This window comes from Actinomadura harenae (genome assembly GCF_003696215.1).
Classification (GTDB): Bacteria; Actinomycetota; Actinomycetes; order Streptosporangiales; family Streptosporangiaceae; genus Spirillospora; species Spirillospora harenae.
The window spans coordinates 1-56,335 of the sequence record NZ_RFFG01000043.1 but is presented as its reverse complement, the minus strand read 5'-3'; the positions used below and the strand labels follow the sequence as shown (position 1 = coordinate 56,335).

55 protein-coding genes (1 of these 55 cut by a window edge) are annotated in these 56,335 nt (G+C 73.3%); 19 read left to right on the top strand and 36 right to left on the bottom strand.

What is annotated here, in order from left to right; genetic code table 11:
* From lgt to EBO15_RS23325, 12 genes are all read right to left on the bottom strand, one after another.
* On the bottom strand, positions 1-644 hold the 5' end (the start) of the coding sequence (gene lgt / locus EBO15_RS23380; RefSeq protein WP_122196572.1) for a prolipoprotein diacylglyceryl transferase. 760 nt of this gene lie to the left of the window's left edge; only the first 644 of its 1,404 coding nucleotides appear in the window; the start codon lies at positions 642-644; its stop codon lies off the left edge, out of view.
* 166 nt (positions 645-810) lie between these two features.
* Positions 811-1,572, bottom strand: coding sequence for a DsbA family protein (locus EBO15_RS23375; RefSeq protein WP_122196571.1), 762 nt, complete (start codon positions 1,570-1,572; stop codon positions 811-813).
* 225 nt (positions 1,573-1,797) lie between these two features.
* Positions 1,798-2,574, bottom strand: coding sequence for a DsbA family protein (locus tag EBO15_RS23370; RefSeq protein ID WP_122196570.1), 777 nt, complete (start codon positions 2,572-2,574; stop codon positions 1,798-1,800).
* Between the two features lie 48 nt (positions 2,575-2,622).
* Positions 2,623-3,114 carry a vitamin K epoxide reductase family protein gene (locus EBO15_RS23365; protein ID WP_122196569.1) on the bottom strand — a complete coding sequence of 164 codons (492 nt, stop codon included), beginning with the start codon at positions 3,112-3,114 and terminating at the stop codon, positions 2,623-2,625.
* Between the two features lie 255 nt (positions 3,115-3,369).
* Complete coding sequence (gene trpA, locus EBO15_RS23360) at positions 3,370-4,185, bottom strand: tryptophan synthase subunit alpha (protein ID WP_122196568.1); 816 nt, start codon at positions 4,183-4,185, stop codon at positions 3,370-3,372.
* Positions 4,182-5,462 carry a tryptophan synthase subunit beta gene (trpB, locus tag EBO15_RS23355; RefSeq protein WP_122196567.1) on the bottom strand — a complete coding sequence of 427 codons (1,281 nt, stop codon included), beginning with the start codon at positions 5,460-5,462 and terminating at the stop codon, positions 4,182-4,184. Before trpB ends, trpA begins: the two co-directional genes overlap by 4 nt.
* Positions 5,463-5,723: 261 nt before the next feature.
* A complete protein-coding gene (trpC, locus tag EBO15_RS23350) occupies positions 5,724-6,530 on the bottom strand; it encodes an indole-3-glycerol phosphate synthase TrpC (protein WP_122196587.1) in 807 nt (268 codons plus the stop codon).
* 150 nt (positions 6,531-6,680) lie between these two features.
* Positions 6,681-7,184: a DUF2752 domain-containing protein gene (locus EBO15_RS23345; protein WP_233616382.1), complete on the bottom strand. Its 504-nt coding sequence runs from the start codon at positions 7,182-7,184 to the stop codon at positions 6,681-6,683.
* 108 nt (positions 7,185-7,292) lie between these two features.
* The gene (locus EBO15_RS23340) at positions 7,293-7,988 is read right to left on the bottom strand and encodes a response regulator transcription factor (RefSeq protein WP_233616381.1); all 696 of its coding nucleotides are present in this window, start codon (positions 7,986-7,988) and stop codon (positions 7,293-7,295) included.
* On the bottom strand, positions 7,985-8,701 hold the full coding sequence (locus tag EBO15_RS23335) for a Trp biosynthesis-associated membrane protein (RefSeq protein WP_122196564.1): 717 nt from the start codon (positions 8,699-8,701) through the stop codon (positions 7,985-7,987). Before EBO15_RS23335 ends, EBO15_RS23340 begins: the two co-directional genes overlap by 4 nt.
* Positions 8,698-9,087 (bottom strand): phosphoribosyl-AMP cyclohydrolase, encoded by a 390-nt coding sequence (hisI, locus tag EBO15_RS23330; protein ID WP_199744756.1) that lies wholly within the window; start codon positions 9,085-9,087, stop codon positions 8,698-8,700. The genes EBO15_RS23335 and hisI overlap by 4 nt, the downstream gene beginning before the upstream one ends.
* 273 nt (positions 9,088-9,360) lie before the next feature.
* Positions 9,361-9,567, bottom strand: coding sequence for a cold-shock protein (locus EBO15_RS23325; protein ID WP_117359821.1), 207 nt, complete (start codon positions 9,565-9,567; stop codon positions 9,361-9,363).
* A 1,612-nt stretch (positions 9,568-11,179) separates the two neighbouring features.
* On the opposite strand from EBO15_RS23325, the gene EBO15_RS23320 reads away from it, so the two are divergent.
* From EBO15_RS23320 to EBO15_RS23305, 4 genes are all read left to right on the top strand, one after another.
* On the top strand, positions 11,180-13,030 hold the full coding sequence (locus tag EBO15_RS23320) for an ABC transporter ATP-binding protein (RefSeq protein ID WP_122196586.1): 1,851 nt from the start codon (positions 11,180-11,182) through the stop codon (positions 13,028-13,030).
* Positions 13,027-14,811 carry an ABC transporter ATP-binding protein gene (locus tag EBO15_RS23315; protein ID WP_122196562.1) on the top strand — a complete coding sequence of 595 codons (1,785 nt, stop codon included), beginning with the start codon at positions 13,027-13,029 and terminating at the stop codon, positions 14,809-14,811. Before EBO15_RS23320 ends, EBO15_RS23315 begins: the two co-directional genes overlap by 4 nt.
* 219 nt (positions 14,812-15,030) lie before the next feature.
* Complete coding sequence (locus EBO15_RS23310; protein ID WP_233616380.1) at positions 15,031-16,341, top strand: hypothetical protein; 1,311 nt, start codon at positions 15,031-15,033, stop codon at positions 16,339-16,341.
* Between the two features lie 25 nt (positions 16,342-16,366).
* Positions 16,367-17,536 carry a winged helix DNA-binding domain-containing protein gene (locus EBO15_RS23305; RefSeq protein WP_122196561.1) on the top strand — a complete coding sequence of 390 codons (1,170 nt, stop codon included), beginning with the start codon at positions 16,367-16,369 and terminating at the stop codon, positions 17,534-17,536.
* Positions 17,537-17,543: 7 nt separating this feature from the next.
* Here EBO15_RS23305 and EBO15_RS23300 read toward each other — a convergent pair whose 3' ends face one another.
* From EBO15_RS23300 to EBO15_RS23280, 5 genes are all read right to left on the bottom strand, one after another.
* Positions 17,544-18,704: a hypothetical protein gene (locus tag EBO15_RS23300; protein WP_122196560.1), complete on the bottom strand. Its 1,161-nt coding sequence runs from the start codon at positions 18,702-18,704 to the stop codon at positions 17,544-17,546.
* Positions 18,697-19,341, bottom strand: a complete 645-nt coding sequence (locus EBO15_RS23295) for an RNA polymerase sigma factor (RefSeq protein WP_122196559.1) — start codon at positions 19,339-19,341, stop codon at positions 18,697-18,699. The genes EBO15_RS23300 and EBO15_RS23295 overlap by 8 nt, the downstream gene beginning before the upstream one ends.
* 174 nt (positions 19,342-19,515) lie before the next feature.
* Positions 19,516-19,809, bottom strand: coding sequence for a hypothetical protein (locus tag EBO15_RS23290; RefSeq protein WP_122196558.1), 294 nt, complete (start codon positions 19,807-19,809; stop codon positions 19,516-19,518).
* A gap of 62 nt (positions 19,810-19,871) precedes the next feature.
* Positions 19,872-21,080, bottom strand: coding sequence for a hypothetical protein (locus EBO15_RS23285; protein WP_122196557.1), 1,209 nt, complete (start codon positions 21,078-21,080; stop codon positions 19,872-19,874).
* Complete coding sequence (locus EBO15_RS23280) at positions 21,077-21,610, bottom strand: RNA polymerase sigma factor (protein ID WP_233616379.1); 534 nt, start codon at positions 21,608-21,610, stop codon at positions 21,077-21,079. Before EBO15_RS23280 ends, EBO15_RS23285 begins: the two co-directional genes overlap by 4 nt.
* 69 nt (positions 21,611-21,679) lie before the next feature.
* Between EBO15_RS23280 and EBO15_RS23275 the strand changes: the two genes are divergently transcribed.
* The 5 genes from EBO15_RS23275 (at position 21,680) to EBO15_RS23255 (ending at position 26,897) form a co-directional block, all read left to right on the top strand.
* Positions 21,680-22,798, top strand: a complete 1,119-nt coding sequence (locus EBO15_RS23275; protein WP_122196555.1) for an acyl-CoA dehydrogenase family protein — start codon at positions 21,680-21,682, stop codon at positions 22,796-22,798.
* Positions 22,795-23,736, top strand: a complete 942-nt coding sequence (locus EBO15_RS23270) for an acyl-CoA dehydrogenase family protein (protein WP_122196554.1) — start codon at positions 22,795-22,797, stop codon at positions 23,734-23,736. The genes EBO15_RS23275 and EBO15_RS23270 overlap by 4 nt, the downstream gene beginning before the upstream one ends.
* 26 nt (positions 23,737-23,762) lie before the next feature.
* Positions 23,763-25,436 carry a CocE/NonD family hydrolase gene (locus EBO15_RS23265; RefSeq protein WP_122196553.1) on the top strand — a complete coding sequence of 558 codons (1,674 nt, stop codon included), beginning with the start codon at positions 23,763-23,765 and terminating at the stop codon, positions 25,434-25,436.
* A gap of 9 nt (positions 25,437-25,445) precedes the next feature.
* Entirely contained in the window at positions 25,446-26,294 is an 849-nt protein-coding gene (locus EBO15_RS23260) for a GNAT family N-acetyltransferase (protein WP_122196552.1), read from the top strand.
* A gap of 255 nt (positions 26,295-26,549) precedes the next feature.
* Entirely contained in the window at positions 26,550-26,897 is a 348-nt protein-coding gene (locus EBO15_RS23255; protein WP_122196551.1) for a VOC family protein, read from the top strand.
* Between the two features lie 12 nt (positions 26,898-26,909).
* On the opposite strand, the gene EBO15_RS23250 is transcribed toward EBO15_RS23255, so the two are convergent.
* From EBO15_RS23250 to EBO15_RS23240, 3 genes are read right to left on the bottom strand one after another with little or no spacing between them, the layout of a single operon-like run.
* Positions 26,910-27,575, bottom strand: a complete 666-nt coding sequence (locus tag EBO15_RS23250) for a DUF899 domain-containing protein (RefSeq protein ID WP_122196550.1) — start codon at positions 27,573-27,575, stop codon at positions 26,910-26,912.
* 10 nt (positions 27,576-27,585) lie between these two features.
* Positions 27,586-27,933, bottom strand: a complete 348-nt coding sequence (locus EBO15_RS23245; RefSeq protein WP_122196549.1) for an ArsR/SmtB family transcription factor — start codon at positions 27,931-27,933, stop codon at positions 27,586-27,588.
* A complete protein-coding gene (locus tag EBO15_RS23240) occupies positions 27,923-28,354 on the bottom strand; it encodes an SRPBCC domain-containing protein (RefSeq protein ID WP_122196548.1) in 432 nt (143 codons plus the stop codon). Before EBO15_RS23240 ends, EBO15_RS23245 begins: the two co-directional genes overlap by 11 nt.
* 131 nt (positions 28,355-28,485) lie before the next feature.
* Between EBO15_RS23240 and EBO15_RS45425 the strand changes: the two genes are divergently transcribed.
* Positions 28,486-29,487 carry a hypothetical protein gene (locus tag EBO15_RS45425; RefSeq protein ID WP_199744755.1) on the top strand — a complete coding sequence of 334 codons (1,002 nt, stop codon included), beginning with the start codon at positions 28,486-28,488 and terminating at the stop codon, positions 29,485-29,487.
* 29 nt (positions 29,488-29,516) lie between these two features.
* Positions 29,517-30,239, top strand: coding sequence for an N-acetyltransferase (locus EBO15_RS23230; protein ID WP_122196547.1), 723 nt, complete (start codon positions 29,517-29,519; stop codon positions 30,237-30,239).
* Between the two features lie 136 nt (positions 30,240-30,375).
* Here EBO15_RS23230 and EBO15_RS23225 read toward each other — a convergent pair whose 3' ends face one another.
* The 3 genes from EBO15_RS23225 to EBO15_RS23215 form a co-directional block, all read right to left on the bottom strand.
* A complete protein-coding gene (locus EBO15_RS23225; RefSeq protein ID WP_199744754.1) occupies positions 30,376-31,509 on the bottom strand; it encodes a phosphodiester glycosidase family protein in 1,134 nt (377 codons plus the stop codon).
* Between the two features lie 99 nt (positions 31,510-31,608).
* Positions 31,609-33,264, bottom strand: coding sequence for a class I adenylate-forming enzyme family protein (locus EBO15_RS23220; protein WP_122196546.1), 1,656 nt, complete (start codon positions 33,262-33,264; stop codon positions 31,609-31,611).
* The gene (locus EBO15_RS23215; RefSeq protein ID WP_233616378.1) at positions 33,261-34,304 is read right to left on the bottom strand and encodes a cucumopine synthase-related protein; all 1,044 of its coding nucleotides are present in this window, start codon (positions 34,302-34,304) and stop codon (positions 33,261-33,263) included. Before EBO15_RS23215 ends, EBO15_RS23220 begins: the two co-directional genes overlap by 4 nt.
* Before the next feature lie 235 nt (positions 34,305-34,539).
* Between EBO15_RS23215 and EBO15_RS23210 the strand changes: the two genes are divergently transcribed.
* Genes EBO15_RS23210 through EBO15_RS23200 form a run of 3 tightly spaced genes read left to right on the top strand, consistent with a single transcriptional unit; the run spans position 34,540 to position 38,003 of the window.
* Entirely contained in the window at positions 34,540-35,670 is a 1,131-nt protein-coding gene (locus tag EBO15_RS23210) for an NAD(P)/FAD-dependent oxidoreductase (protein ID WP_158628334.1), read from the top strand.
* Between the two features lie 49 nt (positions 35,671-35,719).
* Positions 35,720-36,958 (top strand): cytochrome P450 family protein, encoded by a 1,239-nt coding sequence (locus tag EBO15_RS23205; protein ID WP_199744753.1) that lies wholly within the window; start codon positions 35,720-35,722, stop codon positions 36,956-36,958.
* A 34-nt stretch (positions 36,959-36,992) separates the two neighbouring features.
* A complete protein-coding gene (locus EBO15_RS23200; protein ID WP_122196544.1) occupies positions 36,993-38,003 on the top strand; it encodes a methyltransferase in 1,011 nt (336 codons plus the stop codon).
* Between the two features lie 49 nt (positions 38,004-38,052).
* Here the strand turns inward: EBO15_RS23200 and EBO15_RS23195 are convergent, their stop codons facing one another.
* From EBO15_RS23195 to EBO15_RS23150, 10 genes are all read right to left on the bottom strand, one after another.
* Positions 38,053-38,895: an ATP-grasp domain-containing protein gene (locus EBO15_RS23195; RefSeq protein ID WP_122196543.1), complete on the bottom strand. Its 843-nt coding sequence runs from the start codon at positions 38,893-38,895 to the stop codon at positions 38,053-38,055.
* Entirely contained in the window at positions 38,892-39,653 is a 762-nt protein-coding gene (gene hisF, locus EBO15_RS23190; protein ID WP_122196542.1) for an imidazole glycerol phosphate synthase subunit HisF, read from the bottom strand. The genes EBO15_RS23195 and hisF overlap by 4 nt, the downstream gene beginning before the upstream one ends.
* Entirely contained in the window at positions 39,650-40,036 is a 387-nt protein-coding gene (locus tag EBO15_RS23185) for a RidA family protein (RefSeq protein ID WP_122196541.1), read from the bottom strand. The genes hisF and EBO15_RS23185 overlap by 4 nt, the downstream gene beginning before the upstream one ends.
* Complete coding sequence (gene priA / locus EBO15_RS23180) at positions 40,033-40,752, bottom strand: bifunctional 1-(5-phosphoribosyl)-5-((5-phosphoribosylamino)methylideneamino)imidazole-4-carboxamide isomerase/phosphoribosylanthranilate isomerase PriA (protein ID WP_122196540.1); 720 nt, start codon at positions 40,750-40,752, stop codon at positions 40,033-40,035. Before priA ends, EBO15_RS23185 begins: the two co-directional genes overlap by 4 nt.
* Before the next feature lie 38 nt (positions 40,753-40,790).
* Positions 40,791-41,432 (bottom strand): imidazole glycerol phosphate synthase subunit HisH, encoded by a 642-nt coding sequence (gene hisH / locus EBO15_RS23175; RefSeq protein ID WP_122196539.1) that lies wholly within the window; start codon positions 41,430-41,432, stop codon positions 40,791-40,793.
* 2 nt (positions 41,433-41,434) lie between these two features.
* The gene (hisB, locus tag EBO15_RS23170; RefSeq protein WP_122196538.1) at positions 41,435-42,028 is read right to left on the bottom strand and encodes an imidazoleglycerol-phosphate dehydratase HisB; all 594 of its coding nucleotides are present in this window, start codon (positions 42,026-42,028) and stop codon (positions 41,435-41,437) included.
* Positions 42,025-43,134, bottom strand: a complete 1,110-nt coding sequence (locus EBO15_RS23165) for a histidinol-phosphate transaminase (RefSeq protein WP_122196537.1) — start codon at positions 43,132-43,134, stop codon at positions 42,025-42,027. The genes hisB and EBO15_RS23165 overlap by 4 nt, the downstream gene beginning before the upstream one ends.
* Entirely contained in the window at positions 43,131-44,438 is a 1,308-nt protein-coding gene (gene hisD / locus EBO15_RS23160; protein ID WP_122196536.1) for a histidinol dehydrogenase, read from the bottom strand. The genes EBO15_RS23165 and hisD overlap by 4 nt, the downstream gene beginning before the upstream one ends.
* Before the next feature lie 347 nt (positions 44,439-44,785).
* A complete protein-coding gene (locus EBO15_RS23155; RefSeq protein ID WP_122196535.1) occupies positions 44,786-45,595 on the bottom strand; it encodes a PhzF family phenazine biosynthesis protein in 810 nt (269 codons plus the stop codon).
* A gap of 105 nt (positions 45,596-45,700) precedes the next feature.
* Positions 45,701-45,946 (bottom strand): hypothetical protein, encoded by a 246-nt coding sequence (locus EBO15_RS23150; protein ID WP_122196534.1) that lies wholly within the window; start codon positions 45,944-45,946, stop codon positions 45,701-45,703.
* A gap of 249 nt (positions 45,947-46,195) precedes the next feature.
* Here EBO15_RS23150 and EBO15_RS23145 point away from each other — a divergent pair, with 249 nt between their 5' ends.
* Together EBO15_RS23145 and ybaK are read left to right on the top strand one after the other, a co-directional pair.
* Entirely contained in the window at positions 46,196-46,960 is a 765-nt protein-coding gene (locus EBO15_RS23145) for an LON peptidase substrate-binding domain-containing protein (RefSeq protein WP_122196533.1), read from the top strand.
* Positions 46,961-47,010: 50 nt separating this feature from the next.
* Entirely contained in the window at positions 47,011-47,511 is a 501-nt protein-coding gene (ybaK, locus tag EBO15_RS23140; protein WP_122196532.1) for a Cys-tRNA(Pro) deacylase, read from the top strand.
* Here ybaK and EBO15_RS23135 read toward each other — a convergent pair.
* Entirely contained in the window at positions 47,508-48,338 is an 831-nt protein-coding gene (locus EBO15_RS23135; protein ID WP_147481621.1) for an ABC transporter permease family protein, read from the bottom strand. The two genes, ybaK and EBO15_RS23135, sit on opposite strands and share 4 nt — an antisense overlap.
* Before the next feature lie 228 nt (positions 48,339-48,566).
* On the opposite strand from EBO15_RS23135, the gene EBO15_RS23130 reads away from it, so the two are divergent.
* Together EBO15_RS23130 and EBO15_RS23125 are read left to right on the top strand one after the other, a co-directional pair.
* Positions 48,567-49,295, top strand: coding sequence for a DUF6882 domain-containing protein (locus EBO15_RS23130; RefSeq protein ID WP_122196530.1), 729 nt, complete (start codon positions 48,567-48,569; stop codon positions 49,293-49,295).
* A 68-nt stretch (positions 49,296-49,363) separates the two neighbouring features.
* Complete coding sequence (locus tag EBO15_RS23125; protein ID WP_199744752.1) at positions 49,364-50,248, top strand: LLM class flavin-dependent oxidoreductase; 885 nt, start codon at positions 49,364-49,366, stop codon at positions 50,246-50,248.
* A 60-nt stretch (positions 50,249-50,308) separates the two neighbouring features.
* On the opposite strand, the gene dnaE is transcribed toward EBO15_RS23125, so the two are convergent.
* Together dnaE and EBO15_RS23115 are read right to left on the bottom strand one after the other, a co-directional pair.
* On the bottom strand, positions 50,309-53,839 hold the full coding sequence (dnaE, locus tag EBO15_RS23120; protein ID WP_122196528.1) for a DNA polymerase III subunit alpha: 3,531 nt from the start codon (positions 53,837-53,839) through the stop codon (positions 50,309-50,311).
* 233 nt (positions 53,840-54,072) lie between these two features.
* Positions 54,073-55,476: an AI-2E family transporter gene (locus EBO15_RS23115; protein ID WP_233616377.1), complete on the bottom strand. Its 1,404-nt coding sequence runs from the start codon at positions 55,474-55,476 to the stop codon at positions 54,073-54,075.
* Positions 55,477-55,817: 341 nt separating this feature from the next.
* Between EBO15_RS23115 and EBO15_RS47100 the strand changes: the two genes are divergently transcribed.
* Positions 55,818-56,192 (top strand): chorismate mutase, encoded by a 375-nt coding sequence (locus tag EBO15_RS47100; protein WP_122196527.1) that lies wholly within the window; start codon positions 55,818-55,820, stop codon positions 56,190-56,192.
* Positions 56,193-56,335: the final 143 nt, after the last annotated feature.

Sequence of the window (56,335 nt, the reverse complement as noted above, 5' to 3'; positions counted from 1 at the left end):
GTGAGCTTGAAGCGGCGGTCGGCCCACAGCACCAGGACGGCGACGCCGATGCACCACAGCGACTCGTACAGGAACGTCGGGTGGTAGGTCGCGACGTCGGCGTACTTCGGGTCGAGCGCGCCGTCGGCGGTGCGGGGTCGGTGCGCCGAGTCGATCTTCAGGGCCCAGAAGGTGTGCAGCGGACGCCCGTAGAGCTCCTGGTTCCACCAGTTGCCCCAGCGTCCGATCGCCTGGGCGAGCGCGATGCCGGGCGCGATGGCGTCGCCGAGCGCGAGCACCGAGATGCCGCGGCGGCGGCAGCCGATCACCGCGCCGACCGCGCCGAGCAGGACGGCGCCCCAGATGCCGAGGCCGCCCTCCCAGACCTTCAGCGCGTTCACCGGGTCCTTGCCGTCCCCGAAGTAGCGCTGGTAGTCGGTGAGGACGTGGTAGAGACGCCCGCCGACCAGGCCGAACGGGACGGCCCAGACCGCCACGTCGATCACGGTGCCGGGCTGGCCGCCCTTGGCCGCCCAGCGGCGTTCGCCGAGCCATACCGCCACGACGATGCCAAGAATGATCATCAGGGCGTAGGCGCGGATCGGGATCGGCCCGAGGTGCCAGACGCCCTGGGAGGGACTCGGAAGGAAGGCCACCGGCTGCATGAGCGTTGACGTTACCGCGTTCGCGGGGTACAGGGACGCACGTCCCGCACCGGAAACACCCGATCGCCGGGTCTACCGGGCGGAAACGGAAACAGCGCGCGGAATCCGGGAGGCGGCGGGCCCCACCCGGCCCGCCCTCCCCCGGTTCCCGTGCGCGCGGCGTCCGCTAGCGGCCCCCGGCCTGCTGGACGGCCTTGGTCAGATCGTCCTTGGTGGTCGCGTTGAGCTGCTTGCCGTCGAGGAACAACGTCGGCGTGCCCTGGACCTTGCGGGTCTCCAGGGCGTACTTGGTCATCTCCGCGACCTGTGCCTTCTTCTGCATCTTCCGGACGCACGGCTCGAAGTTCGCGTCCGTGACACCGAGCTGATGCCCCCACTTCACCAGGTCGTCCTCGGAGAAGCCGGTCTTGCCCTCCTCGGGCTGCGCCTTGTAGAGCGTGTCGTGGTACGAGAGCCACTTGTCGGCCGGGACGCACAGGGCCGCGTTCGCGCCGCGCTCGGAGTTGCCGCTGAGCGGCTCCTGCTGGAACAGGTGGAACGGCCGGTAGACGAGGCTGACCTTGCCCTCCGCGGCGAGCTGCCGCATCGTCCCGCCGAGGGACGCCTCCAGCGCCTTGCACCCCGGGCACTGGAAGTCCTCGAAGACCTCCAGGACGGGCTTGGTCACGCCTGCCTTCGCCATCGTGACCGAGCCGTCCGCGTTCCGCGTGACCGGCGCGGACGGGCCGCTGTAGGGCGTGGCGGTCACCTTCGCGCCGTTGTCGCCGCGGTTGGCGACCAGGACCACCACGATGGCGACCACCACCGCCGCGAACACGACCCCCAGCACGATCATCAGCAGCCGGGTGCGGCGGTCCCGGGCGGCCTGCGCGGCCCGTTCCGCCGCCAGCTTCTCGCGCGCGGTGCGCGTCCTGTCGGCCTTGCTCATCGATCCCCCGATCGGCTCGCCGTGCGCTGACGCTTGCAGAGCGTAGTGGCGAACGGTCACCGAGGGTGACAGGCGAAGGTCATCGGGGGAGAAAGACCACCGGCCGGGCACACCGCGCACGCGAGTGCGTGCGGGCGTGCCCGGCCGGGCGACGTGTTTCGCGTGCCACCCCGTCCGGTGACCGGAGGGACGGGTGTCCGGTCGGACGGGCGGACGCGGGCGCGGTCAGGAGGTGGCGGAGGTGACGGCCTTCTCCAGCGCGTTCGGGTCGAACATCGCGTTCTGGTCGATCGGCTTGCCGTTGACCAGGACGGACGGGGTGCCCGCGCGGCCGCCGTACTTGGCCTGCAGGACCTTCAGCCCGTCCTCGTTGTTCTTCTTGACCTGCGCCGTGTACTTCCCGCCCGACACGCACGAGGCGAAGTTCGCCGACGTGCCCGCGGCCGTGCCGAACTTCTTCAGCACGTCGGCGGTCAGCGCCTTCCGCTCGTCCGGCTGGTTCTGGTAGGCGACGTCGTGGAACTGGAGGAACTTGCCCTCGTCGGCGGCGCACCAGCCCGCGACGGCCGCGCGCGGCGAGCCCTCGGGGTTGACGAACGACAGGATGTGGTACTTCACCGTGACCTTGCCCTCGGCGGCGAGCTGCTTCACGGTGTCACCGCTGGCCTTCTCGAACTCCTTGCAGATGGGGCACTGGAAGTCCTCGTAGAGGTCCAGCGTGGGGGCCTTGATGCCGGGCTTCCCCATCGTGACGGTGCCGTCGGCCTCGACCTGGATCGGCGCGGTCGCGCCCTTGTACAGGTTCGCGCTGACGGCCTTGCCGTCGCCGCCCGACTTGTCGGAGTTCATGGCGACGACGGTGACCACGACGGCCACGGCGACCACGACCACGGCGGTCAGCACGGCGGTCAGCAGCTTGACCTGCTTGTTCCGTGCCTGCTGCCGCTTGCGCTCCTCGGCCAGGCGCTCTCGGGCCGTCCGCTCCCGTGCGGCCTTGCTCATTGGTTCTCCTATGGGTGGAGGTGCTGCTCTTCGGGGGCCTTCAGGGGGCTAGTCGACCTGGCCGAGCCGCCGGAACTCGTCGGCCAGGACGAGGATGAAGAGCAGGATAGTGATGATGTGCACCCCGGTGCACCACAGGCAGATCTTGTCCAGCACGGCCAGTTCGACCGTCACCAGGTAGACGATGAACACGAGGCCGATCGCGGCGGAGGCCAGCCGTCCCCAGCGGAACATCGGCGCGGCGTTGTTCAGTGCCCAGGGCGTGATCAGGACGGCGAAGCCGACGAAGAACAGCAGGCCGAGCAGCGGCAGGGGAACGCCGAGCAGCTTGGAGTACTTGCTGGTCGTCACGGCGTGGCAGTCGACCGTGGCGTTGGCCGAGCAGATCAGCGCCTTCTGGTTGTAATGCGTGTAGGTCAGGTAGATCGAGATGGCGAGACCGGCCAGCGTGAGCGGCCAGGTCAGCGCGGGGAACCAGCGTCCGCCCGCCGAACGTGCCGGCGTCGCGCCGGCCTGCGCCGCCGCTGTCTCTTGCGTCATCGATGATCCTTCCACGACCGCCCGTCCAAGGCCGCCCGTCGCGCCGGGTCCACGGCGGGCGAACACACACCTTACGTGAGTGCGCCCCGACTCATCAGCATGAACCGACGGGGCGTCGGAGGGAGTTCCCGATCTCGGCGACGACTTTCACCGATCCGTTACCCGGGGGCCGCCTGGGCGCCCGGAACGCCGTCCGGACCGGGGTTCCCGGTCCGGACGGGCGCCGAAGCGCGGTTCACGGGTGTGGCTCCGGAGTCAGAGCTCCCGGCGGACGCCCCGGGCCAGGTCGGCGGTGAGGGCGCGGACGCCCGCGAGGCCGCTCGCCTGGTCGGGCGCGTCCAGAAGGCGGCGGATGAACGCCGAGCCGACGATCACGCCGTCGGCGAACCCGGCGACCTCGGCGGCCTGGGCGCCGTCGCCGACACCGAGGCCGAGGCCGACCGGCAGGTCCAGGCCCTGCTTCTCGATGCTCGCGCGGGTGCGCTCGACCAGCCGCGGAGCGCCGGTGTCCACGGCGGTGCGGGCCCCGGTCACGCCCATCAGGGACGCCGCGTACACGAACCCCCGGGACGCCGCGGTGATCTTCTCGATCCGCTCGTCGGTGGAGCTCAGCGCGACCAGGAACACCTTGTCCAGGTCGTGGGCGTCCGCGGCGGCCAGCCAGTCGCCGCCCTCCTCGGGCGTGAGGTCCGGGGTGATCAGGCCCGCGCCGCCCGCCGACTTCAGGTCGCGGGCGAACGCGTCCACGCCGTACCGGTCCACGGGGTTCCAGTACGTCATGACCAGCGTCGGGACGCCGGTCTCGGCGACGGCCTCGACCGTGCGGAACACGTCCGCGACGCGCGCGCCGCCGACCAGCGCCTGGTGCACGGCGTCCTGGATCGTCGGGCCGTCCATCATCGGGTCGCTGTAGGGCAGGCCGATCTCGATGACGTCGCAGCCCGCGTCGACCATGGTCCTGGCGGCCTCGATCGCGCCGTCCACGGACGGGAACCCGGCGGGCAGGTAGCCGACGAGCGCGGCGCGCCCCTCGGCCTTGGCCTTGTCGTAGGCGGTCTTGACGCTGCTCACTTGGCCTCGTCCCCCTCGGGCATCAGGCCGAAGAAGCCGGCGGCCGTGTGCATGTCCTTGTCGCCGCGCCCGGACAGGCAGACGACGATCGTGGCGTCCGGGCCGAGCTCGCGGCCGACCTTGATCGCGCCCGCGAGCGCGTGCGCGGACTCGATCGCCGGGATGATGCCCTCGGTGCGGCAGAGCAGCGAGAACGCGTCCATCGCCTCGGTGTCGGTGATCTCGTGGTACTCGGCGCGGCCGGTGTCGTGCAGCCACGAGTGCTCGGGGCCGACGCCGGGGTAGTCGAGCCCCGCGGAGATCGAGTGCGTCTCGAGGGTCTGGCCCTCGTCGTCCTGGAGCAGGTAGGTGCGCATGCCGTGGATCACGCCGAGCGAGCCGCCGACGAGGGTGGCCGCGTGCCTGCCGGACGCGACGCCGTCGCCGCCCGCCTCGAAGCCGAACAGTTTCACGTCGTCGTCGGGGACGAACGCGTGGAACATGCCGATCGCGTTGGATCCGCCGCCGACGCAGGCGACGACCGCGTCCGGGAGCTTCCCGGTGAGGTCGAGGCACTGGCGCCGGGCCTCGACGCCGATGATCCGCTGGAAGTCGCGGACCATCATCGGGAACGGGTGCGGTCCCATGACCGACCCGATGACGTAGTGGGTGGTGTCGACGGACGCGACCCAGTCGCGGAACGCCTCGTTGCAGGCGTCCTTGAGGGTGCGGCTGCCGGTCTTCACCGGGACGACCTCGGCGCCCAGCATCCGCATGCGCGCGACGTTCAGGGCCTGCCGCTCGGTGTCGACCTCGCCCATGTAGACGGTGCACTCGAGGCCGAGGAGGGCGGCGGCGGTGGCCGTGGCCACGCCGTGCTGCCCGGCGCCGGTCTCGGCGATGACGCGCTTCTTGCCCATGCGCTTGGTTAGCAGCGCCTGGCCGAGCACGTTGTTGATCTTGTGGGAGCCGGTGTGGTTGAGGTCCTCGCGCTTGAGGAGGATCCGGGCCCCGCCGGCGTGCGCCGCGAACCGCTCGGCCTCGGTCAGGAGGCTCGGCCGCCCCGCGTAGTTCGCGAGCAGGTCGTCCAGCTCGGCGGTGAAGGACGGGTCGGTCTTGGCTGCGTCGAACTCGCGGGTCAGCTCGTCCAGGGCGGCCATGAGGGCCTCGGGGGCGAACCGCCCGCCGAAGGCGCCGAAGTGGCCGGTCGCGTCGGGAACCTGGGTGCCCGGCGACAGGAACGTCCGCGAGGAGTCGGCGGGAACGCCGGAAGCGCCGCGCGCGGCGTCGATGGTCATGGGTTGTTCTCGTCTCTGAGTGAGAGGGCTCGTCGGGTCAGTGAGATGCCGGACGAGCGCGCCATCGTTCGCGCAGCGGTTCAGCGAGCATGCCCCGTACCCTACCGCCAACGGCCCAGGTCCACCGCAGTCCGGGCGCAGAACGCCCGCGGGCGCCTGATCTTCGCGGGACGTGCGAACGCCCGGCCCCTCGGGGACCGGGCGTCATGGGCGGGCCGTCGTGGGCCGGGCGTCGTGGGCCGGCCTCGTGGGAGGGGCGGGTCAGCCGCTCTGGCGGAGGGCGGGGTGGGCGCCGGCGGCGACGAGGTCGGCGACGGCCGAGCGCGGGTCGCGGCCGATGACCAGGCTCTCCCCCACCAGGACGGCGTCCGCGCCGGACGAGGCGTAGGCGAGCAGGTCGTGCGGGCCGCGGACGCCGGACTCGGCGATCTTCACCACGCCCGCCGGGACGCACGGGGCGACCCGGGCGAAGGTCTCCCGGTCGACCTTGAGGGTCCGCAGGTTCCGCGCGTTGACGCCGATGACCTTGGCCCCCGCGTCCACGGCGCGGTCGACCTCCTCCTCGGTGTGCACCTCGACCAGCGGCAGCAGGCCGATCGACTCGGCCCGCTCGACCAGCGAGACCAGCGCGTCCTGCTCGAGGGCGGCGACGATCAGCAGGGCGACGTCCGCGCCGTACGCGCGGGCCTCCCACAGCTGGTAGGAGGTGACGATGAAGTCCTTGCGCAGGATCGGGATGTCGACCGTGGCGCGGACCGCGGCCAGGTCGTCCAGGCTGCCGCCGAACCGGCGGCGCTCGGTCAGCACGCTGATGATCTTCGCGCCGCCCGCCTCGTAGTCGCGGGCCAGCGCGGCCGGGTCGGCGATCGCGGCGAGCGCGCCCTTGGACGGGCTGCTCCGCTTCACCTCGGCGACCACCCCGACGCCGGGCGCGCGCAGCGCCGCCAGCGCGTCCCGGGGCGCCGGCGCCTTCGCCGCCCGCGCCTTGAGGTCGTCGAGCGACACCGTCCGCTGCCGGTCGGCGAGATCGGCCCGGACTCCCTCGATGATCTCGTCCAGCACGCTCACGTCGTGCCCACGCTCGCCCTCGGTCACGCAGGAGCCCCCTATTTTCCGGTCGATCCGTGCACCGATCGTAGCCTCACCCGCCGACGCCGCCCGCACCCGGGGGCGGGCTCAGAAACGCCCTCCCACTACCATTCACCCCCCGAACCCCACTCATGGGGCCAGAGCGTGCGCGAACGGCAGATTCCGGACGACCCAGTACACCAGCAGCAGCCCGACGGCCCCCGCCAGGGCGCCCTTCCTCAGCAGCACCGAGGTGACCTGCTCGCCGCGCGCCGCGCAGTACGTCCAGCGCGCCCAGAGGTACCCGGCGACCGGCATCAGCAGGAAGGCGAGCGGGTTGAGCCCGAACGCGGCGGACACGTGCCCGTGGGTCAGCGAGTTGACCATGCGCAGCCCGCCGCAGCCCGGGCAGTAGTACCCGGTCAGGAACAGGAACGGGCAGGTCGGGTAGTGGCCGGGCGAGTGCGGGTCGACGAACGTGACGACCACGGTGGCCGCCGCGGCCGTCCCCAGCACCGCCAGCGGGGACCGCAGCCGCCGGCTCGCGGACGGTCGCGGCCGCCCGCCCTCCGGCGTCGTCCCGGTGGGAGTCGCTCCGTCCGGAGGCGTCCCCCGCCCCACAGCGCGCACCGCGTCGGGTGTCCCCTGGCTCACCCCACCAGCCTAAGCCGAACCCGTCCCCGAGTTCAGGCACCCGGTGGGGAACCTGCCCACCGAGGGCCACCGACCTGGCGTTCCGGCCGCTGGGAGGGGTCCGCCGGGTCAGGCGTCGAGGCGGTAGCCGACGCCGCGGACGGTGCGGATCGGGCTCGCACCGCCGAGTTTGGCGCGGAGCTGGGCGATGTGGACGTCCACGGTGCGGCTTCCCGCGCCCGCGCCCGGCCCCCACACCGACTCCAGGAGCTGCTCGCGGGTGAAGACGCGGCCCGGGTTGCGGGCGAGGTAGCGCAGCAGGTCGAACTCGGTGGCGGTCAGGGTGACGTCCGCGCCGTCCGCGTCGCAGGTGCGCGCGGCGGTGTCGAGGGTGAGCCCGGCCGCGCGCAGCTCCCGCGTCACCTCGGCCCCGCCGTGCCGCAGCGCGTCCGCGACCGCGCGGACCAGGGCACGGGGCCCGAACGGACGGTCCAGGCGGTGCGCGCCGAGGGTGCGGGCGAGCGCCGGATCCATCGGGCCGAGGACCGCGACGACACGTCCGCCGGGAGAAAGGGGACGGGCGACCAGGGTCGACGCGACCCTCCGGTACAGCTCGACGGGCCGCGTGGTGGTGGACACGTCGAGGACCACCGCGTCCGGGCGCACCCGGGCGGCGGTGTCGGACGCGGCGGACGGGTCGGGCTCGACCTCGACCCGGTAGCCCTCGCGGGTCAGGCAGCGCCGCTGGAGCTCCGCGACGGCGGGGTCGTGCTCCACGACCAGGACGAGTTCACCCGCGCCGCCCGCCACTCCGCTCCGCCTCACCGGCGCCGCGAGGCGGCGTCGGTCGAGGCGGAGACGGCATCGGACGTGGAGGCGGTGCCGGCCGCGGTGGTGCCCGTCGAGGTGGTGTCCTCTTCGGGGTCGGTCGGGTCCTCGCCGCGGTCGAGCGACTTCCAGAGGGCGGACGCGTCGTCGCCGGACGCGGCCGGACGGGCGGCCTTGCCGGGTTTCGCGGCGTCCTGCCCGGTCGCGGGCTTGGCGGCCTGCTCGGGGCGCGCGTACCGGGCGGACAGTCCGGGCCAGCGCGAGCCGCGCGCCAGGACGATCAGCCCGGCCGTGGCGAGCAGCACGCCGCCCGCCATCGACAGGCCCCACCAGGGCTCGACGTGGACGACGGGATGCGCGCCGAGCTTCATCAGCGCGCTCTTCTCCGCCGCGACCTTCGCGGCGTGCGCGGGCCGGGACGCGGTCACCGAGGTGACGACGACACCGGCGCCGAACAGCGCGAGCAGCAGCCCGACGGCCGCCCGGACGCGTCCGGACGTGGCGAACAGCGCGGCGAGCCCGGCGAGCCCGGCCCAGCCGAGCGCGGACGCGAGCTGGCCGACGTCGTGGCCGGTGAGGTGCTGGGTGAACGGCGTGATCGCGTCCTGGGCGCGGACCGTGGCCCAGTGCTGCCCGGCGGCGAGCAGCGTCAGCCCGGCCCCGGCCGCGCAGACCAGGGCCGCGACGCCTCGTTCCCGCGCGGAGGTCACGACTGCTCGGCGGGCCGTTCGCCGACCGCGGCGGGAAGGACGTCGGCGTCGAAGCAGGTCCGGTCGCCGGTGTGGCAGGCCCCGCCGACCTGGTCCACCTTGATCAGGATGGCGTCGCGGTCGCAGTCGAGCGCGACCGACTTGATCCACTGCTGATGGCCGGAGCTCTCGCCCTTCACCCAGTACTCCTGGCGGCTGCGCGACCAGTAGGTGGCGCGGCCGGTGGTGAGGGTGCGGTGCAGCGCCTCGTCGTTCATCCAGGCGAGCATGAGCACCTCGCCGGTGTCGTACTGCTGGGCGATCGCGGGGACGAGCCCGTCGGCGTCGCGCTTGAGCCGCGCGGCGATCTCGGGGTCGAGGCTGGACTCGGAAGGGGCAGCGGACATGCGATCCATTCTGCCGCAGGCCCCGGCCCGTCCGCGTCCAGGTCCCACATTCGTTCACCGTGCCTGCTCACACGGACCCGCCCGCCGAGGCGCCTCCGCCCCCGGAGTGACCAACCCCACACCGGCGAGTCCCTCGAAAGACCGCGCCCGTGCACGGCGGGGGTTGGCGGGAGCGGGGGTGAAGTGGAGCGGGGGTGAAGTGGAGTGGGTGTGGACGCAGCGCAGCCCGCGTTCCGACGAGCGGAGCACGGGCTGCGCGGACGACTGCGGGTGTTACAGGGGGACGACCTGGTCTGCCTGCGGACCCCGGTTACCCTGCGTCACTTCGAACTGGACGCGCTGGTTCTCGTCCAGCGAGCGGTACCCGGAGGTCTGGATCGCCGAGTAGTGCACGAAGACGTCGGGGCCACCACCGTCGACGGCGATGAAGCCGAAGCCCTTTTCGGCGTTGAACCACTTCACGGTGCCCTGCTGGGGCATGTCTTTCTCCTTGCGGCAAAACGTGGGCCCACACCTCGCGGGCCCAGCGCGGTTGCTAGCGGAACGCTCTCGCCCCCCGGGATGGTCCCGGATAGCCAAAACGCCCGCTGCCATCAGTCCGCGGGCGTCCGTACAAACGATCGAGAACCACGACTGCAACCGACCGGTCCACAGTATCACCGGATCCGCGTAAAACGCAGGAGCCGCAACCCTTTCGATCGGTGCACCGAGCGCCTCCCCGGCGCACGACTCATCGGGGCAACACCTGACGGACATCGGTCGATCCGAGTTCGGTGCTTGTTCGGTGCCGGGGAGAACGCGGATTGTCGCTGGCCACCGTGGAGATTCGCCTGTTTCCGGGGAGACGGGACGACTCGTCCGGTGACGTCCGTGAAGCGGCTTGCAAGCGGACTCGCCGATTCCCAAACATCCGGGAGTTCCGCCGAGAGCGGAGCGGTCGGCATCGGATCGGGGATTCGGGCGGACCGTACCCCCGGAAGCGACCGGGTGGTCATGTTCTGCGGGGGCCGGCGCGGGGACCCGGAGGGCCGATCGGCCCGTCGTACTAGGAGATACCGAACCTCCGGAACCTCCGGAACCTCTCGTGTCACACCGTTACCGGGATCCGAATCGGAGAGCCTCCGGAGAGTGGTTCCGGGGGAGCACTCGGCGTCCGCCGGTGACGTCTCGGCGTCCGCCGGCGACGCACGGCGGACACGCCGACTGGAGTGCCCCGGAGCATGGCGAACCTGTCCGCTACGAAACATTTCTAAGGACATAGCGGGCAATTTTTATGCGTTGGAGACGAGTTCCACTCGCGCACGCGCATCCCGGTGGCGCTCCCCCGGACGCATGCACGGCGGATGTCCCCGCGGTGAACAAAGAAGGCGGCGCTGTTCGCCATTCTGTCGAGGTCAAGAAGAGCGTCCGAAGGCCGACTCGGCCACCGCCCCGATTCCCCTCCGCCGCTTCGCCGAACAACCCGGCGCGGGCCGCCTCCGGCCGTGGCCTTCTCGGCACGGCCGGCGGGCTCCGCCCCTGGACGGCGGGGTCCCGGCGGGCCGTCCCCCAGGACGAACCGGGCCCCGTACGCCGACCCCCGTAAGCCGGGCGAGCCGTCCACCTTAGACCCCCTGAGGCGCCTGAGGCGTCCACAGCCCCTCCAGGGAGGGCGGTCCGGAGGTTCGGGGGCGGCGTCCGGCGGGCCTCGGGACGCGCGTCGGTGGGGCGAGGCGGGCGCACGCGGGCGATCAAGGTGGGAATACCCGATACGCCCGGATGGTAGGGATAGTCGCGCCCCACAACCTTCCGGACCCAAGGAGCCCCCGTGCCAGCAGGCTCGTCCCCACACGGAGCCTCGTCCCCCCAACGCCCCGTACCCGACCCCACCCCCGCCCCGGACGACGCCTCCCCCGGCGATGCCGTCCCGGCCGAGGTCGTCGTGTCCGACGCCACAGAGGAGAGCCGTGCCACGGCGGACGACGCCCACGCGACGGACGATGGCGACGCGGCAGGCGACGCCGACGCGGCGGGCTCCGGCGCCCCGGAGGGCTCCGGGGACGAGCTGGGGGCGGGCGGGGCCTCGTCCACCGGGCAGATCCTGCGGGAGGGGATGCGGGTCCTGGGGGTGGCCATCCGGGCGGAGCCCCGGGTGTTCACCATCTCGGTGCTGGCCAGCGCCCTGTACGGGCTGATGACGGTCGGGACGGCGCAGGCGCTCGGCTGGGCGACCCAGCACACCGTCCTGCCCGCGTTCGACAGCGGGCACACGACCGCGGGGGCGCTGACCACGGCCGCGCTGCTGATCCTCGGGGTGGCGTTCCTCAAGGCGCTCGGCGTGGGCGGACGGCGGTTCTTCGCCGGGCTCATGCAGTACCGGATGCAGGCGCGGTACCGGCGCGCGGTCACCCGGCAGTACCTGAGACTGCCGCTCGCGTGGCACCAGCGGCACCCGACCGGGCAGCTGCTGTCGAACGCCAACGCCGACGTCGAGGCGGCGTGGGCGCCCCTCGCGCCGCTGCCGATGGCGGTCGGCGTGGTGTTCATGCTGCTGATCGCGGCCGTGTCGATCCTGCTGACCGACCCGGTCGTGGCGATCGTCGGGTTCCTGGTGTTCCCGGCGATCGCGCTGCTGAACGTCGTGTACCAGCGGCGGCTCGCGCCGGTCGCGACCCGCGCGCAGCAGCTGCGCGCCGAGGTCAGCGAGGTCGCGCACGAGAGCTTCGAGGGCGGGCTGGTCGTCAAGACGCTCGGCCGCGAGGAGGCCGAGACCGAGCGGTTCGCGGCGCGCGCCGACGCGCTGCGGGACGCCAACATCGCGGTCGGGCGCGTCCGGGGGATGTTCGACCCGGTGCTGGAGGCGCTGCCGAACCTGGGGGTGCTGGCCGTCCTGCTGATCGGGTCGGTGCGGCTGGAGTCGGGCGCGATGACGGCCGGCGACCTGGTGCACGTGTCGTACCTGTTCACCCTGCTGGCGTTCCCGATCCGTTCGCTGGGCTGGGTGCTGGCGGAGGTGCCGCGCAGCGTCGTGGGCTGGGACCGGGTCCGGTCCGTCCTGGACGCGGGCGGGTCGATGCCGTACGGGGAGGCCGAGCTGAAGGCGGGGTCCCCCGCCGCGCTGCGGGTCGAGGCCGTCCGGTTCGGGTACGAGCCGGCGGACGGCGCGCCCGCGGCGGACGTGCTGCGGGACGTGACGTTCGAGGCGTCCGCCGGCCGGACGGTCGCGGTCGTGGGGCCGACCGGGTCGGGCAAGTCGACGCTGACCGCGCTGCTGGTGCGGCTGGTGGACCCGGCGGACGGGTCGGTCCTGCTGGACGGCGTCGACGCGCGGGACGTCCGGGCGGGCGGGATCGCCGCGACCGCCGCGCTGGTCCCGCAGCAGACGTTCATGTTCGACGACACCGTCCGGGGCAACATCACGCTCGGGCTGGACGTCCCGGACGAGCGGGTGTGGGCGGCGCTCCGGCTCGCGCAGGGCGACGGGTTCGTCGCGGCGCTGCCGGACGGGCTGGACACGAGGATCGGGGAGCGCGGCGCGACGCTGTCCGGCGGGCAGCGGCAGCGGCTGGCGCTCGCGCGGGCGGTCGTCCGCAGGCCGCGGCTGCTGGTGCTGGACGACGCGACGTCGGCGGTGGACCCGCAGGTCGAGCAGCGGATCCTCGCGGGGCTGCGGGAGTCGGAGGACAGCGGCGCGGCGACCGTGATCGTCGTCGCCTACCGCAAGGCGACGATCGCGCTGGCCGACGAGGTGGTGTTCATCGAGCACGGGCGGGTCGCGGCCCGGGGGCCGCACGCCGAGCTGCTGGAACGCTCCGAGGGCTACCGGAACCTGGTGAACGCCTACGAGCGGGCCGAGTCCGAGCAGGCCGAGCAGGACGCCCTGGACGCCGAGAGCGCGGACGGGGCCGAGGACGAGGACGGGACGGGTGTGGAGGAGACCGGCGGAGTGGGAGGCAGGGCATGACCGCGCTGAGTGAGACCGCCGCGCGGGAGAGCGCGCTGAGCACGCTGCGGCGGGGACTGCGGATCAGCCCCGAGTTCCGCGCCGGGCTGACCGGGACGCTGCTGCTGGCGCTGGTCGCGACCGCGGGCCGGATCGTGGTCCCCGTCGCGGTCCAGCAGGTGATCGACAAGGGGCTCGGGAAGGACGGGACGCATCCGGACCTGCCGTTCATCCGAACGGCGGTCGCGCTGTGCGCGGTCGGCGTGCTGATGACGGCCGTCTGCGCGTACCTGATGAACGTCCGGCTGTACCGGAGCAGCGAGACGGGGCTGGCGGCGCTGCGGGTGCGGGCGTTCCGGCACGTCCACGACCTGTCGATGCTGACGCAGAGCGGGGAGCGGCGCGGCGCGCTGGTGTCCCGGGTCACCGGCGACGTCGACCAGATCAGCCAGTTCATGCAGTTCGGCGGGCTGATGATCATCGTGTCGGCGGGGCAGCTGGTGGTGGCGAGCCTGCTGATGGCGGTCTACTCGTGGCCGCTGATGCTGCTGGTGTGGGCGTCGTTCGTCCCGCTGGCGTGGGCGCTGCGCCGGTTCCAGCGGATGATCTCCGGGGCGTACACCAAGGTGCGCGAACGCACCGGCGACCTGCTGTCGGTCGTCAGCGAGAGCGTGGTCGGCGCCGCGGTGATCCGCGCGTACGGCGCGGAGGAGCGCACCGCCCGCCGGGTGGACGAGACGGTCGACGCGACCCGGGCGGCGCAGACGCGCGCGCAGGGGCTGATCGCGATGACGTTCCCGTCCAGCGAGCTGGTCGCGGCGCTCGCGACGTCCGCCGTCGTGGTGTGCGGGACGCTCCTCGGCCTCGGCGGGCACCTGACCGCGGGCGAGCTGATCGCGTTCCTGTTCCTGGTGACGCTGTTCGTGTCGCCGATGCAGACCGCGACGGAGGTCCTGAACGACGCGCAGAACGCGATCGCGGGCTGGCGGCGGGTGCTGTCGGTGCTGGACACCGAGCCGGACGTCGCCGACCCCGGCGCGGACGGCGAGACGCTGCCGCGCGGCCCGATCGAGGTCGAGTTCGAGGGGGTCGGGTTCTCCTATCCGGGGGGTCCGCCCGTCCTGCACGAGGTGGACGCGCGGATCGCGCCGCGCTCGCGGATCGCGATCGTCGGTGAGACGGGGTCGGGCAAGACCACGTTCGCGAAGCTGCTGACCCGGCTGATGGACCCGGTCGAGGGCGAGGTGCGGGTGGACGGCGTGCCGCTGCGCCGCGTCCGGTTCTCGTCGCTGCGCGACCGGATCGTGATGGTGCCGCAGGACGGGTTCCTGTTCGACGCGTCGCTGGCCGACAACATCCGGTACGGGCGCGCGGACGCATCAGACGCCGACCTGCGGCTCGCGCTCACCGAGCTGGGCCTGGCGGACTGGCTGGACGGCCTCGCGCAGGGCCTGGCGACGCCGGTCGGGCAGCGCGGCGAGTCGCTGTCGGCGGGCGAGCGGCAGCTGGTCGCGCTGGCCCGCGCCTACATCGCCGATCCGGACCTGCTGGTCCTGGACGAGGCGACCTCCGCGGTGGACCCGGCGACCGAGGTCCGCATCCAGCGTGCCCTGGACGGCGTGACGCGGGGCCGGACGGCCGTGTCGATCGCGCACCGGCTGTCCACGGCCGAGGCAGCGGACGAGGTGATCGTCTTCGACAAGGGCCGGATCGTCCAGCGGGGGCCCGCGTCCGAGCTGGCCGCCGTTCCCGGCGTGTACGCCGACCTGCACGCGTCCTGGGTCGCGCAACGCAAGATCTGATCCCCGGGGGCCCCTGGGCGCCCGCGAGCCTCTGCGGAGGGCTCGCGGGCGTTCCGTGGAGGGCTCGCGGGCGTTCTGTGCGCGGTGTCACGGCAGGGCCCGCGGGCGGGTCTCCTGGCCGTTCGGGCAGGGGTTCGAGGGGTGTCCGGCGGGGTACGGACGGGTCGCGGCGCGGGAAAGCACTTGCCCGTTATCTGGTCGAGTGCGCATTCTGCTGGGGTGAACAACGAGGTCGTGGTGGAATCGGCGAGCACCCTGCACGGGCAGCTCCAGCGTGGACTCGGCAGGGCGGCGCGCCGCGCCGCCGAGCGGCGCGGCGCCGGTGAGTACGTGTACGACTGTCTGCGGCGCGATCCCCGGTGGGACCGCCAGTGCGAGTCACGCGGCCTGTACTACGCCCGGTTGATGGTGGACCTCGAGCTTCCGGTCGGCCCCGTGGCCGACCACCTGTTCGACCCCGCCGACCAGGCGGACGACGACGGGCGGCGGTCCGGCCCGCGGGTCGGGCTGGCGCTGGAGACGCTCGCGGCCATGGTCCGGCTGAGCCGCCGCGAGGCGGCCGAGCCGCTGCGCCGGTACGCCGACGAGGGCGCGCACTGGTTCGACGCGCTGGACCTGCTCGTCCGGTTGCGGGATCCGGCGCTGACCTGGGACCTGGACGACCTGGTCGACGGCCGCTGCGACGAGCACGACCTGGCGCAGCTCGCCGGGGAGGCGGGCAACCCCGTGCTGGAGATGTGGGCGGCGCGCAAGCCGCGCGTCGCGGCGGCGCTCGCCGAGCGGCGCGAGCGGATGGCGCGGCGTCCGGTGGGGCCGCGGCGCGATCCGCGGGACCGGCTCGCGCGCTCCGGAGGGGCCGCCGGGGTGGGCGGTGGTGCAGGCGGGCCCTCCGACACCGAGCTGGTCGAGCTGGCCCGTCAGGGCGACGACACGGCCATCGCGGCCCTGTTCGAGCTGGGGCGCAGACGCGTGCCCGCGCTGCTCGACCTGGCGGAGGAGCTGTTGCCGCAGCGCAAGCCGCGCTGGATCGGCGCCGTGGGGAGGGCCGTCGAGTTCTATGGCGCGGAGGCGCTTCCTCGTGCGCGCGTGTGGGCGGCGTCCCCTGGGCCGTTCGCGTACGTCGGCCTCCGGATGATCGCCAATCACGGCACCCGGCAGGACATCCCCCTGCTCATGGACGAGCTGACCGACGCGCTCGACCGGGAGGACTGGGGCGCGGCGGCCGAGCCCGTGGAGGGTCTCGGCAGGCTCCGCGCCGGTGAGGCCGTCCCGCTGCTGAAGTCCGCGTGGACCGACACCGAGTACTCGTTCCTGCGGCGCCGCGTCCTGACCTCGCTGATCCGCACCGCGCCGCACACCGCCGAGTCCTACACCGTCGAGGGGCTGTGGGACTGCGAGGAACCCGTCCGGCAGACGGCCGTCGAGGCCGCGCCGATCACCGAGGAGACCCGGACGCGGCTGCAGCGGCTCGCCCTCGACGTCCCGGAGAGCCCGGAGTTGCGCGCGTCCGCCGCCGCCCGCCTCACCTGAGCCGCGGGGGCGGTAGGGTTCGCTCATGCGTTCGATCAGCGTCGCCCAGCGGCGGGCCCGGCTCGGCGTCCGGCACCGGCTCGCCGCGGCCGGGCGCACCGATGATCCCCTGGCGGTCGCGCGGTCGCTGACCGCGCTGCACGCCACCGACCCGGCGTCGGTGTTCCTCCAGGTCGCGGCGCGCAGCCCCGCGGCGGGGCCGGGGCACGTGGAGAAGGCGCTGTACGACGACCGGGTGCTGCTGCGGCTCCTGGCGATGCGCCGGACGATGTTCGTCGTCCCGAACGACTTCCTGCCGGCGCTGCAGGCGGCCGTCGCCGACCCGCTCGCCGTCAAGCAGCGCCGCACCTACGGCAAGTACATCGCGGGCGCGGGCCTCGGCGGCGACGACCCGGACGGCTGGGTCCGCGACGTCGAGGAGTCGACGCACGCGGCGCTGCTGAGGCTCGGGGCCGCGACCGGGGCGCAGCTCAGCGCGGCCGAGCCGCGGCTGCGGTCGCGGGTGGTGATGGCCCCCGGCAAGTCCTACGAGAGCACGACCGGCATCACGACGTGGATCCTGGTCACGCTCGGATGCGAGGGGCGGATCGTCCGGGGCCGTCCGAACGGGTCGTGGGTCAGCAGCCAGTACGTGTGGTCGCCGGTCGAGACGTGGCTGCCCGAGGGCGTGCCGTCCCTGCCGGTGGACGAGGCGCGGGCCGAGGTCGTCCGCCGCTACCTGCGCACGTTCGGGCCCGCGACCGCGGTCGACGTCAAATGGTGGACGGGCTGGACGGCGGGCGAGGTGAAGAAGGCGCTCGCGGGGCTCGACACGGCCGAGACCGACGCGGGGATCGTCCTCGCCGACGACCTCGAGCCGGTGCCCGCGCCCGAGCCGTGGGCGGCGCTGCTGCCCGCGCTGGACGCGACGCCGATGGGCTGGAAGGAACGCGACTTCTACCTCGACCCCGGGCACGTCCCGGCGCTGTTCGACCGCAACGGCAACATCGGGCCGTCGGTGTGGTGGGACGGGCGGATCGTCGGCGGCTGGGGCCAGGACGCGGACGACGCGGTCGTGTTCCGCTTCCTGGAGGACGCCGGGTCGGACGCGCGGTCCGCCGTCGCCGCCGAGGCGGAGCGGATGACCGCGTTCCTCGACGGCGTCCGCATCACCCCCAGGTTCCGCACGCCCCTGGAACGCGAACTGTCGTCCTGACCAGGCGTCATCCACCTCCTTCCGGCGGCTCGCCGGGCGGCGGGAGGCGCGGGTCGGGGACGAGGCTCTCGGCGGGGCGGTCCGTCCATCCCGCCTGCCGGACGATCTCGTACCGCCACCGGTCCCCGGGGCGCAGGCTCGCGGTGCGCGGGCCGGGCGTCACGACGACCTCCTGCCCCGCGGCGAGGCGGCCCGTCCCGGGGTCGATGAGCAGTTCGGAGTCGATCGTCCCGTTCTCCCCGGTCGTGGTCCGAAGCGCGACGCCCTGGTACCGCCGTCCGGCCGCGTCGGCCGCCGTCACGGTCCGGACGCCGCGCAGGCTGGCGAGCAGCCGGTAGGTCGCGACGCGGACGCCGTAGTCGACCGGAACGTCCACGAGCAGGAACGACGCGCTCCGGTAGAGGTACGCGTCGGGGTCCGCGGGGCGCTCGTGCCCGACCCGCACCGCGTAGTTCAAGAGCGCCGCCCGAAGCTTCGCCGGATCGGTGGGAAGGCGGCGCGCCCCGTCCACGCCGAAGTCCAGGACGGGCCCGTTCCCCATTTCCGGGCCGATGGAACGGTCGGGAACCTCGACGCCCAACGCGTCGGCCCCCGGCTTCCCGTCGGCCTCCCACTTGGCGCGGTCGCCCGCGCTCGCCGGGCGCACGGTGACCTGCTCCCCCGACCACTCGGCGCTCTGGGCCCGGTCCTTCCGCGAGAGCGGCCCGTTCGGCGAGGCGAGTACGTAGTCGTCCTGTTCGACCTGCATCGCGTACTCCACGCCGGGACGGATCGGCGAGTGCACGACGGCGGTCCCGCCAACGGACGATCGCCGGTACCAGAGCCTTCCCGAGCCGGGGGTGTTCGCCGTCCCGTCGGCGGCGGCGAACAGGAACCGCGCCGCGTCCCCTTCCCGGTACACGATCGGCTCTACCTTGTAGTACGGAAGGGCGTCCCGCATGACCCCTGTGACCAGCGACAACGCCGTGACGCTGCACGCCGCGATCGCCCCGGCGAGGAGCAGGACCCCGGCCTTCCCCGGCGGCCGTCCGACGGGCCGTTCCCTCCGGCGTCCGCCGTCCTCCCGGCCGATCTCCGCCATCAGCCGGGCACGGGCGGTGGCGCGGGCGGCGTCCGAGGGTTCGCGTTCCCGGACGTGGATCTCCGCGACGGCTTCCAGGTCACGCATCCGATCCCCCTCGGGTCGACGGCTGCAGCCGCGGAAGGGAGGCCCGGACCTTCCGGCGGGCGCGGCTGAGGCGCGAGCAGACGGTTCCGTAGGCGATGTCGAGGGCCTGGGCGACCTCGGGGTAGCTCAGCTCTCCGAGGGCCACCAGCAGCAGGACGTCGCGGTCTCCGTGGGCGAGTTCGCCGAGGGCCGCGCTGAGCGTGCCGTCCCCGGCGGCGACGGCGCTCAGGACCCGGTCCTCGTGGCCTTCGACGACGTCCCGGTCCTCCATCCGCGCCATCGCGCGGTAGCGGCGCGTCTCGCTGCGCCGATGGCGTCCGATGAGATTGGTCGCGATCCCGTACAACCAGGGCCGCGCCGACGTGCGCACGGTGTCGAAGCGCTCCCGGGCACGGAACGCGATGAGGAACGTCTCCGCGGCGATGTCGTCCGCGGCGTCCGCGCCGAGCCGCCGGTCGACGTACCGGTGGATCTCCGCGTAGTGCCGGTCGAAGATCTCGGCGAACCGTTCCGGGCTGTCCCGCGCGGCCGCGATGATCTCGCCGTCGGACGCGTCGGTGGTCACCGGCGCCGCGTCCCGTCCTGCGATCTGCTCATCACGGCTCCTTCGCTCGGCTCGGAGGGGGCTGACACTCATGTTTGCCCGCTCCCCGCCCACCCCTTCTCGGGTGGGGCCTTGCTGGGGATCGTGTTGTCCAGGGATTCGGTGGTGGGGCTAATCGTTGGGGGTGGGGAGGGCGGTGTGCGAGCTTGGGGTGGTACGGGGCGGCGGGGCGGGCCCTTCACCGGCCCGCCGCCCCGTTTCGCCGTGCTACCGGTCGATACGGACCGCTCCCGAGTGATCCGCGTCGCCCGCGTTCGCGCGCGCGCCCTTGGCGGCGCGGTCGATGAGCCCGGCGATGACCTGGGCGGTCTCGGGCGGGTGCTTCGCCAGCCAGCGAAGGACGGCACGGTCGTAGTCGCCGAGCTCGACGTCGTGCTGCGCGCACGCCGTGAGCAGGAGGTCGTGCGTGCGGGCCTGCATCACGCCTCGTTTCCCGTGTGAGGCGTAGATGTCACGCACCTCGGTGTAGGCGTCGTTCTCGGTCTCATAGGGTCCGCTCATCCCAACCTCTCCATCTCTCTTCACCCTGTTCTTCGCCGCAGCGCGATTCTTGTTCCGATAGGTCAGCGGACCTCGCCGAGCCGTGTCTCCTTTCCCTTCTGCCAGAGCAGCCACGTGCCCGCCGCGATGACGCGTCCGGGCCAGAGGATCCGGTGTCCGTCGCGCAGGTCGTAGACGAACGAGCCGGTGCGTCCGCGCTGGTCGGTGACGGTGTAGGCGAGGACGTCCCGGCCCACCGTCAGTTCCCTGCCGCCGCTCGCGTCGAACTCGGCGGGCAACCGCAGTGTCGGCCCCTGTCTGAGGGACGTCCAGGCGAAGGTGCCGAGGGTCCGGCCGTTCGCCCAGGCGAACGTGGTCCCGTTGGCGCCGGCGACCCAGGTGCGGCCGATGTCGGCCGTCCTCGCGGGGGCCCCTTCCGGCGGAAGGAGGTACCAGCCCGTCCTCCTCGGCAGGGTGGACCCCCGCGTGGTGAAGGTGGCCAGCCGGCCGTTGTCCGTCAGCGCGAACATCGCCGGAGCGGAGCTCGCGACCACGGTGAAGTTCGCGTCGGCGAAGACATGCGCGAGGGCCGTGTCCCGGCTGTACGGGGACGGGTGGTCCGGGCATCCGGCGAAGGTCCGCAGCGTTCCTCCACGCTGGGTGAGGACGAGCCGGCGTCCGTCGTTCCACAGGTCGCGGGAGAGGTCGACGAAACGCGGGAACGACGTCGAGTCTCCGGTCTTCCGGTCGATGCACGTCAGGGTGCCCTCGGAGTCGACGGAGAGCGTCGCCGAGGGGCTCACCGCGAACGCGCCCGCCGGACGGGCCGCGACGGCCGCCGGGGCCGCCTTGGACCGGTCGAGCGTGGCGGACATACGCGGAAGGGGGCGCTTGTCGTTCGGTCCCAGGAGCCACAACTGGTCCTTGAACAGGGACAGGAACGAGCCGTCCGTGCCCAGGGCCACCGGAGTGGAGGGCACGCCCACCAGCTCGCCGGGGATCGCGTTGGGCGCCGGAGAGATCGTCAGGCTCTCGGGGTCGCCCTGGGCCCTGAACAACGGGGCGGTGCCCGCGAGGGCGGAGCCCGACTTGGGGGAGCCGCCCGCGCCGAGGACGACAGGGAGGCCGACCGCGAGCACGGACACGACGGACGCGCCGCCCAGGAGCGCGCGGCGGCGGTGGGTGGCGCGGCGGACGCGGCGGCGGTTCTCGGCGGCGGCCCCGAGGCCGGGGCGGACGGTCGCGGCACGGGTCGCGAACGCGCCCCGCAGGCGGGTCTCGATGTCGTTCACACCTTCTCCTTGAGCTGCTCGCCGAGCGCGGCGACGGCGCGGGACGCGTGGGCCTTGACCGTGCCGGGGGCGATGCCGAGGGCGTCGGCGGTCTCGCGTTCGCTGAGGTCGAGCCAGTAGCGGAGGACGAGCACCTCGCGCTGGCGGCGCGGGAGGCCGTCCACGGCCCGGAGGAGTTCGCGGACGTCCTCGCGGTCGACGGCGGCGGACTCGGGGGTGCCGGACGCGGTGGGGGCGGCGCCGGCCATCTGCGCGTGGCGGCGGCGCGCCATGCGCAGATGGCGGAGCCTGCTGCGGGACGCGTTGCACACGGTGGAACGCAGGTAGGCGAGCGCGGAGTCGGGGTCGCGGAGGAGGCGTCGCCTTCGGTGGAGGCGGACGAAGGCGTCCTGGGCGACGTCCTCGGGGTCGTCCGCGCCGAGCAGCGCGGCGAGCCGGACGAGACCCCAGAAGTGGGCCTCGAACAGCTCGTCGTACGACACCTCTTGGACGGGCACCACGACGCCCTCCGCTATCAGGTGTTGGATCACGGTAAGAGACGAAACCGAGGCCCCGGGGTTTACCTTAAGCGCAGACTTTCTCAGGGAGGGGTGCGGCCGATGGCGTTGCCCGAGCTGGAACCGGGAGTGCTGCCGCCGGGGGCGGAGCGGCTGCGGGCGGAGGTGCGGGCGTTCCTCGCGGCGGCGGAGTTCGAGCCGCGCTGCGACGCGTGGCTGACGGGCGCCGACCCGGGGTTCAGCCGGGAGCTCGGCGCGCGCGGCTGGCTGGGGATGACGCTGCCGGCCGAGTACGGCGGCCGGGCGCGGACGGCGCTGGAGCGGTTCGTGGTGGTCGAGGAGCTGCTCGCGGCGGGCGCGCCGGTCGGGGCGCACTGGATCGCGGACCGGCAGATGGGCCCGAGCCTCCTCGCGAACGGCACGGACGGGCAGAAGCGGGAGTTCCTGCCCGCGATCGCGCGCGGCGAGTGCTTCTTCGCGATCGGGATGAGCGAGCCCGGCGCGGGGTCGGACCTGGCGTCCGTGCGGACGCGGGCCGAACACGCGGACGGCGGGTGGCGGCTGACGGGGACGAAGGTGTGGACGAGCGGCGCGCACCTGGCGCACGCGATCGTCGTCCTCGCGCGGAGCGCGCCGGGCGGTCCCCGGCACGAGGGACGGCACGAGGGGCTGAGCCAGTTCGTCGTGCGGCTGCCGGGCGACGGGGTGACGATCCGCCCGATCCTCGGGCTGTCGGGCGAGCACCACTTCAACGAGGTCGTGTTCGACGGCGCTCCGGCGGAGCTGCTCGGGCGGGAGGGGGACGGCTGGCGGCAGGTGACGGCGGAGCTGGCGCACGAGCGGTCCGGGCCGGAGCGGTTCCTGAGCACGTTCGCACTGGTCAGGCTCGTGTGCTCGCTGGCTCCGGGGGTCGCGTCCGGGCGGCTCGTCGGGCGCCTGTGGGCGTTGCGGCAGGCGTCCCTGGCGGTCGCGGGCGCGCTCGCCGCCGGACGCTCCCCCGATCTGGAGGCGGCCGTGGTCAAGGACCTCGGGACGCGGTTCGAGCGCGAGGTGATCGACGTGGCGCGCGAGCAGCTCGCGGTCGAGCCGGACCCGGCGTCCCCGGACCTGGCGGCGCGGCTGCTCGCGCAGGCCGTCGTGCAGGCGCCCGGGTTCACGCTGCGGGGCGGGACGAACGAGATCCTGCGCGGCATCGTCGCGCGCGGCCTGGGGGTGCGGTGACCGTGGCGGGCGACCGGAGGCTTCTCGAGGAGACGGCGCACGCGATCCTGGGCCTGGACGACCCGTGGCCCGCGCTGGAGGAGGCGGGCCTCACGGGTGTGGGGGTACCGGAGAGCGCGGGCGGCAGCGGCGGCGATCTGGCCGACGTGGCCGTCCTCCTGCGCGCGCAGGGGTACCACGCCGCCGCCGTGCCGCTCGCGGAGACGCTGCTCGCCGGACGGCTGCTCGCGACGACCGAGCACGCGATGCCGTCCGGGCCGCTGACCGTCGCCCCCGGACGGTTCGCGCGGCGCGTGCCCTGGGCGCGGGACGCGTACCGGCTCGTCGTCCTGGACGGCGAGCGCGCCGCCCTCGTCGCCCCGGAGGACGCCGAGATCACGCCGGGGGCGAACGTGGCGGGCGAGCCGCGCGACGACGTCACGGTCCGGGCGGGCCTCGCGTCCGTGGAGTGTCCGGTCTCGGCCGAGGACGTGCTGCTGCGCGGGGCGCTGTTCCGGGCCGTCCAGCTGACGGGGGCGATGCGGCGCGTGCTGGAGCTGGTGGTGCGGCATGCGGGCGAGCGGGAGCAGTTCGGGCGTCCGGTCGGGCGGTTCCAGGCCGTCCAGCAGCAGCTCGCGGAGCTGGCCGGGGAGGTCGCGGTCGCGGACGTCGCGGTGCGGGCCGCGCTGCGCACCCCGGACGACGAGGTCGCGGTCGCGGCGGCGAAGCTGAACGCCTCGCGCGCGGCGGGCGTCGTCGCGGGCGTGGCGCACCAGGCGCACGGTGCGATCGGGGTGACGTCGGAGCATCCGCTGGGCGCGCTGACCACCCGGTTGTGGGCGTGGCGGGACGAGTTCGGCGGCGAGACGCACTGGGCGCGGCGCCTCGGCGCGCTGGGCCGGGTGCCGTGGGAGACGGTCACCCGGACCGACACGTCACCGACTACCGTTACCTGGTAGTAGCCCCCCGACGGAGACCGAGAAGCATGGCTCTACTCGACCGCCTGCCCACTCCCCCGATCCCTCCGCTCCGAATCCCCCGCTACAGCGTGCGGCGCGACCTGCCCGTGCCGATGCCGGACGGCGTGACGCTGCTCGCCGACCGGTACGTCCCGCACGGCGTGCGGAACCCGCCGACGCTGCTCGTCCGGACCCCGTACGGGCGGCGCGGCCCGGCGGCGCTGCTCAACGGCCTGCCGTTCGTGCCGTTCGGGTTCCAGCTCGTCGTGCAGAGCGCGCGCGGCACGTTCGGGTCGGGCGGCGAGTTCGACCCGCTCGGCAGCGAGCGCGCCGACGGCGCGGCCACGCTGCGCTGGCTGCGCGAACAGCCCTGGTTCGGCGGGTCGCTCGGACTGTACGGGGCGTCCTACCTGGGGTATTCGGCGTGGGCGCTCGCCGCGGACGCGGGCCCGGAGCTGAAGGCGATGGCGTTGCAGGTGACCGCGTCGTCGTTCCGTGAGGCCGCCTACGTCGGCGGGTCGTTCGCGCTGGAGTCCACCCTGACCTGGACGGACCTGACGCACCGGCAGAGCACCCGCCTCGGCGTCCTCACCGCGCCGCTCGTGTCGCGGCGCCGGGCGCTGCGGGCGGCGGCGTCGCTGCGTCCGCTCGCGGAGCTGGACGTGCTGACCGGCGGCACGCCCATGCGCTTCTACCAGGACCTGCTCGCCGCTCATCCGGGCGAGACGTCCTACTGGCGCAACCGTGACTTCTCCGGGACGGTCGGACAGGTCGATGCTCCCGTCACGCTCGTCGGCGGCTGGTACGACGTGTTCCTGCCGTGGGAGATCCGCGACTATCTCTCGCTGACCGCCGCCGGGCACCGTCCCCACCTGACGATCGGGCCGTGGTGGCACGCGGACGCCCGGCACGGTCTCGTCGCGTTCCGCGAGGCGCTCGCCTGGTTCCGCGCGCACCTGCTGGACGACCCGTCCGGCCTGCGGAGACACCCGGTGCGCCTGTACGTCACGGGCGCGCGCGAGTGGCGCGACTACCGCGCCTGGCCGCCGCCCGGGACGCGCCCGGAGCGATGGCACCTGCACAGGGGCGGCGGTCTCGGCCCGGACGGCCCGCAGCGGCACGAGCCCAGCGCGTACCGCTACGACCCGGAGCGTCCGACGCCCGCGCTGGGCGGCCCGACGCTCCTCGGGAGCTCGCGGCCGGTGGACAACCGGCCGCTGGAACGGCGTCCGGACGTCCTGGTGTTCACCTCGCCGCCGCTCACGTCCGACCTGGAGGTGATCGGGCCGGTCACGGCGGACGTCCACCTGCGGTCGAGCCGCGCGCACACCGACCTGGTCGTCCGGCTGTGCGACGTGGACGAGGGCGGCGTGTCCCGCAACGTCTGCGAGGGCGGGCTGCGGCTCACGCCCGAGCACCCGGCGGACGCCGACGGCGTGCGCCGGGTGACCGTGGACCTGTGGCCGACCGCGCGGCGGTTCCGGCGCGGGCACCGCGTCCGCGTGCACGTGACCAGCGGCGCCTACCCGAAGGTCGCCGCGAACCCCGGCACCGGCGACCCGCTGACCAGCGCGGCGCTCGCTCCCGTGCCCGCCGACCAGGAGGTGTTCCACGACCCGGACCGTCCGTCCGCGATCATCCTCCCGGTCGTCGAGCGGCCCCCCGAGGCGGCCGTGGCCGACGCGGAGGCCCCGGCGTAGGGTCCGGGAATGGACGACTGGAGGATCACCGGCGACCTGGACGTCTTCGACGCCGCGGCGGGCCCGTTCCTGCGCGCCGACCCGACCCGGAACACCAGCCACCTCACCATCCTCGACACGCTGCGCCGCGCCGGCCCGCACGCCTTCGGGCCCGCCGACCCCGTCTTCGGCTGGATCGGCGCCCCAAAGCCGGTCGCGGCGTTCCTCTGCACCCCCGACCTCCCCGTCCTCCTCACCGACGTCGCGGGCGACGCGGGCGACGCGGCCCGCGCGCTCGCGGAGGTCCTGCCGGTCGCCGCATCCGGGGTGAACGCCGAACCGTCCGCCGCGGCGGCGTTCGCCGACGCCTGGCGCGCCCGCACCGGCGCGACGCCCTGGCCGTTGCAGCGGCAGCGCCTCTACCGGCTGGACGCGCTCGTCCCGCCGCGCCGGATGCCGCCGGGGGGCTCGCGGGTCGCGACGTCCGCCGACGCCTCGCGCGTCATGGCCTGGCTCGACGGTTTCGCCTCCGAGGCCGGTCACGGCGCCCCGCGCGCGGTCGCCGAGGAACGCCTGGACTCGGGCTGCGTCCACCTCTGGGAGGTGGACGGCGAGCCCGTCGCGATGGCCGGACGCACCCCCGCCCTGGACGGCATGACCCGCGTCGCGCCCGTGTACACCCCGCGCGCCCATCGCCGCCGCGGCTACGGCGCCGCCGTCACCGCGGCCGTCAGCCGCGCCGCGATCGACCTCGGCCTGGACGACATCGTCCTGTTCACCGACCTCGCGAACCCGACGAGCAACGGGATCTACCAGGCCCTCGGCTACCGTCCGGTCGCCGACCGCGTCCTGCTCGGCTTCACGGGCGGGAACGCCTGATCCGCCCTGGTCCTGCCACGTTGATCATGAAAGCTCCACGGTTCGTCCACGGCCGCCGAGGACTCCCTGAAAGCCAGGAGCCGCGGCCTCGTCGACCTCCTCCAGGACGTCGCCACCTCCTGGTGACCCGACCCCTCGCCGCCCGGCGATCCGAGGCGCGCCGGCCGACGGTTCGAGGCGTCGCCGCCTGGTGAATCGAGGCGTCGCCGCCGCCCGGTGCCCGCCGGGCGGCGGACCGCTTTCTAGGATCGGGTCATGACCATCGACTTGTTCGCGGGCATCGCGGTCAGCGACTATCCGGCGGCGCTGGCCTGGTACGAACGACTGTTCGGAACGCGGCCGGAGTTCGAGCCGAACGACCGGGAGTCCGTCTGGAAGGTCGCCGAGCACCGGTACGTGTACGTCGTCCACCTGCCCGAACGGGCCGGGCACGCCCTGCACACGGTGTTCACGTCCGACTACGACGACCGGCTCTCGGGCGCCGTGGAACGCGGCCTCGCCCCGGCCCGGCGGGAGACGTACGAGAACGGCGTCCGCAAGGCCACGTTCAGCGACCCCGACGGCAACGAGTTCGCCTTCGCGGGCGACCCGCCCGCGTCCTAGGGCCCGGCGCCCTCAGGAGTCGTGGGAGTCGTGCCAGTTCCACCACTGGTAGGGCGGGCTCTGGGGGTAGCCCTCGGGCGAGTCCTCCCAGGTCTCCTGGCGGCCGAGGGCCGTGATGTCCAGGTAGGCCCAGGTGCCGCCCATCACCTCGTCGCCGCGCCCGTTGACGAAGTAGGTGCGGTAGACGGTGTCGCCCTCGCGGATGAACGCGTTGTGGCCGTGCCATTCGTCCACGCCGTGGTCGACGTCGAACCCGTCGGTCATCGTGTACCAGGGCATCGTCCAGTCCATGCGGTCCTTCATCCGCGCGATCTCCGCCTGCGGCCCACGGGACACGAACACGAGCGTCGTGTCGCGGGCGTTCAGGTGGGCCGTGTGGGCGACCTGGTCGGCGACCAGCGAGCAGCCGGCGCAGGGCCGGTGCGGCCAGTCGCCCACACCGGGGTCGAAGAACGCGCGGTAGACGATGAGCTGGCGTCGTCCCGCGAACAGGTCGAGCAGGCTCACCTCGCCGTCCGGGCCCTCGAACACGTACGGCTTGTCGACGCGCACCCACGGCATGCGGCGGCGCTTGGCCGCGAGCGCGTCGCGGGCGCGGGTGAGCTCCTTCTCCTGGACGAGCAGGTTCCGGCGCTCGGCCTCCCACTCCTCGGCGGAGACGACGGGGGGTGTCTTCATGGGTGCTCCTCTATCGGTCAAGATGGTTTCTCAGGGCGTCCAGCGGGCCGTCCCAGTCGCGGGCGAGGGCGGCCAGGTACTGCTGCGCGACGCGCATCGGCGCCGAGCGGAGCCGGTACCGGACGCGGCGGCGCTCTCCCGGCTCGGCCGTCACCAGCCCCGCGTCCGCGAGCAGGGCGAGGTGCTTGGCGACGGCCTGCCGGGTGATCGGCAGCCGTCCGGCCAGGTCGGTCGCGGTGGCCGGGCCGCCCGATGCCAGCTCCGCCAGGACGGCGCGGCGCGTCGGGTCGGCGAGGGCCGCGAAGACCTGCTCCGCGACCGCCTCGGCGTCGGCATCGGAATCGGCGTCAGGCCGCATCGAGGTGCTCGGCGAGGTTCGCGAACTGCGCCTTCCAGCCGTCGGTGTTGCCGCCGAACGCCTTGGCGTGCTCGACCTCCGGAAGCTGCGCGAATCCGGTCTCGACCACGGTCAGCCGCGTCCCGGCGCCGGACGGCTCGAGGGTGAACTCGACGTAGGTGCGGCGCGGGTCGTCGTCCGGCAGGCCGTAGACGTGCCAGGTGAACCCGAACACCGCCGGTTCCTCGACGCGCTCGACCCGCATGCGCTGCTCGAACCCGTCGCCGAAGTCCAGCCACGCCCCGCCGCCCGGCTCCAGCTCGATGCCGGCGGACCGGGCGAACCAGGCGGCCAGGCCCTCGGCCGTGGTCAGCGCGTTCCACACCTTGGCGGGCGGGTGCGCGAGGTCGACGGTCCGCTCGATCCGATCGGGAAAGCCCATGACGTCCTCCTTGTCGCAACCTGTTGGTTGCAACACTATGGCAACCCATCGGTTGCGTCAACGCCGGGATGTCGGGCGCCGCTGCTAGCGTCCGCCGCGTCCGGCAAGATCACCCCCTCCGGAGGCTCCCCATGGATCACGACGCACCCCTGCGGTTCCCCGACCTCGACCGCCTGCGCGCGTTCGGCGAGACCCAGGCCGACCACTACGTCAACGGCTTCGAACTCGAACGCGGCGAGCCCTACCGGGAGGCGGTGCTCCTCGACCGGGTCGTCTCGTTCGCGCAGGCCAACGGCAGCGGCTCGCTGTTCGGGATCTGGCTCCGCGACGACCGCGACGACCTGGGCTCCCTCCCGGTCGTCGCGTACGGCGACGAGGGCGGGCTGCACATCGTCGCCCGCGACTTCCGCGAGTTCCTGCGGCTGCTGGCGTCCCTCCCGGTCGACTGCGAGCCCGACATCGACTGGGGTTCCTTCGGCCTGCGCGAATGCTGGGACGAGGACGACGACGAGGAGGAGGACGAGGACCTCAAGGCCGGCAACGCGGCCTTCCTCGCCTGGCTGGACGCGGAGTTCGGCATCACCCCGGCGGACGACTGGGAGGAGATCGTGGACGCCGCGCAGGCCGAACACGAGGCCGAATGGGCGGCGTGGGTCCACCCCCTCATCCCGGACGCCGTCTACTCCCCGATCCACGACCTGAACCGGCTCGACCGGTTCCGCGCCCCGCTGTTCAAGGGCTTCGCCAACGGCTTCCGGCTGCACGGGACCTACGACGAACGCGTCCGCAGGAACCGGCCGCCGCTCCAGAACCCCGCGCGCACCGACGCCATGGCCGTCTTCGGATCGAACGACAGCGACACCTTCTTCGCCCTGGACGCCGACGGACGCGTCCTCGCCCTCGGCAAGGACGCCGGCGTCCACGTGGTCGCCCGCGACCTGCGCGCGTTCCTCCGGCTGATCGCGGGCCTCACCGACTCCGAGATCTGGTGCGACCAGGACGGGGCCGGGCTGCGCCCCTGCGATCCGGCCCCTGCCCGCGCCCAGTACGTCGAGTGGCTCGAGAACACCCTCGGGCTGCGTCCCGCCGAGGACCCGGCGGCCCTCCTCGCCGCCGCCCGCGACGGCCGCTGACGCCCCGAACCCCCTGCTAGCCTGCCGGAATGGAGATCACCACCCTGGCCGACCGGCCGGAGCTGGAGCACGCGCTGCTCGAGCTGAGCGGCGAGTGGCCGGGGTTCACCGGCCACGAGCCGGTCACCCAGACCCGGAGGCCGGAGATCCCGCGGGTGTTCCCCGAGTTCGTGATCGTCGCGACCGAGGGCCGCGAGCTGGTCGCGCGCGGCTTCAGCGTCCCGTTCCGCTCCCGCGGCCCCCTGCCCGGCACCGGCTGGGACCAGGTCCTGATCTGGGCGTTCCACGACCACGCGGCCGAGCTGAAGGCCGACACGGTCAGCGCCATCGAGATCACCATCCGGGGCGACCACCGCGGCGCCGGCCTGTCGGGCACCCTGCTCGCCGCGATGCGCGTCAACGCCAAGGCGCGCGGCTACGGCGAACTCGTCGCACCCGTCCGCCCGAACGCCAAGCACCTCGAGCCCAAGGCGTCCATGGCCGAGTACGCCTTCCGCACCCGCGAGGACGGCCTGCCCCAGGACCCCTGGCTCCGCGTCCACGTCCGCGCCGGCGGCGTCATCGACTCCATCGCCCCCGCGTCCATGGTGATCGCCGGTTCCCTCGCCCAGTGGCGCGACTGGACGGACCTCCCCTTCGACACCCCCGGCCCCGTCGAGGTCCCCGGCGCCCTCGTCCCGGTCACCTGCTCCCCCGAGCACGACCAGGCCGTCTACGTCGAACCCAACGTCTGGATCCGCCACACCCTCTGACCCCGGAAGACCCCCTCGGCACAGGCCGTCCGCGAGCAGCTTCGCCATCACGGCGGTCTCATCAGAGCGCCGTTGACCATACCGGGGAGCCCTTTCGGGTTCGAGCGAGTTTCACGCGCGCCCAGGGAGCGGTTCGCTACTTGTAGATGGCGAGGCCGTTGGGGACGGGGCGTTCGCGGCCGTCGGACGGGGTGTTGCGGACGGTCGCGGCCGGTTTGCCCGGCATGCGGACGGCCATGGTCGACGAGCCGCCGCCGTCCATGAGCAGGGCGTCGCGGGCGCCGAGGCGGAGGAGCAGCGCGGCCAGGCCCGCCGCCGTGTCACCGGAGCCCGTCTCGCGGCGGCCGTCCAGCACGACCAGGAACATGCGGCGGCCGCCGGGGGCGAGGCCGACGGCGGTGCGGGGGCTGCGGGAGCGCGCGTCGAGGCCCGGCACCGGCGCGCCGTCGCGGAGCAGAGGCAGGCCGCCGAGCGCGTGGCGGAACCGGACGGGACCGGTCAGCGTGGAGGAGATCCGCACCTTGTCGCCGCGCCTGAGCGACCGCAGTTCGGACGCGCCGCCGTCGCGGCCGAGCAACAGGCTCGCGCCGGACGGCAGCCGGCCGCCGGGGTCGCTGGTGCCGTCCACGCGTCCGTCACGGATCAGTACGGCGGCGGTGTCCGGAGAGCAGGGCGCGTTGCGGTGAAGATCGGTGCCGCAGAACGCGCGAGCGCGCGAGGACGGGCCCCACTCGGACGTGTAGAGGCCGACGCCGCCGACCGGCAGCGCGTACTGGTTGAGGCCGCGCAAGCGGATCATCCCGTTTCCCGTGCGCACGGTCCCGGTCAGGGTCAGGCGGGCGACGCGGCCGACGCCGTGCCGGTCCACGCCGATCACCGAGCCGTACGTGCCGGGCACGGCGTCGGGGCCGAACCGCTGGCCGTCCGGGACGGCGCCGCGCACGGGCCGCCCGTCCGCGACCTCCGGGCCGTCCGGCGCGAAGGTCGCGGGCACGCCCGGGTGGGACCGCTCGGAGATGTCGAAGAAGTCGCCGTTGATCCCCGCGACGGCGCGCGCCCCGTTCACCATGTCCGACACCCGCGCCCGGGCCGCCCCGGACGGCGGCCGCAGCACGCCGATCCGCGCCCGGCTCAGGTCGACCTCCAGCAGCGACCCGGTGACGCGCCCGCCGCCGAGGTCCCGCAGGACGACGCCGGGGGCGATCCGCACGTCCGATCCGGGCGGCGCGGCGGGTGCGAGGGCCATCGCGAGCATGATCCGTGTCAGCACCCGGCCCATGCTGGCGGAAGATCACCGCCCGGACGGCGGATCGGCTCGCCAACGGCAGGGAAAGTCGCGCCCAGGCGGGCGCCCAATACGGATCCGGCCTCAGTCGCCTTCCGCCGCCGGCGTGCCCCGAGTGGTTCCACCGGTCGGCGTGCGGATGGCGTTGAGCTGCCGGAGGGCGACACGGTCCGGTTTGCCTGCGGGAGTGCGCGGAAGCGCGTCGACCAGTTGGAGGTGCCGCGGGTGGGTGCGAGGGGGATGCGACCGGTGAAGGAGTCGGCGGAGGTCGGCCAGGTTCGGGGTGTGCCCGGGCCGGGGAACGACGGCGACGGCGGTGCTGCCGTCGGGCAGGGCGTACACCGCGGCTTCGATGACGGCCGGATGCTCGCCGATCGAGTTCTCCAGCGGCTGCGGATAGGCGCCCGACGGCAGGCGGTCGGCGAGTCGTCCCACCAGGAACAGGTAGCCGTCGTCGTCGAGGTGACCGGCGTCGCCGGTGGGAATCCACTCCGGCCACCGATGCGTGACACCGCAGGCCCGGCCGGCGTCCACCGGGGCGGACGACGTTCCGGCCGGGAAGGTGAGGTAGCCGTCCATGTTCTGGGCGGAGCGAACCCACAGCTGCCCGATGCGTCCGGGAGGCAGGACGGTCCCGTCCGGGTCGCAGATCTTGGCCTCCATATCCGGGACGGGACGGCCGACCGAGCCGAGCAGTTCACGACGTCGATGGTCGGCGGGACTCAGCGTGGCGATCAGGGCGGCCTCGCTGCTGCCGTAGTTCTGCATGAGCAGGCCGGGCAGCCGCTCCACGATGGCGGCCAGTCTCGCGGGAACGACCGGGGTCCCCCCGTAGAGCAGCAGCCGCAGCTCTCCGAGATCGGATCCGGTGACGGCCAGATGATCGGCCAGGGCGTACAGCTCGACGGGACGCCCGATCTCGCACTGCCGTGGACGTTCGCGGTGGATGAGGTCGACCATCGTGGCCGCGTTCTTGTCCTCGGCCAGAATGGCGGTGCCGCCGGTGGCCATGGCCCACTGGGCCATCAGGTCCGGCAGGAACGGCCCCGGGGCGACCAGGAATCGCCAGGGGGACGGACCGTAGGCGCCCCGCGCGGTGGCGAACTGGGCGGCCTCGGACTGGTTGCTGTAGGTGATGGCCTTGATGTCACCAGTGGTGCCGCTGCTGAAGAGAACCGAGGCGAGAGCCTCGGGCCGCGCCGCTTCAAGCGGCGGCAACCTTGGAGGCCGCTCGTCGGGCAGCCAGGGTTCCAGATGCAGACAGGGGCTGCCGAACCCGCCGGCCGTCAGAGCCTCGGCCTGCCGCCGCCGGGTGGGATCGACCATGAGGACCGGCACCCGAAGTCCGCGCAGCACTCTGTCGACGTCCTCGAACGGCATGCGCGGCAGGAGGTACACGAACGGGCAGTTGAGGACGTAGGCGGCCAGTCGGCTGATGGTCGATTCCAGGTGCGGGCCGTACAGGCAGGCCACCGTGTCGCCGGGCCGGACGCCGTGGTCGATGAGGCGAGCGGCGAGTGCGTGCGCCGCGGCGTGCACCTGCGCGCCGGTCAGGCGACGCGTCCCGCGCACCAGGACCTCCTGAGCGCCCGCCGCCCGCACGCCTGCCAACAGCGCCTCCCCGAAGGAACCGTCCGCCCTCGGGACCCGTCCCGCCGACGCGCGCGCCTCGGAGCCGCCGCCCACCGAAGCGCCGATCCCCTCCGTGTCGACGGTCGGACGGTCCCGGCCTGAGGTCACCCCCAGCTCCCCTCACCGGCGGGCTCGCCCGCCTGCCGGGGGACGGTCGGACGGCCGCCCACGTGCCCGGTGGCATCGCCGGCCGAGGGCACGTCCGACATGTCGAAGGCGACGCCGTGCCCGCCCAACGGCCGCAGGTGGTCGTCGAGGTGCCAGGGGAACAGGTGGAGGTTCCAGCCGCCCAGGCAGTTGATGTACAGCGTCATGTGCGCCATGAGCGCGATGAAGTCGTCGCGGGCGCTCTCGCTCCCGGGGTCGATCTGCTGGAGGGAGTCCATGAGCCGGTCGGTGTACTCGCCCAGTCGCCGCAACCCGCAGTAGGCCAGGAACTCGGCCGGGACGGCCCCCAGCAGCCGGGCCATCTGCCGCAGGGACTCCAGCGGCATCCCCTGGCGGGCCGCCTGCACCAGCCCCGAGTAGACGTTGTAGCCGAGGGGACGTGTCTCACCGTTGACGAACAGCATGGTGGTCAGCTTCGTGCCGTGGCTGCCCGCGCCGGAGTCGATCAGCCCGGCGTGCAGGTCGACCAGTTCGGCGGGGGCCTGCAACCAGATCCGCTCGGTCTCGGCGTGCAGGTCGCCGATCAGCTCGTCGACCATCGGGTCGGACGCGGTGAGGCGGGGGATCCGGTGGTCGTCCGCGCCGGGTCGCGGGCGGGGGTCCGGTCCGGCCCGGCGGACCTCCACCGGGATCGGTTCCTTGGTGCGGTAGACCGCGTTCCAGACTGCCGTCCCGACGCGGGCGAGCGTCTCCACGTCCTCGGCCACGACCTGTCCGACCGGGGTGGCGGGCATCGGTTCGGTGAGGTCGCCGTACTTGATCCCGAGGTGCTGGAGCCGCGAGCAGAAGACCGTCCCGTCCGGCGCCGTCCTCCGGTCCACCCGGTGCCGTCCCCGCAGATGGAGCAGATCGTGGATCGGCGCGACGTGGAACAGGTGGTGCCCGGCGACGAGGGCGTGGCCCTGGAGGCTGCGGTACGGCAGGGAGTCCCACAGCACGTCGGCCAGCTCCGCGTTGCGCTGGTCCAGTTCGGCGGTCACTGACAGGCCAAGGGTCGGCCACTCGATTGTCAAAGCTCTGTTCACGATGAGTCACTATAGACAGCGGACAGTCATCGCAGAGGCTCCGAACGGGACCCTGGCCTGTCCGGACGGACACCTTCCGGTTACCCCCGAGGCCGCCCGCACTCGCGCGACGGCGATACAGCCACCCGCGCCACTAAATTACTGTGCGTATCGAAATCGTCACTCTTTGCCGGGGAGTCGTGGTGTCGCGATGACAGATCCAGACCGGGCCGACGCGGCGACGGCGGACGGCCCCGGTAGGGGCGAGCGGGCCGAGGTGGTGGTCATCGGCGGCGGGATGATCGGCCTGTCGATCGCCGCGCACCTGGCCGAGGACGGCAGGGACACGCTCCTGCTGGAGCGCGGTGAGCTCGGCTCGGGAGCCTCCCGTGCCACCGCCGACGTCGTGCGCACCTACTTCGGCGGCGACCCCGCGGGGTCGCGGCTGGCCGTGCGGAGCCTGGCGTCCTACCGCCGCCGCGGCGTGCCGCTGCGGCAGGCCGGGTACCTGGTGCTGTTCACCGAGGACGAGCAGATCGAGGCGTTCGAGGCCGAGCTCGCCGAGCAGTGCGACGCCGGCGTGCGGGTGGAGCTGATCGACGCCGACGAGGCCCGGCGCCGCAACCCGCTCGTCCACGAGCCGTCCCTGAAGGCGGCCGCCTGGTCGCCCGACGCCTACGTCAGCGACACCCGGCGGATCGTGGCCGCCTTCGAGCGGGCGGCGCGGCGCGCGGGCGCCCGCCTGCGCACCGGCCGCCCGGCCACCGGGATCGACCTTCCCGCCGGGACCGTCACCACTCCGGACGGGGACGTCACCGCGCGGACGATCGTGTGCGCGGCCGGTCCCTGGTCGTCCTGGATCATCGACGCCGCGGGCGTGCGGGCCCCGCTGGCCGAGCCCGCCGTCCAGGAACTGCTCGGCACCGGCCCGCTCCCGGGGGTGCCGGACATTCCGGTCACCCTGCACGCCGCCAGCCGGCTGCTGATCCGCAAGAGGGGCGACGGGCTGCTCATCGGCATGGGCTCCCCCGGCCCCGACCGGCGCCAGTGGCTGGACCAGGCCACCGCCCAGCTCGCGCGGACCTACCCGAGCGTGGACCTCACCGGCCTCCACACCGCGGTGACCGGCCCCAGGGACGGCAGCCCGGACCGCACGGCCCTGTTCGGACGCCGCCCGGGAGCCACGGAGTTCCTGTACGCCACGGGGTTCTCCGGGCACGGGCTGTGCCAGGCGCCCGCGGCCGGAGAGCTGGTTCGCGCCCTGTTCCGCGGGGACGACCTGAGCGACTTCGGCGTCGGCGCGGACGGCCTCGCCGCCTCCCCCGCGTCCGACCCGAGCTGACCGTCCCGCCTTGGGGCGGCCGCCGTCCCCCGATCGAGAAAGGGCCCCCATGGACGTCCCGACGCACGACGTGATCGCCATCGACGCCCGGATGCGCGACGTGCACGGCCAGAACGAGCGGCTTCGCGGCGCCGGGCCGCTGGTCCGGGTCGAGCTGCCCGGCGGTGTGCGCGCCTGGGCCGCCACCCGCCACGACACCGTGCGGACCGTGCTCTCCCACCCCGCCCTGTCCAAGGAGCTGCGGCACTGGAAGGACTGGGCCGCGGAAGCCGTCCCCGCCGACTGGCCGCTGAACAACATCATCACCGCCCGGTCGATGATCGCCAAGGAGGGGTCGGAGCACCGGCGGCTGCGCCGCATGGTGAGCCGCACGTTCACCCCGCGGCACGTCCAGCGGCTGCGCCCGCGCGTCGCCGAGGTCGCGGGCGACCTGCTCGCCGACCTGGCCGGCCACGCGCCGGGCCCCGTCGACCTGCGCCTCCACTACGGCTACCCGCTGCCGCGCACCATCATCTGCGAACTCATGGGCATGCCCCGCGCCTGGTACGCCGACGGGGGCCGGCTCACCGACTCCCTCGTCCGCTCCACCGACGACGCCGACTACGCCGCCGCCCGGATGGCGACCCTCCACGACCTGTTCGCCGAGGTGATCGCGCTGCGCCGCGCCGACCCCGGCGACGACCTGACCAGCGCCCTGATCGGCGTCCGCGACGAGGACGGCGACCCGCTGTCCGAGGCGGAACTCCACGACATGGTGATGACCCTGTTCATCTCCGGCCACGAGACCACCATCAACCTGATCACCAACACCGTCCACGCCCTGCTCACCCACCCCGGGCAGCTCGCCCTCCTGCGCGACGGGACGATGCCGTGGAGCGCGGCGGTCGAGGAGACCCTGCGCTGGCAGTCCCCCGTCGCCTACTTCCCCATGCGGTACGCCGTCCGCGACGTCGAGATCGACGGCGTCCGGCTCGCCGCCGGCGACGCGGTGCTGATCTGCTACGCCGCCGCCGGACGCGACCCCGCCCGCTTCGGCCGGGACGCGGACCGCTTCCACCTGTCCGACCCTCCGGCCGACCACCTGTCCTTCGGGAACGGCGAGCACTTCTGCCTCGGCGCCGCGCTGTCCCGGGCGGAGGCGGAGGTCGCCGTCCAGGCCCTGTTCGCCGCCTTCCCCGACCTGGCCCTCGCCGCGCCGTCCGGCGGCCTCCAGCCACTCGCGACCGCCCTGAGCAACAGCGTCCGCACCCTGCCGGTCACCCTCGGCCCCCACTCACCTCGAACCTGACCACAAGCCCAGACCGGCAACGAGAGCAGGGGGAATGATGAAGTCGGAAACCGCCCACATCCGTCCGTTGGCGGATCTGGCGACCCCCATGGCGATCCGGGTCGCCGCGACCCTGCGGCTGGCCGATCACGTCGCCCGCGGCGCCCACACGGTCGACGAGCTCGCCGTCCTGGTCGACGCAGACCGGGACGCCCTCGCCGTCACCATGGGCCAACTGGTGACGGCCGGGGTCCTCACCCGGGACGCCCAGGACCGCTACCACCTCACACCCCTGGGGGACCAGCTCCGCGACGAGCACCCCGAGCGCATGCGCGCGACCCTGGACATCGAAGGCGCGATCGGCCGCGCCGAACTCTCCCTCGCGGCCCTCCTCCAGACCGTCCGCACCGGGAAGACCGCCTACTCTCACCACTACGGGCAGAGCATGTGGGACGACCTCGTCGACTCCCCCGCGTTGGCGGGGTCCTTCGACGCGTTCATGTCGTTCAAGACCACCACCAACGCTCCCGCCCTCGCCTCCAGCCCCCTGTGGTCACGCCTAAATCATGTGATCGACATCGGCGGCGGCGATGGAACCCTCGCCCTCGCCCTGCTGGCGGAGCATCCTGTGCTGCGGGTCACCGTCCTGGAACAACCCGGCCCCGCCGCCACCGCCAGCGCCGCCGTGGCCTCCAGGGGACTGGCCGATCGCGCCGACGTCCTCGTCGGCAGCTTCTTCGATCCGCTGCCCGCCGGAGCCGACGGCTACATCCTCAACGACGTCCTTCACAACTGGAACGCGGAGGCCACCACGGCGATCCTGCGCCGCTGTGCCGATGCAGCGGGCGCAACCGGCTCGGTGTTCGTCATCGAGTCCGGATCCGGACTCGATGCCCCCAACAGCGGCTTGGATCTGCGGATGCTGGCCTGGTTCGGAGGACGCGAACGCACCCCCGGCGACGTCGCCCGCCTCGCCGTCCGCGCCGGGCTCGCGCTCAGGACCGTCCACCACGCGCCGCCACTGCACATCGTCGAACTGACGAGACCGGACGACGCCGGACGCTGAACGCGAGCCGCGGGGCCGCTCGTGCGCCGCTCGCGGGGCCGCCCGTGGTTCAGAGGCGGGCGGCGATGGCCTTGGCGTAGCGGGCGGCGGCCTCGGGGTCGGCCTCCAGGAAGAGGGACGGCTCGGTGAGTTCGAGTTCCATCAGGACGGGCGTGCCGTCCGGGCCGGTGACCATGTCGACGCGGGCGTAGAGAAGGCCGGACGCGCCCGGGACGGCGGCCAGGGCCCTGTCGGCCAGGGCGAGCTGCGCCTCGGTCGGGACGGCCGGGGTGATGGCGCCGCGTCCGTCCTCGCCGGTCACCATGCCCTCGACGCCCGCGCCCTCGCGGAGGATGGGCGACTTGCGGGCGGCGTGGCTGAACTCGCCGTCGCAGAACAGCAGGGCGGTCTCGCCCTCGGTGTCCACGGCGGACAGGAACGGCTGGACCATCGCCGGGCCGCCGCGCAGGGACTCCAGATGGGCGCGGGCCCGGTCGTCCTCGGCGCCGCGGCGCCAGCGGGCGGTGTCACGCGAACCGGCGGAGACGGCGGGCTTGACGACGAACTCGTCCCAGTCGGGGAGGTCGTCCGGGTCCCAGAGCGTCGGGACGGTCGGGACGCCCGCCCCGGCGAGGTCGCGCAGGTAGCGCTTGTCGGTGTTCCAGCGCAGCACCGGCGCCGGGTTCTCGACGCGGGGCAGGGCGTCCGCCCAGGTCAGGAACTCGTCCCGGTGGTCGATGTAGTCCCAGGTCGCGCGGATGACCGTCAGGTCGTAGGACGACCAGTCGGCGGACGGGTCGTTCCAGACGACGGGGTCGGCCGTGACACCGAGGGGGGCGAGCGCCGCGCGGAGCATCGCGGCCTCGTGGCCGCCGTCCGGGATCGCGGCGAACGTGGCCAGGGCTACCTTCATCGAACGGGAAATCCTTCCTGTCGCAGGGCGGCCTTCACGTCGGGGATCGTGAGCTCGCCGAAGTGGAACACCGACGCGGCGAGGACCGCGTCGGCGCCGGCGGCGACGGCCGGGGCGAAGTCGCCCACGGCGCCCGCGCCGCCGGACGCGATGACCGGCACCGACACCTCGGCCCGGACGGCCCGGAGCATCTCCAGGTCGTAGCCGGACTTGGTGCCGTCGGCGTCCATCGAGTTCAGCAGGATCTCACCGACGCCGAGGTCCTCGGCGCGCCGGGCCCACTCGACCGCGTCGATGCCCGCGCCGCGGCGTCCGCCGTGCGTGGTCACCTCGAAGCCGGACGCGGTGCCCTCGGCGCGCCGCGCGTCCACCGACAGGACGACGCACTGCGACCCGAACCGGTGCGCCGCCTCGCGCAGGAACTCGGGGCGGGCGATCGCGGCGGTGTTGATCGACACCTTGTCGGCCCCGGCGCGCAGCAGCCTGTCGACGTCGTCGACGGTGCGGACGCCGCCGCCGACCGTCAGCGGGATGAACACCTGCTCGGCGGTGCGCCGCACCACGTCGTAGGTGGTGGAGCGGTCCCCCGACGACGCGGTGATGTCGAGGAAGGTCAGCTCGTCGGCGCCCTCGGCGTCGTAGCGGGCGGCCAGCTCGACCGGGTCGCCCGCGTCGCGCAGGTTCTGGAAGTTGACGCCCTTGACGACGCGCCCGGCGTCGACGTCCAGGCAGGGGATCACACGCACGGCGACGGTCACGAGGCCCCCCGGTAAGCGTCGATCTCGATCTCGACCAGCTGGCGCGGGTCGATGAGGCCCGCGACGACGAGCATGCTCGCGGCCGGGCGGACCTCGCGGAAGAACTCGGAGTGGGCGCGGCCGACGTCGCTCGAGAACGCGGCGTCGGTGACGTACATCCGGGTCCGGACGACGTGCTCGCGGCCGAGGCCGAGGCGCTCCAGCGACCACAGCGCGATCTCGATCGCGGTGCGGGTCTGCTGGTAGGGGTCGCCGACGTGGACGACCTCGCCGTCCACGGTCGAGGTGCAGCCGGACACGAACGCGTGGTCCCCGGCGAGGACGGCCCGGGAGTAGCCGATCTGGTCCTCCCAGGGGCCGCCCGAGGTGATGCGCTCGATCAACGCACGGCCTCCAGCGCCTCTACCAGCGTGAACGCGCCCGCGTAGAGCGCCTTCCCGACGATCGCGCCCTCGACGCCGTCCGGAACGAGACCGGAGAGCGCGCGCAGGTCGTCCAGGGACGAGACGCCGCCGGACGCGATGACCGGCTTGTCCGTCCGGGCGCAGACCTCGCGGAGAAGCTCGGTGTTCGGGCCGCGCAGCGTGCCGTCCTTGGTGACGTCGGTGACGACGTAGCGGGGGCAGCCGTCGTCCTCCAGGCGGGCGAGGACCTCCCAGAGGTCGCCGCCCTCGCGGGTCCAGCCGCGCGCGGCGAGCGTGGTGCCGCGGACGTCCAGGCCGACCGCGATCCTGTCGCCGTACTCGGCGATGATCTTGCGGCACCAGGCCGGGTCCTCCAGGGCGGCGGTGCCGATGTTGACCCGCCGGCAGCCGGTCGCGAGCGCCGCCTCCAGGGACGCGTCGTCGCGGATGCCGCCGGACAGCTCGACCTTCACGTCCAGCCGTCCGGTGACCTCGGCGAGCAGCTCGCGGTTGGAGCCGCGGCCGAACGCGGCGTCGAGGTCGACCAGATGGATCCACTCCGCGCCCGCCTCCTGCCAGGCGAGGGCGGCCTCCAGCGGCGCGCCGTAGGAGGTCTCGGTGCCCGCCTCGCCCTGCACCAGGCGCACGGCCTGGCCGTCGGCGACGTCAACGGCGGGAAGCAGCGTGAGTGACATGGGGTCCTTACTCAGACAGAGAGGATGCGGAACGGACGTCAGTCGACCGTGGCGAGCCAGTTCTCCAGGAGCTGGGCTCCGGCGTCGCCGGACTTCTCCGGATGGAACTGGGTGGCGCACAGCGGGCCGTTCTCGACGGCGGCGACGAAGCGGTCGCCATGCTCGGCCCACGTGACCAGCGGCGGCCGGATGTTCCCGGACGGGTCGGCCTGCAGCTCCCAGTTCTTCACGCCGTAGGAGTGCACGAAGTAGAAGCGCGTTTCGGCGTCGAGCCCGGCGAACAGCCGCGAGCCGGACGGGACGTCCACGGTGTTCCAGCCCATGTGCGGCAGGACGGGCGCGGACAGCCGCTCGACCGTCCCCGGCCACTCGTCGCAGCCCTCGGTCTCCACACCGTGCTCGACGCCCCGCTCGAACAGGATCTGCATGCCGACGCAGATGCCGAGCACCGGACGGCCGCCCGCGAGCCGCCGTCCGATGATCCGCTCGCCCTTGATCTTCCGCAGCCCGGTCATGCACGCCTCGAACGCGCCGACACCGGGGACGACCAGGCCGTCCGCGGCGAGGGCGGTGTCGAAGTCGGACGTCACGGTGACGTCCACGCCGTGCCGCGCGACGGCGCGCTCGGCCGAGCGCAGGTTCCCCGACCCGTAGTCGAGGACGACGATCGACTTGCCCATGCCTACAGGGCTCCCTTGGTGGACGGGATGCCGTGCACCTTCGGGTCGAACGCGACCGCGTCCCGCAGCGCCCGCGCGAGCGCCTTGAACTGCGCCTCCACGATGTGGTGCGCGTTGCGGCCGTACGGCACGTGGACGTGCAGGCAGACGCCCGCGTTGGAGACGAACGACTCCAGGACGTGCCGGGTCATCGTCGTGTCGTACTCCGGGCCGATCATCGGGGCCATGCCCTCGGGCTCGCTGTGCACCAGGTACGGACGGCCCGCGATGTCCACGGTGACCTGCGCGAGCGCCTCGTCCAGCGGCACCGAGGCGTTGGCGAACCGGCGGATGCCCGCCTTGTCGCCGAGCGCCTCGCGGAACGCCTGGCCGAGCGCGATCGCGGTGTCCTCGATCGTGTGGTGGCTGTCGATGTACAGGTCGCCGGTCGTCTTGACCGTCAGGTCGAACGCGCCGTGCTTGCCGAGCTGGGCGAGCATGTGGTCGAAGAATCCGACGCCGGTGGCGACGTCGACGACACCGGTCCCGTCGAGGTCGATCTCGACGAGGACCTCGGTCTCCTTGGTCCCCCTCGAGACCCTGCCCGTGCGGCTCACTTGCTCTCCTCGGTCCCGGCCTCGGCGGCCTTGAGTGCGGTCTTGAAGGCGTCCATCTCCGCCGGGGTGCCGACGCTGACCCGCAGCCACTCGGGCGGTCCCACCTCCCGGATCAGGACGCCGCGGTCGAGCATCCCCTGCCACACGCGGCGGCGGTCGGGGAACGTCCCGAACAGGACGAAGTTGGCGTCGGAGTCGGCGACGCGGTGGCCCTCGCCGCGCAGCCACCCCACGATCGCGTCGCGCTCGCGGCGCAGCTCCCCGACCGAGCCGAGCAGCTCAACGGAGTGCTCGAGCGCGGTGCGCGCGACGGCCTGCGTCACGGCCGACAGGTGGTACGGCAGCCGGACGAGCAGCAGCGCGTCGATCACGGCCGGGTCGGCGGCGAGGTAGCCGAGGCGCGTCCCGGCCATCGCGAACGCCTTGGACATCGTCCGGGTGACGATCAGCCGCGGGTGGCCGTCCAGCAGGGTCAGCGCGGACGGCGTGCCCTCCCGGCGGAACTCGGCGTACGCCTCGTCCACCACGACCATGCCGGGCGCCGCGTCGAGGACGGCCTCGATCGCGGCGAGCGGCAGCGCCGTGCCGGTCGGGTTGTTCGGCGAGGTCAGGAACACCACGTCCGGCCGGTGCTCCCGGACGGCCCGCACCGCGGCCTCGGGTTCGAGCCCGAAGTCCTCGTCGCGGAACGCGTTGACCCAGCGGGTGCCGGTGACCCCGGTGATGATCGGGTGCATCGAGTAGGACGGCTCGAACCCCAGCGCCGTCCGGCCGTGCCCGCCGAACGCCTGGAGGATCTGCTGGATGATCTCGTTGGAGCCGTTCGCCGCCCAGACGTGCCGTCCGGTCAGCCCGGCCCCGGGCGTGTCGGCGTTCAGGAACGCGGCCAGCCCGTCGCGCAGCGCCACGGCGTCGCGGTCCGGGTAGCGGTTCAGCGCGCCCGCGACGTCCATGACGGCCTCGCCGAGCGCCTTCACGAGCCGCTCGGACGGCGGGTACGGGTTCTCGTTGGTGTTCAGCGCGACCGGGACGTCCAGCTGGGGTGCCCCGTAGGGCTCCCGGCCCCGCAGGTCGTCGCGGATCGGGAGGTCGGAGAGGGAAGTCAAGAAGGGATCTCCCAGTCGAAGCGGGCCTTCATCGCGGCCCCGTGGGCGGGCAGGTCCTCGGCCTCGGCGAGCGTCACCACACGCGCGGTGGCGTCCGCGAGGGCGGTCCGGTCGTACTTCACGACATGGACGCCGCGCAGGAACGACTGGACCGACAGGCCGGACGAATGGCACGCGCATCCGCCGGTCGGAAGGACATGGTTGGAGCCCGCCAGGTAGTCCCCCAGCGACACGGGCGCGAACGCCCCGACGAAGACCGCGCCCGCGTTCCGGACCCGCGCGGCGACGGCGTCCGCGTCCGCGGTCTGGATCTCCAGGTGCTCGGCGGCGTACGCGTCGACGACCTTCAGGCCCGCCTCGACGTCGTCCACCAGGACGATCCCGGACTGGCGGCCCGCGAGCGCCTCGGTGATGCGCTCACCGTGCTTGGTGCGGCCCACCTGGACCGCGAGCTCGGCCTCGACCGCGTCGGCGAGCTCGGGCGAGTCGGTGACCAGCACGGCCGCCGCGAGGACGTCGTGCTCGGCCTGGCTGATCAGGTCGGCGGCGACGTGCACCGGGTCGGCGGTGCGGTCGGCGAGGACGGCGATCTCGGTCGGGCCGGCCTCGGAGTCGATGCCGATCACGCCCTTGAGCAGCCGCTTGGCCGCCGCGACCCAGATGTTGCCGGGGCCGGTGACCAGGTCGGCGCGCGGGCACTCCTCGGTGCCGTAGGCGAACATCGCGACCGCCTGGGCGCCGCCCGCCGCGTACACCTCGTCCACCCCGAGCAGCGCGCACGCCGCCAGGATCGTCGGGTGCGGCAGGCCGCCGAAGTCCTTCTGCGCGGGCGAGGTGACCGCGAGCGAGCCGACCCCGGCCTCCTGCGCCGGGACGACGTTCATCACGACGCTGGACGGGTAGACGGCGCGTCCGCCCGGCACGTACAGGCCGACGCGTCCGACCGGGATCCACTTCTCGGTGACGGTGCCGCCGGGCACCACCTGCGTCGTCACGTCGGTGCGGCGCTGGTCGCGGTGGACCTTGCGGGTGCGGCGGATCGCCTCCTCCAGCGCGTCCCGGACGGCCGGGTCGAGGCCGGCGAGCGCCTTCCCGATCTCCTCCGCGGGGACGCGGGTGGACTCCTGCGCGACGCCGTCGAACCGCTCGGTGTACTTCCGCACGGCCGCGGCCCCGTGATGGCGCACGTCCTCGCAGATGGGCCGCACCTTCTCAAGGGCGGCCTCGACGTCGAGTTCGGCGCGGGGCAGCACGGAGCGCAGGTCGCCGGGAAGGGATCCGCGCAGGTCGATACGGGAGATCACCCGTCCAGTCTACGGAGTGCGTCCAAACGACGAAGCACCGTCTCGCCTGCCGAGACGCGCGTCACGACGGCTCGGGGGACGTATGTGACGCACGCGACATCCGCGCACGGCGGAGGCGGGCGCGGCACCGGCGCGGAGCGGAAAGTCTCCCCCACCGGCAAGCTGCCCGACAGGGAAAAGAACGGTGACCGCCGCGCCCACCTCGGCGAATGTGGCCGGCGGACATGGTCGCGGTGGCCGCTGACGCCCCGGTTCCCGCCCTCCCAGTGCGGGAGCCGGGGCGTAGCGCGTTCCTTGGCGACTTCCGATCGCGGGCGCCTTCCGTTACGTCCGCGTTCCCCGGACGGTCAGGCGGAGAGCGTCCCGTCCAGGACGGTGACGGCCCCGCCGGTGAGGACGACCCGGTCGCCGCGCAGCTCCGTCCGGACGTACCCGCCGCGGTCGGACGCCTGGTACCCGGTCAGTGCGTCGCGTCCGAGGCGGGCGGCCCAGAACGGCGCCAGGGCGCAGTGCGCCGAGCCGGTCACCGGGTCCTCGCCGTCGCCCAGCCCGCCGGCGCCGAAGAACCGCGACACGAAGTCGTGGTCCGCGCCGGGCTCGGCGGACGCCGTGACGATCACCCCGCGCGCGTCGATCGCCGTGACCGCGGCGACGTCCGGCGTCAGCGTCCGGACGGTCTTGGCGTCGGCGACCTCGGCGAGGATGTCGCCGATCGCCGTCCGGCCCGTCCAGGCCACCGGGACGCCGAGCGCCGCCGACAGGCCCTCCGGCTCGATGATCTCCTCGGGCGGGCACGCCGGGAAGTCCATGGCCAGGCCGCCCCCGGGCGCGGGCGTCACGGTCAGGACGCCGCTGTGCAGGGTGCGGAACCGGAGCGGCCGGTCCGGTTCCGCGACGCCCGTGCCGAACAGCGCGTGCGCCGCGGCCAGCGTCGCGTGCCCGCACAGGCCCACCTCGACGAGCGTGGTGAACCAGCGCAGCTCGAAATCGGCGTCCGGGCCGGTCAGCGGCCGGACGAACGCGGTCTCGGAGTGCTTCATCTCGGCGGCGACCCGCTGCATCCAGACCGGGTCGGCGGGACCGTCCAGCAGGCAGACCCCGGCGGGATTCCCGGCGAACGGGCGTTCGGTGAAGGCGTCGACGACCAGCATTCTCATGCCCTCGACGCTAACCGCGCGTCCGCCGTCCTGAAACGGCCAATCCACGGGAATGGACTGATCCATGGGCCCGGGAGCCGCCCACCGGTGATCAGGTGGCGGTGGTCAGGCGCGTCCGGCGAGGCGGGTGAGCGCGGTCGCCCGCTCCCGGATCGGAACCCGCGCCCGCCGGGCGGCCACGGTCTCGGCGGACGGGTCCCGGGCCTCGGGAACGGCGCGGGCGGCGTCGGGGCCGTGCGCGGCCTCGTCGTGGAAGTGCGCGTCCCAGCGGCGCGGACAGGCGACGATCCAGCCGAGCACGAAGCCGACGGCCAGGCTCGCCGCTCCCAGCATGAACAGGTTGAGCCACATTGTCGGGCCTTCTCCAGGTCGTTTCCGGGGGGCGAACCCCCCGGGAGTGGGACGACGCTAGTGGCGTCCCCAGGCCCGCGACCGGCCGTTTCACCGGAACCGGCCCGGTGTGACCATGCCCCCATGCCCCGTTCCGGCCACCTCCGGGCGCCCCGCGGGCGACTGCCCCCGCCGGGCCTGGCGACGTAGTCTGGCGGAGAGGGCACCTGTCGCGACCGGCCCGGGGCGGGCACGAGTGGGGAGGACGCGATGACCGATCGGATCGCGCTGTTCCCCCTGAGCGCCGTCCTGTTCCCCGGCGTCGTCCTGCCGCTCCACCTGTTCGAGGAGCGCTACCTCAGGATGCTGGCGGACCTGCGGGCCGGCCCGGAACCCCACCGGTTCGGGGTCGTCGCGCTCGAACTCGGCCGCGAGACCGCCGGTTTCGGCGTTCCGGGGGTCCCCGGGGAACCGGGCGGTCCTGGCGTCCCCGCCGAGCCCCTCGCGTCCGACGGGCTGAGCGGCCTCGGCGGCGCCGGTGAGCCGCCCGCGCCGCTGCGCCTGGCGGAGATCGGCTGCGTCGCCGATCTCCAGGAGGTCGTCCCGCTGCCGGAGGACCGGTACGACGTCGTCTCGGTCGGCGGACGGCGGTTCCGGCTGAAGGAGCTGGACCGTTCCGGCCCCTACCTGTGCGGGGACGTCGAGTACCTGCCGGAGGAGACGGGGGCGGCGGGCGCCGACCTGGTCCGGCGCGTCCGGCGGCTGTTCCACCTGTACCGGCACCGGCTCGCGGCGGCGGGCGCGGACGTGGGCGACCCGGCCGAGCTCCCGGACGACCCCGTCGCCCTGTCCTACCTGGTCGCGGCGGCGACCGTGCTCGACCCGGCGGACAAGCAGCGGCTGCTCGCCGCCGAGGACGCCGCGCACCGGCTGCGCGCCGAACGCGACCTGCTGCTCCGCGAGACCCGGCTGCTGGACGCGCTGCCGACCGTCCCCGCCGGGCAGTTCCTGGACGCCTCGGCCCACCCCAACTGACGGGCCCGCGTCCCGCGCGGCCTGATCGTCCTTTGCGGCAGGATGGGCCCATGGCGAAGGGAAAGCGGCAGCAGGGCGGCACCGGCACCCCGGCGACGGTGGCCGCGGCGAAGGCGAAGATCGAGTACGGGCTGCACCCCTACGAGGTGGACCCGGACGCCGAGTCCTACGGCGAGGCCGCGGCCGACGCCCTCGGCATCGCCCACGACCGGATCTTCAAGACGCTGCTCGCCGAGGTGGACGGGAGGCTCACCGTCGGGGTCGTCCCGGTGTCGGCCTCGCTGGACCTGAAGGCGCTCGCCTCCGCCGCCGGGGGCAAGAAGGCCCAGATGGCCGACCCGCAGGACGCCGAGCGCGCCACCGGCTACGTCGTCGGCGGGATCAGCCCGCTCGGGCAGAGGAAGCGGCTGCCGACCGTGATCGACGAGTCCGTGTCGGCCCTGGAGACCGTCTACGTCTCGGCCGGACGGCGCGGACTCCAGATCGAGCTGGCCCCCGCCGACCTCGTCCGGCTCACCGGCGCCCGGCTCGCCGCGATCGCCCGCCGCTAACCCGACGTCTCGCGCCGCACGCCCTTCGTCCCGTCCCCCGCGGGCCCGTCCTCATCGGAGCCCCCTCCGACCGCGCGCCCTTCCCCACCCGAGCCCGCGCCACCGTCGGCCGGAGCCGCGCCAGGGTCGGGCGAGGCCGCGCCATTACCGGACGGGGCCGTGTCACTGTCGGACGGGACCGTGTCACTGTCGGCCGGGGCCGTGCCGCCGTCGGCCGGGGTCGCGCCGTTGCCGGACGGGGCCGTGCCACCGTGGGGCGGGGGCGCGTCACCGTCGGCCGGGGCACCGGAGTCGGCGGCGGAGGAGGAGGAGTCGGCGGCGGAGGAGGTGTCGGCGGGGAGGCGTTTGACGATCACTTCGAGGGCGGCGTAGGCGGCGACCGCGGCCAGTGGCCAGAAGACCAGGAGGCCGCGCGCGCGGACGTCGGGCGGGCCCTTGACCTCGGTGCCGTCCGCGCCCGTCCGGAGGACGTGCTGGTAGTGCGCGAGCCCGAACCGGTGGCCGACCCACCAGGCGAGCAGGGCCGCCGCCGTCCCGCCGAGGGCGAGGCCGACGAGCAGCGGGACGTCGTTGTCGCGTCCGCCGAACCGGTAGGCGACCAGGCCGCACAGCAGCCCGGCGACGATGCCGATCAGGGCGAACCGGGCGTCGGTGCCGATCGGCGCCTGGCTCTCGCCGTCGGCGAAGTAGGCCTCACCGCGCACCACGACGAAGGTCACCGTGGGCGACACCGCGTGCCAGAGCACTCCGGCGACCGGGCCCAGCACCGCGATGGCCAGGGTGGTGACCACGGCGGTCTGCACCTGACTGAGGGACCGTCCCTGCACCTCGTACGCTCCTCACGGGCCCCATGCGCCGCGCCTGTAGCCGTCCGTCGCCGATCAACAGCGAAAAGCCTAGCCCCCTCCCCGGACGGCCCCGGACCGCGACCCCGCCGCCCGCGTCCCCGCCCCGTTACATATCTGTACATGTCGGAAACAGCTGAGGAACCGGTCTACTCTTTCGCCGGATTCCCCTCTCCGACGGGCCGGTTTCTTGAGATAATGTTGCCCGACATGTCCGGATTCAGTCCCGCGTTCGAGCGCCTCGGCGCCGCCGTCTCCGCGGTGGTCCTGCAGCAGCAGGAGACCCTCGCGGAGTTCCTGCCGCGCGAGGACTGGAGCGCGGACCTGACCGCGCGGACCTACACCAGCGGCGGCGTCACCGTCCGGGTCGGGCTGCTCGGCAGCTACGCCGCCCGCGAGCGCACCTGGCTGTGGGGCTGGGCCAACCCCCAGTTCGGCGAGGACCACCCCGCCGTCCTCCCGACCCTGCCGATCCGGGCCCTCGGCGCGCGCCTCGGCATCCCCGAGTTCACCACCCCCGAGGTCGACCTGTCCTGGTACGAGGGCCCCGCCGGGCACGGCGGCGAGCTGGTCGCCATGGCCGCGGGCGGCGTCCTCGGCGGGGGCGGCTACATCGGCGCCGGTTACGACGGCGGCTCGGCCTACCTGCACGTGGACGACCCGCAGGCCCCGCCCGCCGGCTGGGACCCGGTGCCCGTCCCCCGGCTGCTCACCAACGCGACCAGCCTGTTCTCCCGCGACCCGCGGCTCACCCTCGCCGGGCTGCTCAGCCGGCACCGGATCGCCTACCGCGAGCGGGACGGCGTCACCGAGGTCCCGCTCCCCGGCGGCGGCACGGCCCGCGCCGTGTTCGACGACCACGGCCGCTTCGCCCGCTGGGACGCCGAACTCACCCCCGCGTCCCTCCCGGACGACCGCGGCGTCCCCGCCGTCCACTGATCCCGCCGGCCCCGGCCCCGGCCCCGGCCCCGCGCCGAGGATGATCACGCTCCGCTAGGTTGCGGGGCATGCGATTCGGGATACAGCTCAACCCCGTCGCGAGCGGGCTGGAGAACATCCGCGCGCTCGCCCGGCAGGCCGACGCCGCCGGCCTCGACCTGCTCGGCGTCCAGGACCACCCCTACGCCGCCGACCTCGCCGACACCTTCGCGCTGATCGCCACCGTCCTCGCCGACACCGAGCGGCTCCGCGTCTTCCCGGACGTGGCGTCCCTGCCGATGCGCGGGCCCGCCATGGTCGGCAAGCAGGCCGCGACCCTCGACCTGCTCAGTGGCGGACGGTTCGAGCTCGCCCTCGGCGCGGGCGCCTTCTGGCCCGCCATCCAGGCGATGGGCGGACCGGTCCGCACCACCCGCGAGGCCCTCGCCGCGCTCACCGAGGCCATCGAGATCATCCGCGCGATGTGGCGGCCCGGCGAGACCGTCAGGGTCGAGGGCGAGTACTACACGGTCAAGGGCGTCCACGCCGGGCCCGCGCCCGCGCACCCCGTCGGCATCTGGCTCGGCAGCGTCGGCCCCCGCGCGCTCGCCCTCACCGGACGCGTCGCCGACGGCTGGGCCGCGCCGATCCCGCACTACCTGAACTACGAGAAGTGGCCGGAGGCGCAGCGGATCATCACCGACGCCGCGGTCGAAGCGGGCCGCGACCCGGCGTCCATCACCCGGATCGCGCAGCTCGTCGGGCACATCACCGACGCGCCGACCGGGCCGCCCGCCCTCACCGGCGAGACGCCCGTCCACGCCGACGCCGCGACGTGGGCCCGCGTCCTCGCCGGCCTCGCGAAGGACGGCGGGTTCGACTCCTTCGTGTACTGGCCGGAGCAGGGCGACGAGCGGCAGCTGCGCCTCTGGACGGACGAGGTCGTCCCCGCCACCAGGGAACTCCTCGCCTGACGCGCCGGAAGGCGAGGGGCCGGGACGGTGATCCGTCCCGGCCCCGTCACGTTCGGCGCGTCAGCTCAGGCAGGACGGCCCGAGCAGCTGCTTCAGGTCGCCCATCAGCGCCGGGGACGGCGCGACGCGCAGCCGGTCGTCCAGCCGGACGACGGTGGTGCGCGGGCCGTTCTGGATGTGCAGGTGCACCTCGGAGTTGCCCGGGTGCGTCGTCAGGACCTCCTTGAGGCGGCTGACGACCGGCGGGACGCAGCGGCCGAGCGGCATCGTCACCGACAGCGGGCCGAACGAGTCGGTGACGGTCAGGTCCGGCTGGGTGACCTCCATCGCGATGATCTTCGCGACGTCCTCGCGCCGGTCCAGCCGCCCCTTGACGACCAGGATCGCGTCCTCGGCGAGCAGCGTCGAGCACAGCTGGTAGGACGACGGGAAGCACATGACCTCGATGGCGCCGCCCAGGTCCTCCAGCTGGAACATCGCCCACGAGTTGCCCGTCTTGGTGACCTTGCGCTGCAGGCCGCTGAGCAGGCCCGCGACGACCACGACCTGGCCGTCCGGGCGCTCGCCCTCGTTCAGCGACGCGATCGAGCAGTCGGCCTCGCGCTCCAGGACGTGCTCGATGCCGAGCAGCGGGTGGTCCGACACGTACAGGCCGAGCATCTCCCGCTCGAACGACAGGAGCGTGGTCTTGTCCCACTCCTCGTCCTCGGGGATCGCGACGGCGAACGCGTCCTCGCCCGTCTCGTCCTCCAGGGCGCCGAACAGGGAGTCCTGCCCGATCGCCTCCTTGCGCTTGATGTCGATGACCGAGTCGATCGCCTGCTCGTGCACCATGAGCAGCGCCTTGCGCTGGTGCCCGAGGTCGGCGAACCCGCCCGCCTTGATCAGCGACTCGACGACCCGCTTGTTGCAGACCTGCGCGGGCACCTTGCTGAGGAAGTCGTTGAAGTCGGTGTAGGCGCCCTTCTCGCCGCGCGCGGCGATGATGCCCTCGACGACGTTCACGCCGACGTTGCGGACCGCGCTCAGCCCGAACCGGATCTCCTTCTCCCCGATCGGGGTGAAGTCGGCCTCGGAGGTGTTGACGTCCGGCGGCAGCACCTTGATGCCCATGCGGCGGCACTCGTTCAGGTACAGCGCGCTCTTGTCCTTGTCGTCGCCGACGGACGTGAGCAGCGCCGCCATGTACTCGGACGCGTGGTTGGCCTTGAGGTAGGCCGTCCAGTAGGAGACCAGGCCGTACGCCGCCGAGTGCGCCTTGTTGAACGCGTAGTCGGAGAACGGGACGAGGATGTCCCACAGGGTCTTCACGGCCTCCTTGGAGAAGCCGTTGTCGATCATCCCCTGCTCGAAGCCCTCGAACTGGGCGTCCAGCTCGGCCTTCTTCTTCTTGCCCATGACGCGGCGCAGCAGGTCGGCCTTGCCGAGCGTGTAGCCCGCGACCTTCTGCGCGATCGACATGACCTGCTCCTGGTACACGATCAGGCCGTAGGTCGTGCCCAGGATCTCGGCGAGCGGCTCGGCCAGCTCCGGGTGGATCGGGGTGATGTCCTGCTGGCCGTTCTTGCGGAGCGCGTAGTTGGTGTGCGAGTTCGCGCCCATCGGGCCGGGGCGGTACAGCGCGCCGACGGCGGAGATGTCCTCGAACTCGGTGGGCTTCATCAGCCGCAGCAGGGACCGCATGCCGCCGCCGTCCAGCTGGAACACGCCCAGGGTGTCGCCGCGTCCGAGCAGCTCGTAGGTCGGGGCGTCGTTCAGGGGGATCTTCAGCAGGTCGAGGTCGATGCCCTTGTTCTTCTTGATGTTGTCGACCGCGTCCTGGATGATCGTCAGGTTTCGCAGGCCGAGGAAGTCCATCTTCAGCAGGCCGAGCGTCTCGCAGGTCGGGTAGTCGAACTGCGTGATGATCGCGCCGTCGGCGTCGCGGCGCATGACGGGCACGTGGTCGGTGATCGTCTCACCGCTCATGATGACGCCCGCGGCGTGCACGCCGGTCTGCCGGATCAGGCCCTCGAGACCCTGCGCCAGGTCGATGACCTGCTTGACGTCGGTCTCCTCCTCGTACAGCCTGCGCAGCTCGCCCGCCTCGCCGTGGCGCGGGTGCTTGTCGTCGAAGATGCCGGAGAGGGGGATGTCCTTGCCCATGACGGCGGGCGGGAACGCCTTGGAGATGCGGTCGCCCAGCGCGTACGGGAAGCCCAGGACGCGGCCCGCGTCCTTGATGGCGGCCTTCGCCTTGATGGTGCCGAAGGTCGCGATGTAGGCGACCTTGTCGGCGCCCCACTTCTCGGTGGTGTAGCGGATGGCCTCGACGCGCCGGTCTTCAGGGAAGTCGATGTCGATGTCGGGCATCGACGCGCGCTCGGGGTTCAGGAACCGCTCGAAGATCAGGCCGTGCGGGATCGGGTCGAGGTCGGTGATGCCCATCGCGTAGGCGACCAGCGAGCCCGCCGCGCTGCCTCGGCCCGGCCCGACCAGGATGCCGTTGCGCTTGGACCACATGATGAAGTCGGCGACGACCAGGAAGTACGACGGGTACCCCTTGCCGACGATGACGCCCATCTCGTACTCGGCCTGCTCGGCGTAGCCCTCCGGGAGGCCCTCGGGGAACCGCTCCTCGAGGCCCCGCCAGACCTCCCGGCGGAACCAGCTGTCCTCGGTCTCGCCCTCCGGCACCGGGAACTTGGGGCTCAGGTCGCGGAACTCGAACATGCCCTCCGGGTCGACCTTCTCCGCGATGAGGAGGGTGTTGCGGCACCCCTCCTGCCACGCCTCGGAGGTGTCGATCGAGCGCATCTCGTCGGCCGACTTGATGTAGTAGCCGCTGCCGTCGAACCGGAACCGGTCCGGGTCGGCGAGCTGCTTGCCGACCTGGACGCACAGGAGCGCGTCGTGCGCGGTCGCCTCGGACTCGTGCGTGTAGTGCGAGTCGTTGGTGACGACCGGCCTGATGTCCAGCCGCTTGCCGATCTCCAGCAGGCCCTCGCGGACGCGCCGCTCGATGTCGAGCCCGTGGTCCATCAGCTCCAGGAAGTAGTTCTCCTTGCCGAAGATGTCCTGGAAGTTCGCGGCCGCCTTCAGCGCCTCGTCGAACTGGCCGAGCCGCAGCCGGGTCTGGATCTTGCCGGACGGGCAGCCCGTCGTCGCCATGAGCCCCTCGGAGTGCTCGGCGAGCAGCTCCTCGTCCATCCGGGCGTACTTGAAGACGAAGCCCTCCATGTACGCGCGGGAGCTCAGCTTGAACAGGTTGTGCAGTCCCTGCTTGTTGCGCGCCCAGATCGTCTTGTGGTTGATCAGGCCGCCGCCGGACACGTCGTCCCGCTTCTGGGACGGGTCGCCCCAGGTCACCTTCTTCTTGTGGAACCGGGACTCGGGCGACATGTACGACTCGATGCCGATGACCGGGGTCACCCCGACCGACTTCGCGTGCTTCCAGAAGTCGTAGGCGCCGTGCATGTTGCCGTGGTCGGTCATCGCGATCGCGGGCATCTTCTGCCGTTCGACCTCGGCGAACATCTGCTTCAGACGCGCGGCGCCGTCCAGCATGGAGTACTCCGTATGGACATGCAGATGAACGAACGAGTCACCCACGGCTGACGCGCCTCCTGAGTTGTCGCATGCGACCGCCCGCGTGCGGACGGCACGCGCCGGTTCGGAACTGGCCCGGGGAAGATCGTCGCCGCGGAGCCCCCTCCACGACGACGTGGCCCCAAGAGCCTAACCCCGCCCGCCGACAGTCCGGACCCCGACACGCAGGCGCCCGGCTTGCCCCGAAGTCGGCCGATCGCCGCGTGCGGCGCAGGGGCGGATTCGACCGGTAGGGGTCAGTCCGTGCCGTCGCCCTTGGACGGCCCCCCAGGACCCGCGGACGGTCCCCCGGAGCCCCCGGACGGCCCCTCGGAGTCTCCCGGCGGACGTTCTGTGCCACGCGCCGAATCCCGCCGCGTGTGATCGGAATCGCCCACCGAAGACCCGGCATCGCTCGCCGAGGGCCCGGTATCGCCCGGTGAGGGATCGGCGTCGTCCGGTGAGGGATCGGCGTCGTCCGGCGCGTGCCCGGAGTCGTGGTGCCGGAACTCCTCCACCAGGGTCGAGACCGTCCTCGGCACGTGCTCGTCCGGGTCGCCCGGCGGCCCCTCGGGATCCTCCGCGGGTGTCGGTTCCTCGCTGCCCCTCAGGGCGGGCCAGGCCCGGTAGACGACCGCGACGATCGGGACGGCCACGGCGGCGCCGGGCAGGCCGCCGACGACGCCGCCGACGGTGATCGCGAGGATGACCGCCAGCGGGTGGAGGCGGACCCAGCGGCCCACGACCATCGGCTGCAGGAGGTGGGACTCCAGCTGGTGCTCGACCAGCAGGATGCCCAGGAAGATCAGCGCGGCGACGCCGCCCTTGGCGCCGAAGGTCACGGCCACGGCCAGGCCGCCGCCCACGAAGATGCCGACGATCGGGATGAAGCTCCCGAGGAAGATCACGACGGCGAGCGGCGCCACCAGCGGGACGCCCATGATCGCCAGCACGACCGCGAGCACGACGGCGTGGATCGCGGCCACCAGGACCGTCCCGTGCACGTACTGGGACAGCGTCTCCCAGGCGGCGCGGCCCGCGCGGTCGACCCGAGCGCGGTAGCGGCCGAGGCCGCCGATCGACCAGCCCCAGATGTTCGGGCCGTCCTTGAGCAGGAAGAACGTGACGAACAGCAGGAACACCATCGCGGCGAGGGCCTCGATGGTGGCCGTCCCCCAGTCCAGCGCCGTGCTCGCGAGCATGCCGCGCCGCGCCTCGACCCACTTGGTGCCCTGGTCGACCGCGTCGTTCAGCTTGGAGTGCTGAACGTGCAGCGGGCCGTTCTCCAGCCAGTGCTGGACGGACCTGGCGGTGTCCTGGACCTCGGAGACCAGCTTGGGGAACTCGTCGTTCGCCTGGATGCCGACGTAGGTCCCGATGCCGCCCAGGGCCGCCAGCGCGACCAGCAGCGTCAGCCAGGTCGCCGCCAGCGGCCCGAGGCCGAGCCGCTGGAACCGGACGGTCAGCGGCCGCAGCAGGGCGGTGAGGAACAGCGCGATCGCGCACGGAAGAAAGACGATCTTGAGGGTGCCGACCACCCAGGTGAGCCCGTAGACGACGATGCCGATGGCGATGAGCCGCCACGCCCACGCCGCCGCCGAGCCGAGCAGCGGCGGCACCATCGGTGTTCCGCGTCCGCTCGTCGTCCGATCGTTGGCCACTGCGCGCCCCGTTCGTGCCATGGTCCCGAATGCCGTCAGGGCAAGGTTAGGGGTCTTCGCAACGGTGTGGGGTGTTCGGCCGGGGGCGGACGGCGGACCGTCTCACCCGACGAGACGATCGTCCTGACGATTGGCACGGACGGACGGCGTCCTCTAGCATCGGCGTCGTGACACGTCGTTATCGCAGGTTTACGCAGCCGGCTCCGGGTGAGCCGGTCGGCGCGACCTGAGCGACGACCCCGGAGCCGGCATGAGGCGAAGCCCACCTTGGGCTTCGCCTTCTTTCATGAAGCCGCGGCCCGGGTACGACGTCCAGGGTCGCACGACGAGAGGGACCCCGGATGACCAAGGACCATGCGAACGGCGACCCCGCGCCCGGCACCGGCACCGGCGCGCCCCGCGACGGGAGCGGCGAGCTGCGGATCCGCGTGCCGGACGCGTCGCGGATCACCGACCTGACCGCCGCACGGGCCGCGATCGACGCCATCGACGCCGCGCTCGCCGACCTGCTGGCCCGCCGGACCGAGGTGGCGGGCGTGGTGCAGCGCCTCAAGCCGGTCGGCGGGTTCGCGGGACGCAACCCCGAGCGCGAGCGGCAGATCGTCGCGGCGATGGCCGAGCGCGCGCCCGCGCTCGGCCCGGACCGCCTCGCCCGCATCATGAACGCCGTGATCGAGGCCGGCCTGGAGGTCGCCGAGGAGACGTCCCGGGGCTAGAGGAGACGTCCCGGGGCTAGTGCGCTGACCGGGAAGGTTTGCCGGGTTTGGTCACGCGGCTTTGCTGCGGGGGCGGCCCCATCGTTGTTGGCGTTGGCTGCGGATGCGGGCGCGTTCTCGGCGTTGGGCTGCCAGGATGTCGG

Bases quoted from the DNA above. Each gene is read 5' to 3' on its own strand.
- EBO15_RS23375 (WP_122196571.1), bottom strand. From the start codon at position 1,572: ATGAGCAAGGCCGACAGGACGCGCACCGCGCGCGAGAAGCTGGCGGCG.
- EBO15_RS23370 (WP_122196570.1), bottom strand. From the start codon at position 2,574: ATGAGCAAGGCCGCACGGGAGCGGACGGCCCGAGAGCGCCTGGCCGAG.
- EBO15_RS23365 (WP_122196569.1), bottom strand. From the start codon at position 3,114: ATGACGCAAGAGACAGCGGCGGCGCAGGCCGGCGCGACGCCGGCACGT.
- trpB (WP_122196567.1), bottom strand. From the start codon at position 5,462: ATGACCATCGACGCCGCGCGCGGCGCTTCCGGCGTTCCCGCCGACTCC.
- hisI (WP_199744756.1), bottom strand. From the start codon at position 9,087: ATGTCCGCTGCCCCTTCCGAGTCCAGCCTCGACCCCGAGATCGCCGCG.
- EBO15_RS23325 (WP_117359821.1), bottom strand. From the start codon at position 9,567: ATGCCCCAGCAGGGCACCGTGAAGTGGTTCAACGCCGAAAAGGGCTTC.
- EBO15_RS23320 (WP_122196586.1), top strand. From the start codon at position 11,180: ATGCGGGTCCTGGGGGTGGCCATCCGGGCGGAGCCCCGGGTGTTCACC.
- EBO15_RS23315 (WP_122196562.1), top strand. From the start codon at position 13,027: ATGACCGCGCTGAGTGAGACCGCCGCGCGGGAGAGCGCGCTGAGCACG.
- EBO15_RS23305 (WP_122196561.1), top strand. From the start codon at position 16,367: ATGCGTTCGATCAGCGTCGCCCAGCGGCGGGCCCGGCTCGGCGTCCGG.
- EBO15_RS23300 (WP_122196560.1), bottom strand. From the start codon at position 18,704: ATGCGTGACCTGGAAGCCGTCGCGGAGATCCACGTCCGGGAACGCGAA.
- EBO15_RS23295 (WP_122196559.1), bottom strand. From the start codon at position 19,341: ATGAGTGTCAGCCCCCTCCGAGCCGAGCGAAGGAGCCGTGATGAGCAG.
- EBO15_RS23290 (WP_122196558.1), bottom strand. From the start codon at position 19,809: ATGAGCGGACCCTATGAGACCGAGAACGACGCCTACACCGAGGTGCGT.
- EBO15_RS23275 (WP_122196555.1), top strand. From the start codon at position 21,680: ATGGCGTTGCCCGAGCTGGAACCGGGAGTGCTGCCGCCGGGGGCGGAG.
- EBO15_RS23265 (WP_122196553.1), top strand. From the start codon at position 23,763: ATGGCTCTACTCGACCGCCTGCCCACTCCCCCGATCCCTCCGCTCCGA.
- EBO15_RS23260 (WP_122196552.1), top strand. From the start codon at position 25,446: ATGGACGACTGGAGGATCACCGGCGACCTGGACGTCTTCGACGCCGCG.
- EBO15_RS23255 (WP_122196551.1), top strand. From the start codon at position 26,550: ATGACCATCGACTTGTTCGCGGGCATCGCGGTCAGCGACTATCCGGCG.
- EBO15_RS23250 (WP_122196550.1), bottom strand. From the start codon at position 27,575: ATGAAGACACCCCCCGTCGTCTCCGCCGAGGAGTGGGAGGCCGAGCGC.
- EBO15_RS23245 (WP_122196549.1), bottom strand. From the start codon at position 27,933: ATGCGGCCTGACGCCGATTCCGATGCCGACGCCGAGGCGGTCGCGGAG.
- EBO15_RS23240 (WP_122196548.1), bottom strand. From the start codon at position 28,354: ATGGGCTTTCCCGATCGGATCGAGCGGACCGTCGACCTCGCGCACCCG.
- EBO15_RS45425 (WP_199744755.1), top strand. From the start codon at position 28,486: ATGGATCACGACGCACCCCTGCGGTTCCCCGACCTCGACCGCCTGCGC.
- EBO15_RS23230 (WP_122196547.1), top strand. From the start codon at position 29,517: ATGGAGATCACCACCCTGGCCGACCGGCCGGAGCTGGAGCACGCGCTG.
- EBO15_RS23210 (WP_158628334.1), top strand. From the start codon at position 34,540: ATGACAGATCCAGACCGGGCCGACGCGGCGACGGCGGACGGCCCCGGT.
- EBO15_RS23205 (WP_199744753.1), top strand. From the start codon at position 35,720: ATGGACGTCCCGACGCACGACGTGATCGCCATCGACGCCCGGATGCGC.
- EBO15_RS23200 (WP_122196544.1), top strand. From the start codon at position 36,993: ATGATGAAGTCGGAAACCGCCCACATCCGTCCGTTGGCGGATCTGGCG.
- EBO15_RS23195 (WP_122196543.1), bottom strand. From the start codon at position 38,895: ATGAAGGTAGCCCTGGCCACGTTCGCCGCGATCCCGGACGGCGGCCAC.
- priA (WP_122196540.1), bottom strand. From the start codon at position 40,752: ATGTCACTCACGCTGCTTCCCGCCGTTGACGTCGCCGACGGCCAGGCC.
- hisH (WP_122196539.1), bottom strand. From the start codon at position 41,432: ATGGGCAAGTCGATCGTCGTCCTCGACTACGGGTCGGGGAACCTGCGC.
- EBO15_RS23155 (WP_122196535.1), bottom strand. From the start codon at position 45,595: ATGAGAATGCTGGTCGTCGACGCCTTCACCGAACGCCCGTTCGCCGGG.
- EBO15_RS23150 (WP_122196534.1), bottom strand. From the start codon at position 45,946: ATGTGGCTCAACCTGTTCATGCTGGGAGCGGCGAGCCTGGCCGTCGGC.
- EBO15_RS23145 (WP_122196533.1), top strand. From the start codon at position 46,196: ATGACCGATCGGATCGCGCTGTTCCCCCTGAGCGCCGTCCTGTTCCCC.
- ybaK (WP_122196532.1), top strand. From the start codon at position 47,011: ATGGCGAAGGGAAAGCGGCAGCAGGGCGGCACCGGCACCCCGGCGACG.
- EBO15_RS23130 (WP_122196530.1), top strand. From the start codon at position 48,567: ATGTCCGGATTCAGTCCCGCGTTCGAGCGCCTCGGCGCCGCCGTCTCC.
- EBO15_RS23125 (WP_199744752.1), top strand. From the start codon at position 49,364: ATGCGATTCGGGATACAGCTCAACCCCGTCGCGAGCGGGCTGGAGAAC.
- EBO15_RS47100 (WP_122196527.1), top strand. From the start codon at position 55,818: ATGACCAAGGACCATGCGAACGGCGACCCCGCGCCCGGCACCGGCACC.